This is a genomic window from Paraclostridium sp. AKS73 (assembly GCF_025671395.1).
GTDB classification, from domain to species: Bacteria; Bacillota; Clostridia; order Peptostreptococcales; family Peptostreptococcaceae; genus Paraclostridium; species Paraclostridium benzoelyticum.
This window is the reverse complement of sequence record NZ_JAIXHU010000027.1, coordinates 1-41,872: the sequence shown is the minus strand read 5'-3', so window position 1 is coordinate 41,872 and position 41,872 is coordinate 1. Positions and strand designations below refer to the sequence as shown.

Here is a 41,872-nt window from a genome sequence, read left to right as displayed (position 1 = left end):
TTAAAAAGTTTATATTTGTTTAAAAATACAAAAGAATAAAACGAATAAAAAATATATAAAATATAAAAATATTCGTTATTTCTATTGATTAAAACCGAACTATATTATATAATTAATATGTAAGGTAAGTTAAAAGACGAACGAAATTATAATTATATTTTATAAAATAAGGAGGAAGGATATGCAAGCAGCGCAAACTTCAAATAATAAGAAATCTATGTTAGATAGAGTTTTCAAACTAACAGAAAATAACACGAACGTAAAAACAGAAGTTATAGCAGGAATGACAACATTTATGACGATGGCATATATACTAGTTGTAAATCCTAGTATATTAGGAGATGCTGGTATGGATAAAGATGCTGTATTTGCAGCAACTGCAATAGCAGCATTTATAGGAAGTTGTATAATGGGATTTTTAGCAAATTATCCAATTGCTTTAGCACCAGGTATGGGACTTAATGCATTCTTTGCATACACAGTAGTTTTACAAATGGGATATAGTTGGCAATTTGCATTATGTGCAGTTTTAATAGAGGGAGTAATATTTATATTATTAACAGTAACTAATGTAAGAGAAAAGATCATAGATTGTATACCTGGAGTTTTAAAACATGCAGTTACAGCAGGGATAGGATTATTCATAGCTTTTATAGGATTAGTAAATGCAGGTGTGGTAGAAGGTGGAGGAGCTATATTGCAGCTTGGAAATATGCAAAGTCCAACAGTATTACTAGCTATATTAGGACTAGTAATAGCAGCAGTATTACTTTCTAAAAATGTTAAAGGAACTTTCTTATTGGCTATGGTAGTAACTACAGCTATAGGGATTGTAGCGGGATTAGTACAATTACCAAACGCTTTAGTTTCATCAGTTCCATCATTAAAGCCAGTATTTTTACAAGCATTTTCAGTTCCAATGAATCAAATATTTAGTTTAGACATGTTAGTAGTAGTATTTACATTTTTATTTGTTGATCTATTTGATACAGTAGGTTGTTTAGTTGGAGTAGCATCAAAAGGTAACATGTTAGATGAAAATGGGAAATTACCAAAAGCTAAACAAGCACTATTTGCAGATGCAATAGCAACTACTACAGGATCTTTACTTGGAACATCGACAGTTACAGCTTATGTTGAGAGTGCAGCGGGGATAGGAGAAGGTGGAAGAACTGGATTAACAGCAGTAACGACAGGAATATTATTCTTACTATCGTTATTCTTTGCTCCAATATTTACATCAATACCACCACAAGCTACAGCACCAGTACTTATATTGGTTGGAGTTATGATGGCAAGTTCATTACTTGAAATAGATTTTAGTGACTTTACAAATGCAATACCAGCATTTTTAACATTTGCAATGATGCCTTTAGCTTATAGTATAGCAGATGGTATTATATTCGGAATAATATCATTTACAATATTAAAATTATCTACAGGAAAGAGAAAAGAAGTTAATATATCACTAATATTCTTATCAATAATGTTTATACTAAAGTTTGTATTATTATAAAATATAATTAAAATGATCGGATAAATTAAATGCTGAGATTAATTTTAAAATTGATTTCAGCATTTTTATTTTAAATATAAAAAAAGGTTAAATACATATACAACTATATGTACTTAACCCTTTTTTATACTTAGCTTTAGATTTTAGAAGTTATCAGCTTTTATTTCATAATATCCTTGAGGATGTTTACATGCTGGACATACTTGTGGAGCTTCAGTTCCTACATGAACATATCCGCATACTGTACATACCCACTCATGAACTTCTGGTTTTTCAAATACTATATTTTCTTCTATATTTTTAGCTAATCTTAAGAATCTATCTCTATGATGAGCCTCAATTGAATGTATATGCGTAAATGAAGAGGCTATCTCTTCAAAACCTTCTTCTCTAGCTTCTTCAGCAAATTTTAAATACATTGTATCTTCTTCATCTTCACCTTTTGCAGCACCTTTTAGATTTTCTAAAGTAGAACCCATTCCAACACCATAAGAACCTGTTACTTGAACATCATTTCCAGTAAAATCATTTAATAAATATCTAAAGAATATCTTAGCATGCATTTCTTCGTTATGAGCAGTTTCATCAAATATATCACCTATTTGAATATATCCTTCTTTTCTAGCTATTTTAGCGTAAAATTGATATTTATTTTTTGCTTGAGATTCTCCAGCAAAAGCATTCATTAAATTTTGTGCAGTTTTAGTTCCTTTTAAAGATTTCATCTTTAATTCATCTCCTAAGTATAAAATTTATTTTTAATTATAGTAAATAAATACCACTTTAATTTAGCTTAAAACAAAATAATTATTTTTCATATAAAGTTGTAATTTTACAAATTGATAGAATTTTGAATGAAATTCATAAATATGTAAATCATATTAGATAGTAAATTTTGTAAGATGGAGGGCTAAAGATGAAACTATATGGAGTTTTGATAACTAGTATATTTATATCAGGTTTTTTAATAATTGGATATGCTAGTACTTCAGATAAAAACTTAAATTCAGTTGAAAAAAGTGCAAAAGAAGTAGTATATGAAAACAAAGAAAGTAAAACTGAAAAGTTAACAGAAAAAGAAGCTATTGATTTAGTTAAAAAATATATGAAAGAAAAAATATGTATATACCTAATTTTGTAGAAGTTGATAGCAAATATAAAGATATATATACAATACATGCATATGATGTTATTACAAATGAAGAAGAAAGTCATATTGCTACAAGTGGATGGTTTGAGGTTAATGCTAATACAGGTAAAATAAAAGATATAATGAATGAGTAGAAGTGTTGAATTAATAGTAGTACAATTAAACTATAAACTTAATAGGAAGTGATATTTTGGATAGTATTAAAAAGAAATCTATAATATTTTGGTTTATTGATTTAGTTTATGCTATTGTATTTGGATTAATAATAGGCGCTGATTTAGGGTTTGATGTAACTAAAAAATTAAATAAGTATTTTGGATAATTAAATTATACAAAAAAGGAGCAATCTAGAAATAGATTGCTCCTTTTTTGAGCTTTAAATAAAAATACGAACAAAATTAAAAATAAGGTTGATAATATACGTATAATAGTATATTATTTAAATATAAAGTTCGTTATATATAACGTATATTCAAAAAAACAAAAAAATATATATACGTAAAAATAGGGAGGATTATGATGAAAGTAGCAGTAGTTATGGGTTCAAAGTCAGATTATCCAAAGTTAGAAAAAGGAATAGAGCTTTTAGAAATGTTCGGAATAAAAGTTGTAGCAAGAGCACTATCAGCACATAGAACACCTAAGCAATTAACAACTTTTTTAAATGAAATTGAAAATGATACAGATGTAATAATAGCAGCTGCAGGAAAAGCGGCACATTTACCAGGAGTAATAGCATCACATACTTTAATACCTGTAGTAGGATTACCAATAAAATCATCTACAATGGATGGGTTAGATTCTCTTCTTTCAATAGTTCAAATGCCACAAGGTATACCAGTAGCTACTGTAACTATAGATTCAGGAATAAATGCAGCATTAATGGCAGCACAAATAATGAGTATAAAATATCCAAATATAAAAGAACAATTGAAAAGTTATAGAGAACAAATGGAACAAAAAGTATTAGATGATGATAAAAACTTAAGGGGGTAATTAAAATGTTATTATACGAAGGAAAAGCAAAACAAATATTTAGTACAGAAAATGAAAATGAGTATTTAGTTTATTATAAAGATGATGCAACAGCTTTTAATGGAGAAAAGAAAGCTTCAATAAACTCAAAAGGAATTTTAAATAACAAGATTTGTACAGTTATGTTTGAGATGTTAGAAAAAGAAGGTATAAGTACACATTTCATAAAAGGTGTATCAGATAGAGAAATGATAGTTAAAAAGGTTGAAATATTACCACTTGAAGTAATTGTAAGAAATATAACTGCTGGATCATTTTGTAAGAGATATGGAATAGAAGAAGGTATTGCACTAGATGAACCTATATTTGAACTATCTTACAAAAATGATGATTATGGAGATCCGATGCTAAATGATGATCATGCAGTTGCTATGAAACTTGCAACTAGAGAGGAAATAGCATTTTTAAAACAAGAAACTTTAAAAATAAATGAAATAATGAAGAAATTTTTCTTAAAGTTAAACTTTAAGTTAGTAGATTTTAAATTAGAGTTTGGGAAAGATGAAAATGGAAATATAATACTGGCAGATGAAATATCACCAGATACTTGTAGATTATGGGATGTAGATACAAATGAAAAATTTGATAAAGATAGATTTAGAAGAGATTTAGGTGATTTGGTTGAAGGGTATACAGAGGTTTTGGCTAGGATAGAAAATTAATCAGGGGGATATTTAAATGTGCGGTGTAGTAGGAATATACTCAGATAGAGATATATCTAAAGAATTGTATTATGCGTTATACTCGATACAACATAGAGGTCAAGAGAGCTGTGGAATATCTGTTTTAAATGATGGTCAAATAAACCATAAAAAAGACATGGGTCTTGTGGGTGATGTTTTTAAATCTAGTGAGTTAGAAAAGCTAAAAGGAAATATAGGAATAGGACACGTCAGATACTCAACTGCAGGAGGCAGCAGTTTAGACAATTGCCAGCCACTTGTAGGAAGATGTAGAAAAAGACAGTTATCAATAGCTCACAATGGAAATCTTGTTAATGCAAATTATCTAAGAAATATGTTAGAAGAAGAAGGCTATATGCTTCAATCAGATTCGGACACAGAAGCTATCCTTTGTATATTAGCTAGATACTATAAAGGTGATATAGTTGAAAGTTTAAAAATAACAATGGACTATATAAAAGGTGCATATTCATTAGTTGTATCAAGTAGTGAAAATGAACTTGTAGCAGTTAGAGATCCTCATGGGTTTAGACCATTATTATTAGGAAAAAAAGATGATATGTATATAGTAGCATCAGAAGACTGTGCAATAAATATTTTAGGTGGAGAAGTTATTAGAGATATTGAACCTGGAGAGATAGTAGTTATAAAAGACAATAAATTAACTTCTTATCATTATAGAGAAAATTATAAGCCTGTTAAATCAAGTTGCATATTTGAACATATATACTTTGCAAGAAATGATGCAACTATAGATAATGTAAACGTATATGAGTTTAGAGTTAAATGTGGAGAAATTTTAGCTAAAGACGAAAAAATAAAAGTTGATATAGTAGTACCTGTTCCAGACTCAGGATGGGCTGGAGCAATAGGATATTCAAATGCTAGTAGAGTTAAACTTACAGAAGGATTAGTAAAAAATAGATATGTTGGAAGAACATTCATAAAGCCTACTCAAAAAGAACGAGAAATAGGAGTTAAAATAAAGTTAAATCCTTTAAGCAATGTAGTAAAAGGTAAATCAATAGTTTTAGTAGATGACTCTGTAGTAAGAGGGACAACATCTAAGCAAATTGTTAAATCATTAAAAGATGCAGGAGCAAAAGAAATTCATTTAAGAATAACTTCACCACAAGTAACACATTCATGTTACTACGGTATAGATACTCCGCATAGATCTAATTTAATAGCATCTAAAAATAACTTGGATCAGATAAGAGATTATATAGGTTGTGATACATTAAAGTTTTTAAGCATAGAAGGAACTTTAGAAGCAGCGGAAGATAAAACGACTTTCTGCAAAGCATGTTTTGATGGAAAATATCCTGTTAAAAAAATTGATGAGGGGGAACTAATATCATGTTAACATATAGAGCTTCAGGTGTAGATATAGATGAAGGAAACAGAGCTGTAAATCTTATAAAAGATAAGATAAAAGGAACATATGATAAAAATGTTATAGGAGATTTAGGAAACTTTAGTGGGTTATATAGTTTAAAAGATTTTATAAATATGGATGAACCTGTATTGCTATCTTCTACAGATGGAGTTGGAACAAAATTAAAACTAGCTCAAATGATGGATATTCATAATACTGTAGGTATAGATTTAGTAGCAATGTGTGTCAATGATCTTATATGCCAAGGAGCTAAGCCATTGTTTTTCTTAGATTATATAGCTACTGGAAAATTAATTCCTGAGAAAATAGATGATATAGTATCTGGAATAGTGGAAGGATGTAAGAAGGCAGAATGTGCTCTTATCGGAGGAGAGACAGCCGAGATGCCTGGTATGTATTCAGAAGATGATTATGATTTAGCAGGTTTTTCAGTAGGGATAGCAGATAAATCTAAAATAATAAGTGGTCAAGATGTTAACTCTGGAGATACATTAATAGGAATATCATCAAGCGGAATACACAGTAATGGATATTCATTTATAAGAAAAATATTTCTAGAAGAATATAAGTATGAACTAACTGATTATATAGAAGAATTAGAAATGACTTTAGGAGAGGCTCTTCTTATTCCGACAAAGATATACGTGAAACTTGTTATGGATTTAATAAAAAAATATGAGTTAAAAGCTATAGCACACATAACAGGTGGAGGTGTTATAGAAAATATCCCTAGAGTTATACCAAATGGATTAGGTATAGATATAGAAAAAAATTCTTGGGAAAACCAGCTATATTTAAAATGATAGAAAAGTTTAATGCGATAGATGAAGTTGAGCTTCATAAAAGTTTCAATATGGGTATAGGACTTGCAATAGTAGTAGATTCAGATAAAGCAGAGGAAATAGTTAGCTATTTAAATGAAAGTGAAAAACAAGCATATATAATTGGAAAAGTTGTAGATACCCATGAAGGAGTAAAGCTATGCTAAACATTGCTGTTTTAATATCTGGAGGAGGAAGCAATTTACAAAGTATTATAGATGGATGTGAAAGTGGATATATAAATGGAATGGTTAAATTAGTTATCTCTAATAAGGATAATGTTTATGGATTAGAAAGAGCAACAAAACACAATATCAAAACTTTTGTAGAAAAAGAAGATGAAAAAATAATAGATTTACTAAATAAAGAAAATATTGATTTAGTTGTTTTAGCAGGGTATTTAAAAATTATAAGCCCTAAATTTGTAGAAGCTTTCAGAAATAAAATAATAAATATACATCCATCATTAATACCTGCATTTTGTGGAGAAGGATATTATGGGAAGAAAGTTCATGAATCTGTAATAAGTTATGGTGCAAAGTTAAGTGGAGCTACTGTGCATTTTGTAGATGAAGGAGCAGATACAGGTCCAATAATAATGCAAAAAAGTGTAGAGGTTAAGGTTGATGATACCCCACAGAGTTTAGCTGAGAGGGTACTAACAGTGGAGCACGAGATACTTAAAGAAAGTGTAAGACTATATTGTGATAATAAGTTAACTGTAAATGGAAGGGGAGTAATTGTAAATGACTAAAAGAGCATTAATAAGTGTAACAGATAAAAGTGGTGTAGTAGAGTTTGCAAGAAGCTTAAATGAATTAGGATATGAAGTAATATCAACAGGAAATACATTTAAAACTCTGAAAGAAGAAGGATTAAAAGTTATACAAATAGATGAAGTTACAAACTTTCCTGAGATATTAGATGGAAGAGTTAAAACATTAAATCCATATATCCATGGAGGAATATTATACAAAAGAGATAATGAAAAACATGTTAACACAGTTAATGAGCATAAAATAGGAGCAATAGATTTAGTAGTAGTAAATTTATATGATTTGAAGGAAATTTAAAAGATAACAAACCTCATGATGTAATGATAGAGAATATAGATATAGGTGGACCATCTATGATACGTTCAGCAGCTAAAAATTATAAAGATGTTTTAATAGTAGTTGATACAAAAGACTACGATTCTATAATAGAAAGCTTAAAAGCTGGAGAAGTATCATTAGAAGATAGAAAAAAACTAGCATATAAAGCATTTTCAACAACTGCTAGATATGATGCATTAATATCAAACTATTTCAGAGAGCAATTAGAAGATAAGTTCCCTGAAAGTCTAACAATGACATTCCAAAAAGAAGATACTCTAAGATACGGGGAAAATCCTCATCAAGGAGCAGTATTATATAAACAGTCTAATGCAAAAATCCAATATTAAATTATGAACAGTTAATGGTAAAGAACTTTCTTTTAATAACATAAATGACCTACATGGATGTTTAGAAATAATGAGAGAGTTTAAAGACAGTGAACAAGTAGCTTGCGTAGCTATAAAGCATACAAATCCATGTGGAGTAGCAGTAGCTAAAAATAGCTTTGAGGCTTACACAAAGTGTTATGAGGCAGATAAAGTATCTATATTTGGGGGAATTGTAGGATTTACATCTGTAGTAGATGTAGAAACTGCTAAAAAATTAAATGAAATATTTTTAGAAATAGTGGTAGCTTATGATTTCACAAAAGAAGCACTTGAAGTTTTAACTCAAAAGAAAAACTTAAGAGTATTAAAATTATCAAATATAGAAAATAGTCTTCAAGGATTTGACCTTAAATACTTAGATGGCAAATTACTAGTTCAGGATAGAGACGAAAAATTAGCTAATGAATATAATTGTGTTACAAATGAGATAGCAGATGAACAAATATTAAAAGATATGGAATTTGGAATGAAGATAGTTAAAAACATGAAGTCTAATGCAATAGCTATAGTAAAAGATGGACAGACGCTAGCTCTTGGATGCGGTCAAACTTCAAGAATATGGGCATTAAAAAATGCTTTAGAAAATAATCAAGATAAAAACTTTGAAGGAGCAGTGTTAGCATCAGATGCATTTTTCCCATTTGATGACTGTGTGAAGTTAGCTAATGATTATAAAATAAAATCTATAGTTCAGCCTGGAGGATCTATAAAGGACCAAGATTCAATAGATGCTTGTAATGAAAATGATATGGTTATGGTGTTTACAGGAATAAGACACTTTAAACACTAGGAGGTAAATACATGAAGGTTTTAGTTGTAGGATCAGGTGGAAGAGAGCATGCGATTTGCTATAGTTTGTTAAAAGGAAAAAAAGTTGAGGAAATTTACTGTGCTCCTGGTAATGCAGGAATAAGTGAAATCTCTCAGTGTTTAAGTATAAAAGATAATGATATTGATAATTTATATAAATTTGCTAAAGAAAATAAAATTGATTTAACTATAGTTGGACCAGAAGTTCCATTAGTAGATGGAATAGTAGATAAGTTTGAAAAAGAAAACTTAAGGATATTTGGACCTAATAAAAAGTGCTCAATGTTAGAAGGTAGTAAAGCTTTTTCAAAAGAGTTTATGATCAAACATGATATTCCAACTGCAAAATATAAAGAATACATGGACTTAGATGAAGCTATAAATGAAATTGATTCATTTGGATATCCGGTAGTTATAAAAGCAGATGGTTTAGCGGCAGGTAAAGGTGTCGTAATAGCCAAAGGTAAAGAAGAAGGTATAAAAGCTTTAAGAGAAATGATGAGTGACAAAAAATTTGGTATAGCTGGAGAAAAAATAGTTATTGAAGAGTTTTTAAAAGGAATAGAGACATCTATACTAGCGTTTGTTGACAATAATACTATAGTGCCTATGGAAAGTGCTAAAGATCATAAAAAAGTTTATAACAATGAAGAAGGACCTAATACAGGAGGAATGGGGACATTCTCTCCAAGTAATATATACGATGAGCAATTATCTCATATAGTAAAAAAAGAAGTTTTAGATAAGACATTAAAAGGATTTAAAGATGATAACTTAAACTATAAAGGTATTTTATTTATAGGACTAATGATAACAGAGGATGGACCAAAAGTATTAGAATATAATGTTAGATTTGGCGATCCTGAAACACAATCAGTACTTTTAAGATTGGAAACAGATTTAATTGAGATAATAGAAGCTATTTTAGAAAATAGACTAAATGAAATTCACATAAAGTATGATGAAAAAAATGCAGTATGTGTGATGTTAACATCAGGAGGGTATCCTGAAAGTTACGAAAAAGGTAAGGTTATAACAGGCCTTGATAAAGTGGATGAAGATATAGTTATATTCCATAGTGGAACTAAAATAATAAATAATAAATTAGTTACTAATGGTGGTCGAGTTATAGGAATTAGCGCAAAAGGAAACTCACTTGAAGAAGCTAGTAAAAAAGTTTATGAAAACATAGAAAAGATAAAATTTGAAGGCATGCATTATAGAACTGACATTGGAGTATTATCAAATTAGTATAAATATACTTAAATAAAAAATTATGGGGGTATACTATGACTACTAGTAATAGTTTGAAATCTACTGTAAAAAGAATATTAGTTGAGAAAAAACAAGGATTTGACTTAGAAGCAAAACATCTAAAATGTGAAATCGAGGATAGTTTACATATAGATGGAATAAAAAGTCTAAGACTTTTAAATAGATATGATATAGAAGGAATAGAAGAATCTGTATATGAAAAAGCAGTTAGAAACATATTCTCTGAGCCTAATACAGATAATGTATATCAAGAGGAAGTAAACATAAGTACAGATGATAAAGTATTTGCAATAGAATATTTACCAGGACAATATGATCAAAGAGCTGATTGGGCAGCTCAATGTATTCAAATTATAAATGAAGGTGAAAGACCTATAATAAATACTTCAAAGCTAGTAATAATCAGTGGAGATATAACAGATGAAGATCTTAAACAAATAAAATCATATTGCATAAACCAAGTAGATAGTAGAGAAGCTGACTTAGAAAAACCTGAAACATTAAAAATAGAAACTGAAATACCTACAAGTGTAGAAACTATAGATAAATTTATAAGCTTAAGTGATGAAGATTTAATGGAATTCATGGATTCTATAGGACTTGCTATGACATTTGAAGATTTAAAGCATGTGCAAATGTATTTTAAAAATATAGAAAAAAGAAATCCAACTATAACTGAAATAAAGGTATTAGATACTTATTGGTCAGATCACTGTAGACATACTACATTCATGACTAAAATAGAGGATGTAGTTATAGAAGAAGGCAAGTACACTGATGTTGTAAAAGAAGCATATGATATGTACTTACAATCAAGGGATTATGTATATGGAAAAACAGATAGAGATATTTGTTTAATGGATATAGCAACAATTGCTATGAAGGAATTAAGAAAATGTGGCAAATTAGAAGACTTAGATGTAAGTGAAGAGATAAATGCTTGTAGTATAAATATTGATGTTGATATAGATGGTAAAAAAGAAGAATATTTAGTAATGTTTAAAAATGAAACACACAACCATCCTACAGAAATTGAACCTTTTGGAGGAGCGGCTACTTGTTTAGGAGGAGCTATAAGAGATCCTTTATCAGGTAGAAGTTATGTTTATCAAGCTATGAGAGTAAGTGGAAGTGCAGATCCAAGAACATCATTAAAAGATACATTGCCAGGAAAGTTAATGCAAAAGAAAATAACAACAGAAGCAGCTAATGGGTATAGCTCTTATGGAAATCAAATTGGACTTACAACAGGTCAAGTAGCAGAAATTTATGATGAGAATTTTGTAGCTAAAAGAATGGAAATAGGGGCTGTAATTGCAGCAGCGCCAAAAGAAAATGTAATAAGAGAAACTCCTCAAAATGGAGACGCTGTAATATTATTAGGTGGAAAAACTGGAAGAGATGGATGCGGAGGAGCTACAGGATCATCAAAAGAACACAGCGAAAAATCTTTAGAAACATGTAGTGCAGAAGTTCAAAAAGGTGATGCACCAAATGAAAGAAAAATACAAAGATTTTTAGAAACAAAGAAGTTGCACAAATGATAAAAAGATGTAATGACTTTGGAGCTGGTGGAGTTTGTGTAGCAATTGGAGAAATAGCAGAAAGTATAGATATAAACTTAGATTTAGTACCTAAAAAATATGACGGATTAGATGGAACAGAGTTAGCTATATCTGAGTCTCAAGAGCGTATGGCTGTAGCAATAAAAAAGAAATATAGATAAGTTTATAGAAATGGCTATAGAGGAAAACTTAGAAGCTACTCATGTTGCAAATGTAACTGATAGCGGAAGAGTTAGAATGTATTGGAATGGAACAGCTATAGTAGACATGTCTAGAGATTTTATAGAAACGAATGGAGTAAAACAAAATAAATATAAAAGTAAGAAATGTTGAAGAAATGTCTTTATATAAGTCAGAAGAAAATTTAGAAATAGCAATAAGTAGTGAATGTAGATTAAAGGATAAATTTATAAATAATATTACTGACTTAAATGTTTGCTCACAAAAAGGTCTTGTTGAAAAGTTTGATAATACTATAGGAGCAAATACTGTGTTGATGCCATTTGGAGGTAAGTATCAAGCTACTCCAGCTCAAGGTATGGTTGCCAAAATACCTGTTTTAAATGGAGAGACTAATACATCTACAATAATGACATATGGATATAACCCTAAGATAGGAAAAGAAAGCCCATTCCATGGTGCGCTTTATGCAGTTGTAGAATCTGTGTGTAAAGTTGTGGCTATTGGGGGTAACTTTAGCACTATAAGACTTACTTTACAAGAATATTTTGAAAAACTGGGGATAAGTGAATATAAGTGGGGGAAACCATTTTCAGCATTACTTGGGGCATATTATGCTCAAAATAAATTACAAATACCTGCAATAGGTGGAAAAGACAGTATGTCAGGAACTTTTAAAGACATAGATGTACCTCCAACACTAGTTTCATTTGCTGTTGATACTGTGGATGCAAAACAAGTGTTATCCCCAGAATTTAAAAAATCAGGGTCAACAGTAATAATGTTATTAACAAATGTGTTGGAAAATAAAGTTATAGATTTTGAAGAATTAAAGAAAAATCTTTCAAAAATAACAGAGCTTATAGAAAATAAAAAAGTACTTTCTGCATATTCAGTAGGTTATGGAGGGGTAAGTGAAGCTATAAGTAAAATGAGCTTTGGAAATAAGATTGGATTTAAATTTAATAATGAAAATAATATAAATGATCAATGTTATTTAATTCATCTTATGGAAATATGATTCTTGAATTAAAAGGAAATGATATAGATGTAAACGACTTATTGAAAGAGTTGGATGGATACAACTATAAAATATTAGGAAACACTATAGAAGAAAAAAATATAATCATAGAAGATGAAAGCATAGATATAGATTATTTATATGATAAATATAACGGTGTTTTAGAAAGTATATTCCCTGTTAAAACTGAAGAAATAAAAGAAAAAATAGAAACTATAAACTTTTTAAATAATGAAGAAAGAAGAAATAGTGTTATAAGCTTAGCTAAACCAAAAGTATTTATACCAGCTTTCCCTGGAACTAATTGTGAATATGATTCAGCAAGAGCATTTGAAAAAGCAGGAGCCAAAACATCAGTTAAAGTATTTAAAAACTTAACTTATAAAGATATAGAAAGCTCTATAGATACTATGGTAGAAGAAATTAAATCATCTCAAATAATAATGTTACCAGGTGGGTTCAGTGCAGGAGATGAGCCAGATGGATCAGGTAAATTTATTGCAACGGTATTTAGAAATCCTAAAATTGCTGAAGCTATAAATGAATTTTTAAACAATCAGGATGGATTAATGTTAGGTATATGTAATGGGTTCCAAGCTCTTATAAAATTAGGATTAGTGCCTTATGGAGAAACAAGAGATATAAATGAAAGCTGCCCAACTCTAACTTATAATAAGATAGGAAGACATCAAGCTAAAATGGTTAATACAAGAATTGCATCTAATAAATCTCCTTGGTTGTATGATACAGAAGTTGGTGATATTCACAGTATAGCAATCTCACACGGTGAAGGAAGATTTGTAGCGAGTGAAGATGTAATGAGAAAATTAATACAAAATGGACAAATTGCAACTCAGTATGTAGATTTTGAAGGAAAAGCAACTTATGATATAGAGTTTAATCCAAATGGATCAACATATGCAGTTGAAGGTATAACAAGTTTAGATGGAAGAGTATTTGGAAAAATGGGTCATTCAGAAAGAATTGGAGAGCAAGTTGTTAAAAACATACTAGGTGAAAAAGATCAAAAGGTTTTTGAAAGTGGAGTTAAATATTTTAAATAAAAATATATAAGGTATCTCAAAGTAAACATTATAGTACTTATTTTGAGGTACCTTTTTCGTTTAAACAAATGATTTTTACTAAAATGATGTTGAATGAATATGCTATGTTATGAATGTAAAGAAGTGTCTAAAAAATATATAGAGGAAATTTATCGATTAATGGAGAATAAACTTAAGTAAAGTAAGATATTTGGGTATTAGTGTATATACATATATAAAGTGAAATTTTTATATAATTTTCGACAAGTTTTTCAAAATTAATATGGTAATATATATATGCCATACGCGGAGGGTATGATATGGAAATAAAGGTTTGTGACACTTTATGTTATCAAGGAAGTGCAAAATACAATGAAGATATAATAGGATTTAATCCATTTGGAGCGTGGGTTTTAGATGGAGCTACTGGGCTAAATAATAAAAACCTAATTTCATGCAAAAGCGATGCAAATTGGTATGTAAACTGGTGGAATAATTACTTACACAAAAACATACATAATGAAATGACTTTAAAAGAATTGATGTTTAATGGAGTTAAATGCATAAGCGATGAATATTATAAAAAAGTTGATAAGAATGATATTGATAGGTTAGATACTCCATCCAGTTCTATTGCGGTTATAAAATTTTATAATAATAAACTAGAGTATTTTTTACTTGGAGATTGTACATTTTATTTTAAATTAGGAAACAAAAACTATTTAATAAAAGATCGAACTTTATGTGTTTTAGATAAATTGGTTTATGATGAAATGGAAAAATTGCCTAATTTGGAGAGACTTACATTTGAAGAAATAAAAAATAGTGTGATGAGCACAATAATAAGCAATAGATTGAAAAAGAATACAAAAGATGGATACTGGATATTAGATTTTGATGAAAATGCTATAGATAATGCTATAAATGGATTTATAGATATAAAGGATAATATAAAAATAATGCTTACAAGTGATGGATTTTCATGCATTAGTGATAGATATAAAACAATAGAAGAAGAAAATTTAATAAATGAGGTAGAAAAATATGGAGCAGGAGAAATTTACTCTAGACTTAGAAATATAGAGTTGGAAGACTTTTCAACAACTAAATTTCCAAGATTTAAAGTAAATGATGATTCCTCTTGTGTATATTTAGATATAGATTTTAGCTGACAATTGAAGGGAGAACTATGAAAATACTACATATAATAACACAAAAACCAAATAGCACAGGTAGTGGTATTTACATGAGTGGAATGATAAAAGGGTTTAAAAAGATGGGATATAACCAAGGGGTAATAGCAGGGATAGATGCTGATGACCCAAAAGAATGTTTTGGTGAAGATATAAAATTTTACCCTGTAACTTACAATACAAAAGAGATACCTTTTAATGTTGTAGGGATGAGTGATGTTATGCCATATAATAGTACTTTATATAAAAATATGAGCGAAGATATGGTATTAAAATTAAAGGATGCATTTAAAAAAAGGATAGACGAAGCTATTAAAGATATAAAACCTGATTTAGTAATATGTCATCATTTATATTTAATAACTGCATTTGCAAGGGAAATTATCAAGGATATACCTGTAGTAGGAATTTGTCATGGAACATGTTTAAAGCAATTTCAAAGCAATGAATTAAAAAGTAGTTATATAAAAAATAATATATGTAACTTAGATATGATATTTTCGTTGCACAATGAGCAAAAGAAAGAGATTGAAGATATATTTAATCTAAGTGAGGATAAAGTATATACTCTTGGAAGTGGATATGATGAAAATATATTTTTTGATAAAGAAATAGATAATGATATTATCAATATTACTTTTGCAGGTAAAATTTGCAGATTAAAAGGTGTGGAGTCTTTAATAAAATCACTAAATTATATAAGTTATAAAAAAGATATTATAAATATAAATATAGTTGGGGATGGAAGTAATGAGAAAGAATTTAATTCTATTAAAAAGCTTAGTGAAGAAAGTAAATTTGATATAAAGTTTTTAGGAAAAGTAAAACAAAATGAATTAGCAGAAATACTTAGAAAAACTCATATATTTATGCTCCCATCATTTTTGAAGGGTTACCTTTAGTAGTTATAGAAGCTTTAGCAAGTGGGTGTACTGTTATAACTACCGATATACCGGGGATTAGTGAATGGATTGGAGAATATATAAACACATCAGGTAAAATTAAATATATAAATTTACCTAAAATGCGAAAAATTGCTGAACCTTTTGAAGATGAACTTCCTGAATTTGAGAAGAATTTGGGTATTGAAATAGATAAAATGATAAATAATATACTTGAATTTAACGTTCGAAATAAACATTTAAATATGGAAGATAAAACATGGACAGGATTATGTACAAGATTAGAAGATTCAATATCAAAAACATTAGGAGATATAAAAGGAGTGTAAAAATGATTACAAAGGAAATGACCTTATTAAGTATAGTTGAAAAATATCCTAAAACAGAAGATGTATTTCATCAATATGATAAAATTATAGGAGAATGTTTATTGTGCAACAATTTATTTGATACAATTGAAACTGTATCAAATAAATATAAGATTAATCTGGATAGTATTTTAGAAAAATTAAATATAGAATAGATTTTGATAATAAAAAAAACATATAAGTAATTTAAAAATTTATATTGTTTTTTATTATTTTATAATTGGCATTTGACAATAAATGAAAATGTAAGTAAAATTAAATTAGCAAATGCCAATTATAAAATATAGGGAGATGAATTTATGTCAACATGCAACACATGTCCATCTAATAATGGGTGCACAAAAGATAAAGATAATTGTGGAGTTAAAAATAATCCTTTAAATAACGTAAAAAAAGTTATCGGGGTTATGAGTGGAAAAGGAGGAGTAGGAAAGTCTTCTATTTCGGCTATTATAGCAAAACAATTGAATCAATTAGGGTATAAAGTAGGGGTTTTAGATGCAGATATAACAGGACCTAGTATTCCTAGACTTCTTGGAGTTAGTGAAAAAAAAGCAACTATGGCAGAAGATATGATTTTACCAGTTAAGACAAGTTGTGGAATTAAAGTGATGTCATTAAACTTTCTTACAGAAAATGAAGCAGACCCTGTTATATGGAGGGGCCCTATGATTTCAGGGGTTGTTGAACAATTTTGGAAAGATGTTCTTTGGGGAGAACTTGATTATCTAGTAATTGATATGCCTCCAGGGACAGGAGATGTTGCTTTAACTGTAATGAACTCAATTCCGATAAGCGGAGTAGTTATGGTTTCAGTACCACAAAACCTTGTTTCCATGATAGTTTCAAAAGCTGTAAATATGGCTAGAAAAATGGATATTAATATATTAGGTGTTATTGAAAATATGAGTTATATAACTTGTCCTGATTGTGATAAAAAAATAAAATTATTTAATGGAGAAAATACGGATAAATTCCTAGAAGAAATGAACTTAAAATTATTAGCAGAATTACCTATGATAAATGGGATAAATAATTTAAGTGATGGAAATACAGAAGATGAAGAAAATAATCTTAAATTAGTTTTTGAGCCTATAGTAAAAGATATAATAAGTGATTTAGAAAATATTCAAAAATAGCAATTTCATATAGTTAGAACAGACAACTTATCCAAAATGTGGTAAAATTATTATTCGGATATAAACTATTAATGTGATATTATCACATATAATTATTTAAATAGGGTAATATTATTTAATGAAAAGTTAAGCTAAAAAGATAATAATATAGATTATTTAAATAATATAAAAAATTGGAGGATAATAAAATGATAAAACCATCAGAATACCATAAACAAGGATATACATGTGCAGAGGCTATAATAAAATCATATAATGAAGAACATAACACTGATATTCCAGTTGCGCTAGGAAGTGGAATGGGAACAGGCGTTACAGTTGGAAGTTTATGTGGAGCTGTAAATGCAGCTGTATTAGTATTGGGATATATAAAGGGTAGAGAAGATAACTCTCAATCAAACGATGCTAGAGCTTATTCAAGAGAATTGATGAATAGAGTTAGAGAAAAATACAATACTGAGATATGCTTAGACCTAAAGAAAAATAAGGTTAGCTGTTCAGAAATAATAGATTTCTCATATGATGCATTAAAAGAAATTTTAGCAGCATAAAAAAGATGACATTTAGTCATCTTTTTTTATAGATTAATATTTTTTTCTTTTATTCTTTTATTTACATATCTAGATAATAGCGTGTAAATTACACTAAAAAGAGGAACTCCTATTAAAATACCTAAAACACCAAACATAGAAGAACCTACAAATATAGGTACTAATATCCAAAATGAGGATAGTCCTATAGAGTTACCCACAACAAATGGATATATTAAGTTACCTTCAATTTGCTGAATTACAAGCATCATTATTAAATAATATAATGCCGTTATAGGTTTAACCATAAATATAATAAAAACCGAAAGGGCAGTTCCAATAAATGTTCCGAATATAGGTATTAAAGCAGCTATTGCTACTATAGTACTAATAAGCAATGCATAAGGCATACTAAATATAGTCATACCTATGAAACATAAAACACCTAATATAGCACCATCCATACATTGTCCAGCTATAAATTGAGAATTTAAATTCTACTAAATGAGAAATTTCTACTAACTTATTTGCATATTTTTCATCTAAAAAAGCGAAGGTAAATTTTTTACATTGAAGTAAAAGCTTCTCTTTACTTAAAAGTATATAAATTGCAATTATAAACCCTATAACAAAATTAGTTATCGCAGATGTAATACCAACTGTAAATCCTAATATATTTGAGATAAAATAGTTTGCAAATTTAATTACAAAACTTGAAACTTTATCTAATCCAGATAAGATATTAGCATGAATACTATCTGGAATATTTATATGTGAAAAATAATTTGTAACATAAGATTCTAGTGAATCTATATACTGAGGAACCGCACTTATTAAACTAGAAGTACTTTTACCTAATTGAGGAATCACAAAGTTTACAAATGAGTTCACTAATACAAATAAAATAAGTAAAGTAACTAAAAGAGATAATGCTCTTGCTAAAGCTTTTGGATTTTTTAATTTTGTCTTTTTTAAATATGGTTCTATAACTTTATTTCAAAAAACTTCATAGGAATATTTATTAAAAATGCTATTGCTATACCTATTATAAAAGGTTTCGATATAGAAATTAGGTGAAGAAACATATTTGCAACAGATTTTATATTTAAAAGTAAAAAAGATAAAATTATTATATAAGTTGAGAGTAAAATTTGATTTTTAAATTTGAGATTTTTCATAAAATTACAACTCCTTTCATAAATTTATAATTATACAATCAGTATACAGTATAAAAGTATTTTTTAAAAATCATATTACATATATTGGGAAAAATTATGATAAAATTAATTATATAAAAGGATTATTTTAATTAGGAGGTGATGCAGTTGAACACTTATTTAGGAATAGATGTTGGAGGAACTTCTATAAAGTATGGAGTTTACGATAAATATGGAAATGAAGTAAAAAAAGGGAAAGATAAAATAAGAACACCTAAGTATGATATGTCAAAGTTTATAAAATCAATAAAATTAATAATGGATGAATGTGGACCTGTAGAGGGAGTAGGACTTAGCGTTCCAGGATGTGTGAATCCTAATAGTGGATACATACAAGATGGAGGATCTATACGAATATTAGATAAAGTAAATATAAAGTATATTTTAGAAAAAGAGTTAGAAATAAAAGTAGAAGTAGAAAATGATGCAAATTGTGCATTATTAGCTGAAAAATGGATTGGAAATGCAACTGAATGTAGCAATTTTGTATGTATTACATTAGGTACTGGAATAGGTGGAGCTTTGTATATAAACAATGGATTAGTAAGTGGGAATAATTATTTTTCGGGAGAATTTGGATATATGATTCTAGATAATATACATGAAAAATATAGACTAAAAACTTTGAATAAAACTAGCTCAACTGTATCATTTGTCAGAGAAATAGCTAATAAAAAGGGCGTGAATTCTAGAAGTTTAGACGGAGTTTCCGTATTTGATATGATTCAAAATAAGGATGATGAAGTTTTAGAATTATATAAAATGTGGATAAGAAGAATAGCAATTTGTATTTATAATGTGGGGTTTATAGTTGATCCAGAAAAAATTCTTATTGGAGGAGGAATAAGCAATCAACCTATTTTTATAGAAGATTTGAAATCTGAAATGAAAAGACTTTCTATAGAGCTTATAAAAGAAACCGGAAAAATTGAAAATTTATATAAAAAATGGAATATTGGACCTTGTAAGTTTTTTAATGATTCAGGTCAAATAGGAGCTATATATAATTATATAGTTAGAAATGAAATTTAGAAAATACATGTTTATATGAATTTTACTTATTATGTATAAATAACCACACTTATAACAATAATGGTAGATAGAGTTAAATTTATTGAGGAAAGGGTGTTTATTTAGATGGAAATTTTAAAAACTAGAAAGTTAAAAGAATCAGTTTTTTGTGATAACTGTGAAAAAGAAAGAAAGCATACTATAGTAACATACCAAAATATCAATGAAAATAACGAAGAGTGCATAGTTGAAATGAGAAGATGTAAAGCTTGTGGAAAAGAGCAGTCACTAATGTAATTTATTACTTAAATGTATATAAAAAGGAAAAGACTATCTATTAAGATAGTCTTTTCCTTTTTATTCGATACATCTAAAATTTATATGCATATAGCCTTCAAATGCAGGTTGAGATTGGATTTCAGTTATTATACATTTTTTTATATGACCATCCAATAGTAAATCAACACTAAGGTCATTATTATCTTCTACAAATCTTAAAAAAGGAGTTTTAGGTATTTGGATAGGGATGTCTTGCTCAAGATTAGGACCATAAATCAATCCTAAAATATAACCGGATTTTCTTAGCTTTTTATTGTTTTGACTTAAATCTCTTTTAAATACTTCTAACATAAATTTCCCCCTAAAAATTTTTTATAGCTTAAAAACTATATTAAATAATATTTAAAATAAATTAATATATTCGTAAATTTACAAATATAGGATAAATTAATAAGATATAATATATGTGAACTTTAAAATAATAAAGTTATGAGGAATTATAAAAATATATACTATAGATATAAAATTTTTATATAAATAAAAATGAATTAAATAAAGAATCTATGGGGTGATTTATGAATTTTAAAATTAAGAAAACTATATAATAGTATTTGCATCTGCATTAGTATTATTGATTTTTATAGCAAAATTAAATGATTTAAATAATTTTAAAAAGGAAGAAAAAATAAAAATTCAAAATGTAAAAATTCTTATACAAAATGGGAATTATGATGTAGCGGAAAAAAATTAGAGCAAATTGAAAAAATAAAAATAATTTAACCGATTAGACAAATCAGATAAGTTTGATGTATACAATTATTTGGGAATTATAAATACGTTTCAAGGAGAAACTGTAAGTGCAATACTTATGTATGAAAAAGCCAAAAAATATGTAAGTAAAGAAAATAAATATAAAGTGGAAATAAATTCTTCTATAGCATATAGACATATAGGTGAATATATAAAAAGTGCTGAATCTCTTATAAAAATAATAAACTCATTTAATGAAAACAAAACTGAAAATGCTAGAATAAAAACTTATGCATTATTAAATTTAGCAGAAATTTACTTTCAAGTTGGAAGTATGGATGAATACAGTATAATTTTATCTAAAATTGAGCCATTCATTGATTATTTACCTAAATTTCATAAAGATGATTTACTAATAATGTATTATTCAGATTTGATAATAAAGGAACTAAATAAAAAGGATTTTAATAAAGTTGATTTTTACTTTAAGAAAATAGATAAACTGGAAAAAGGAAATGAAATTGTTCAATATACAGAAAGTAAAATGTTAAAGGCTAGAGCATATGCATTATTTTTTAAAGAAACACCAGATACTGATAAGACTATTGAATACTTTGAGCAATTAGAGGATTATGGAAAAAAAGAAGGGGATACATATATATGCCAATTTTCTATAAAGGAAAGGATAGAAATTTATAAAAAGTTAAAAAACCAGGATGGATATAATAAATTAGTACAAAAATTTTATAAGAATGAATTGGATATGTCAAAAATAAACAATAAGCAATATGAATTTCATTTGAATAACAAGATTAAAGAAGAAGAAGAAATAAGTATTATGAAAAAGACGAGTACATTAATAATTATTAGCAATTTATTTTAATTGGAATTATTATATTAGTGTATAAAAAGATGAAAAAATCTAAATATGAATCGATGAAAGACCCATTGTGTAATGTTTATAATAGACGATACTTAGAATTATATAAAAAAAATGTAAAAAGCAGAGACATTCCAATATCGATATTGATGATAGATGTAGATTATTTTAAGTTATACAATGATAACTATGGACATCAATGTGGGGATGAAGTTCTAAAATCTATATCAGAAGTTCTAAAAAGCAGTTGTAGAAAAAGCGATATGATATTTAGATATGGTGGAGAAGAATTTTGTATCGTTCTTAAAAATACTATAAAAAAAGAATCTATGTTTTTGCAGAAAGAATACTTAAAAATATTTCAGATAAAAAGATAAAGCATCAATATTCAAAAGCAAGTAATTATATTAGTCTAAGTATAGGCATTTCAACAATATATTCAAATAAAGATATAAGAAATGCTATAAATTTAGCAGATCAAGCATTGTATATATCGAAGGAAATGGTAGAGATAAATATACGCACATAGAAGATATATAATTAAAATAATAAAGTGATATTAATAGCTTTTAATAAATATAATTTATTAAAAGCTTTATTATATGGAGGTATATATGAGGATAGTTTCAAAGCCCGCAAAATCAAAAAGAGCAAGTATAAGCAATATACCTAATACTTTTGCATTTACATTTATTAGAAATTGGCTTTCGGATAAACAATATGAAAAAGAAAGAGAAGAGTATTTTATAGGAAATTTATCATCTCAAGAAGTGAGTTTAGCTATGAAGGAGATTAAGTGGCTTTCAAGAAATTTTAAAGATTTAGATATAATAAGTATTGAAGACAGTAGTGGAAACATAACTCAAGTAATACTTTAAAAAAAGAAGACACCTAAAAGATGTCTTCTTTTTTCTTATATAGAAAGTCATATATAAGATATTTTTAACAAACAAATAAAATAAAACAAAGTCAGGAGTATGATATTTTATATATCACACAATGTTCATGTATTAAAAATATAATGAACACTTTTATTATATTCCTAATGTTAAAATTTGTAAATGGTAAAAAATCTAATGATTTTATGTAGTTATTTGTTTTTATAACCGTCTACAATTATAGATATTTCACCTGTACTAGGAGACATAACTAAGCCATGAACTATCATGTCTTTTGGTGTTAAAGGATGCTTTTTAACCATCTTAACGCTATCTATTATAGAATCCTCTACAGACTCGAATCCGTGAAGCCATTTTTTCACCTCAATTCCTGAGTTAGAAAGAGTATTTATTGTTTCAATTGATACACCTTTATTTATAATTTTATTTATAAGATTTTCTGTGTTTAGGTTACACATGCCACATCCCTCATGCCCTACTATGAGAACTTCATCGACTTCAAATTCGTAAATAGCAACTATGATACTTCTCATTATACTTCCGAAAGGATGTAAAACAGTAGCACCTGCATTTTTTATTATTTTAGCATCTCCATTTTTTAAGTTCATAGCCTTTGGAAGTAAATCTGTAAGCCTTGTGTCCATACAAGATAATATAACTATTTTCTTATCAGGATCTTTAGATGTCTCATATTTTTCATACTCTTTATTTTGAATAAAAGCTCTGTTAAAATCTAATATTTTATCTAATTTTCTATTTTCTATACTCATATTCATATACTCCCTTATTAACTAGATTTATTTTTAATAATTTTATATCATATAAAATTGTTTTACAAGTAACAAAGTAATATATACTTATTATTGAGTAAATAATTTAGAATGATTATTAAGGACAATGGGTATAAATGAATATAAAATTAAAAATAAATAGAATAGGTAATATTATTATAAAAATTTAAAATATAGGATGGAATTTAAGATGAAAAAACAATTAATGAATATAGCTGTACTTTTAATATCTATAATATCAATAATGTCCTTTTATATATTTGGGAAAGATAATATATTGATAGGTATTGGTTCAATTACTATAGCTATAACTATGCTTCGTGAAAATCATACAAATAATATACCTCGTACATTTTTAAAATTGAGTTTAGCACAAATAATTATAGGTTGTTGTGCTTATATTGCAAATTACAACTCAATTTATGCAGTAATTACTACATTTTTATTAAGCTTTTTAATTTATTATATTGGAAGTAGTGAAATAAAGGGGTCTAAAAGTAATGCTTTTATGATGCTCTATGTATTATTGATTTATGCACCTGTAACTTTAGAGCAAATGCCAAAGAGAATATTAGCATTAGTATTCTCAGCAGTTGTTATATTATTTCTATACTTTGTTTTTACTAGATATAATTTTAAGAAAATTACAGATAAAAAACTTAATGAAACAATACATTTAATAAAAACTCAATTAAATTTAATTAAAGAAAATGAATGTACAGAAAATGAAAATAAAAAAGTGAATATTTTATTAAAAAATTTAGAATTAGATTTATATGAATCTATAGAAAATCAAATAAAATAATAAAAATATATATAATACAAACAAATTATTGTTACTCTATTAAAGAAAATAAATACAGGTTTAAATTACATAGAAAGCAATAGTTATAGTGAAGATTTATTTATTAATTTAAATTATGTTTTGGAAGATATAAATTTATATATTTCAGGTAATTTAAACTTAGAGGAATTAAAAAAAAATTTTGTAGATATAATGAATCAATAGATATAAAAAATATGGAGGAAAATATAGATAAATACAATTATTATAGTTTAAGAATAGCTATTAAAGAACTATACAATTGTTTAGATGATGAACAAAAGATGAAAATTATAGTTGAAAAAACAAATATAAGAAAAAATTAAAAAATAATATTAATACAATAACCAATAATTTTAGTATGGATTCTTTAAGATTTAACTTAGCTATAAAAGCTTCAATATTAATATCTATAGCAGTTTTTATAGTAGATTATTTTAATATCTATGAAGGGAAATGGGTAGTATATACACTCGCAGTTGTATTGCTTCCATACGCAGAAGAAAGTACAAAAAAATCTATAGACAGAGCAATAGGAACTATTTTAGGAGCTATAGCACTTGGAATAATATATAAACTAATTAATGGAAATTTAAAATTAATGATATTTATATTTATGATATCACTATATTTAAACATATCTATTAGAAAATATAATATAAGATGTATATTTATAACTATGACAGCTATAACAGCAGTTAAGTTGATCTATCCAAATACAACAATTTTTACTCTATTAGAATACAGAGTAATATTAATATTGTTTGCATCTATGTCTACTGTAGTTATAACAAATTTAGTATTTCCGTATAAAATTAATAATGATATGAAAAGTACAATAAATAGTTATATAAATTTTAATAAAGAAATATGTAACTTTATATCTTCAGAAGGCATAGGTGATATAGAAATTGAAAAAGCAATTGTTAAAAATAATTATTACTGGATGAGACTTAACTTTATAAATAATAAGCTAAAAGAAGAAAATATCGAGGGAATTTTAAAAAAACAAAATGACTTTTTTACAAATATAAGTTTCTCTATACTTTTAAGTGGAGGAATAGAAAGTGAAGTTAAATTAGTAAATAAACTATATAAAGAACTGAAAGAAACTACATATAAAGATCAGAGTTTATATGAATTTTATAAAGTATTTTTTAATTCAAGAAAAAGCGATTTAGAAAAAGCAATAATGATAAGTTTATATAGGATATACCTAGATATGAAAGAAATTAGTTCTTTAAGAGATTCAGTTATTAAAGAATAAAAACTGTAAATTCATATATCCCCAAAATAGATAGAGATTATATCTATCTATTTTTTTTGCTATAAATTCTCATTTGCATTTTTAAAGTTTTTTGCTCATTTTTTTTAATAATCGTAAAAATTCTTCTTTTTCTTCCTTAGTGAAATCTTTATATGCAGTTTCTTTTACTTGAGAAGAAATTAAATCAAAACGGTCTTTTATAGTTAATGCCTTTTCCGTTAAGCTTATATAAGTTACTCTTTTATCTATTAAACATTTATCTTTTTTACATATCCTAAAATGATTAATTTATTTACTAATGATGTAACTGTAGATTTATCTTTTCCTATTTTTTGAAATTTCTTTCATTGTTAGCTGTCCATTACTTTCATAAAGGGCAGTTAATATATTTCCGTGAGTAGGGATCAGGTCATTTAAATTATTAAGTTTCAAATTTTTATCTATAAATTTAATCATATTATCTTTAGTACGACTTATGAAATATATGATGTACTTATCTTTCAAAATCTCACCTCCAAAATTAAGTTGAGTTTATATTTATTTATTTATTATAATACAAAATTTAGTAGGTATACAAACGTATAAGCGATTATGATTTGTAAAAACAGGGAATATATATATAAATAAATAAGTTGGAGGTAGTAACATGAAAAAATTAGCGACTTTTGCAGGTGGATGTTTTTGGTGTATGTTTAAACCTTTTAGTAAATATGAAGGAATTGAAAAAATTGTAGCTGGGTACACAGGGGGATATACAAAAAATCCTACATATGAAGAAGTATGTTTAGAAAATACAGGGCATTTAGAAGCAATACAGTTAACATATGATGATGAATTAGTTAAATATGATGAATTATTAAAAATATATTGGAGACAAATAGATCCCACTGATGGTGGAGGACAATTTAATGATAGAGGAAATAGATATAAAACTGCAATTTTTTATCACGATGATAAGCAAAAAGAAGAAGCTATAAAATCAAAACAAGAATTACAAGAAAGTGAGATTTTTAAAGAAGAAATAGCGACTAAGATACTTCCTGCAGAAACTTTTTATACAGCAGAAGAATATCACCAGGATTATTATAAAAAAAATCCAATACATTATGAAATGTATTTTAAGGGATCAGGAAGATATAATTTTATAAAAAAATTTCTGGGATAAAAACAATAAAAAAAAGAGAAGAACTAAAAAATAAATTAACGCCTATTCAGTTTGAGGTAACTCAAAATGATCAGACAGAACCTCCATTTGATAATGAATATTGGAACAATAAAGAAGAAGGTATATATGTAGATGTTGTCAGTGGAGAAGTATTATTTACATCAAAAGAAAAGTTTGATTCAGGCTGTGGTTGGCCAAGTTTTACAAAGCCAGTAAAAGAGGACGTTATAATTGAAAAAAGGGACTTTTCTCATGGAATGGTTAGGACAGAAGTAAGAAGTGAAAAAGCAAACTCTCATTTAGGGCATGTTTTTGATGATGGACCAAAAGAACATGGAGGACTTAGATATTGTATAAACTCGGCATCTCTTAAATTTATACCTAAAAGTAAAATGAAAGAAATGGGGTATTATGATTATATAAAGCTTATTGAGTAAACTATTTGTAACTATAATTTAACCAAATAATGTATAGTGTGAGGTTATAATTATATTATAATTTTAAATAGGAAGTGAAAAGAAATGAATAAAGTAATTCAAAATCCGATAGCGGATGTGTTTAAATATTTAGCTATATCAATACTATTCTGTTTTTTAGGATATGGATTTGGAGTAGCATTTGTACCAGAAAGTGTAGCTATGATTGCGAATATTATTGTTGTAGTGATGGTAGTGGCACTTTTAATACTGTGTTTAGTTTCTAGAAAAGGAATTATACCTGATAGATTTAGCATGAACTGGGTATATTTATTTACTTTTATAGATGGAATAATCTTATACCCTATAATTCAAATGTATGTGGGTAGCTTAGGTAAAGAAATTGTAATAAGTGTTTTATTTATTACAGCTTTAATATTTCTTGTATTATCAACAATAGCAAGAAGAGAAAAAAGTGATAAATATCTGAAATTAGGAAATACATTATTTGTAGGATTAATAATTTTAATTCCATTCACAATAATAGCTTCATTTGTAGGATTTGGAGCATTCAATATAACTGTTACTGTATTTAGTATAATTATATTTAGTGGATACATACTATATGATGTAAGTTTAGTGAAATATGCAATAGAAAGTGGAAATATTAATGATAGTAAAGATTTATCTATACATGTTTTAAACTTATACTTAGACTTTATAAATATATTTTTAGATATATTAAATTTATTTTATGATTTTAAAGAATAATAAATACCCCCTAATTTTTAGGGGGTATAGTTTTGCAGAAAGAAGGTGTTAATGTGAAGATAGGATTAATATCTGATACGCATAGTATGATAAGAAAAGAAGTTTTAAATCACTTTGAAGGGTGTGATTTAATTATACATGCAGGTGATATTGGGAGTATGGAAGTTATAGAGGAACTAAGAAAAATTTCTGATGTTAAATTTATAAAAGGGAATTGTGATAAAAAAGCTGAATTTGAAAGTATTCGAGAAGATATTTTGATACAATTTGATAGTATCAAAATATATGTAGTACATGATATAAAGACTATTGAGAAGGATTTAAATAAAATTGGAGTAGATATAGTTATATATGGTCATTCTCACAAAAGTGAAAATTATATAAAAGATAAAATATTGTATATAAATCCAGGATCAGCGGGACCTAAGAGATTTAAATTACCTACTACAATTGCGACACTTAACCTAATAAAAGATAAAGAAACTGAAATAAATTTAATAGAGTTATAAAGGAGTATATTAAATATGGAAAAATATAATGTATTTATAGATAAAATTATAGAGAATTCGCCAGATTTTTTAACCATTGAGGAAGACAATGAAATTTATTTATCATTTGATTACTTTGTAAATAATTTAAGTGATAAAGCCATGCCATGGCTATTTAAGGTTTATTTAGATAAAAAATTTAATATAATAGTTGAAGATAAAATAAGCAAATATGCAGTAGAAAAATATAGCAAATACAATTTGAAAATTAAAGATGTAAATGGGAATATATTTTTAAACTCAGATTTAATGATTATCATTTTAAATGAATTAAATGAAGCAAATCAATTAGAATACAATGAAACTGGAAGAACGTTTTCGCTAAAGTAGGTGTTATTTCACCAAATTAAAGAATTTTAGTGTTATAATTATATCGAAGGGAAGTTTTTAAGCATAAAAATTTATTATGGAGGGTTTTAAGATGTCTTTTAAATTAAGGGAATATAGAGAACCAGATTTTACACAAGATGTATTTGTTAATGCTCCTGATGCAAGCTATGGAGTTGTAGAAAAAGATGGTGTAGCACCAGAAAATTATCATGCTATGTCCATTTACCCAGAATATTTTAAAGTAAATGGGAAATGGGTATTAGCTGAAGAAACTAGAATGGACTGCGTACCTATAATAACTAATGATGATAAAATAGATGTAGTAGAGTTTAGAAGACTTAAAGTTGGGGACAAAGTTATAGTAGGAAGAACAGAAGATGCAAAAGATGGAATTTACTTATATCCTAATGGTTTCCAAACAGAAGAAGAAGCTCAGGGAGATGTTTTTGCGTTTAGATCAGGAAGATCAAGAGAAACTTCTTACACTAAAGATTATGAAAATTTATATGAATTATTAAAATATGAAAAAGAACATGGATACATAGTATGGGTTCTAGGGCCTGCAGCTGTATTTGCTAAAGGAGCTAGAGATTCTATGGCATCATTAATAGATAATGGTTATGTAAATGCATTTTTAGGTGGAAATGCAGTTGCAACTCATGACTTAGAGGCAGGAGTATTTGGAACTGCACTAGGGCAACATGTATACACACAAGAATCTATACAAAATGGACACTATCATCATCTAGATTTATTAAATAAAGCTAGAGGAGCAGGATCTATAGAGAAATTAATAGAAAATGAAAATATACAAGATGGAATAATCCATGCCTGTGTTAAAAATAATGTACCTATAGTTCTTGGAGGATCTATAAGAGATGATGGACCATTACCGATAGTTTATGGGGACGTTTATCAAGCACAAGATGCTATGAGAAGTCATGTAAAAAAAGCTACAACAGTAATTTGCTTAGCTACTCAACTTCATACTATAGCTGTAGGAAATATGACTCCTTCTTATAGGGTTGTAGATGGAAAAGTAAGACCTGTTCATTTCTACACTATAGATATATCTGAATTTGCAGTTAACAAGTTAAGAGATAGAGGTAGCTTAGAAGTTATAACTATGGTTACAAATGTACAAGATTTATTAGAAAAATTAGCTAAAAACTTAGTTGAATAATACTTGAAAATAAATAAATTTGTATTTAAAGAAGCTATAAGAATTATATAATTCTTATAGCTTTTTATTTTTAATATAACTAATATTATATAGTATAAAGCGCATTTATTTGTATATGATTGAAAGATGTGATAAAAAATAGAGATATATGATTAAATTTATATAAATTGATATAATATAGAAAAATGTATATTATATAAATAAAAAGATATTATATTATAGAATTTAAATTCGTAGATATAGGAAGGATAATAATGTTTGGATATGTTAGAATAAATAAGATGGATTTAACATTTAGAGAGTTTGACACATATAAGGGATATTATTGTGGTTTGTGCAAGTATTTAAAGGAAAATCATGGAGAGATATCTAGACTGTCTCTAAATTATGATATAACTTTTTTAATCTTACTTTTAACTTCTGTTTATAGGCCTAAAGCTAATATAACTAAAGAGGTGTGTATAGCTAATCCTATAAATAAAAAAATGAGAATAGTTAATGAGATAACAGAATACGCTGCTAGCATGAATGTACTTTTAACTTACTATAAGTTAGAAGATAATTTAAATGATGATAAAGGAATCAAAGATATATTAGCTTACAATATATACAAAGGAAAGCTAAAAAAAGCTTATGATAAATATCCTGAAAAAGCAGACTATATAAAAAACAATTGGAAAATCTAAAAAAGCTAGAAGATGAAAAAAGTACCAACATAGATGCAGTTTCTAATACATTTGGAAATCTTATGGGAGAAATTTTTTCTTATAAGGACGATAAATATAGAGATGATTTAAGAAATATTGGATTTAATATAGGTAAATATATATATACATTAGATGCATATGAGGATTTAGATAAAGACATAAAAAAAGGAAGATATAATCCTTTTATTGAATACATAGATAAAAAAGAAGAACTAAAACAAAAGGTGGATAAACTTATATCTATAAGCTTAGGATATTTAGCACAGTCTATAGATAATCTACATATAAAAGCTAATATAAACATTATAGAGAATATAGTTTATTCAGGTGTTTATCTTAGATATAAAAATATTTTAAATAAAGGGTGTGAAGTTAATGTACAACAATCCTACTTATAATGAAAAGTTCAACTTGGCAAAAGAATTTATAAGCAATAAAGAATTTCAAAAGGGATATGACATATTAATATCTATAGTTGATAAAAGTAGTGCTAGCTGGAATTATCTTATAGGAATAGCATCTTTAAATTTAGGTTATTACGAGCAAGGAGAATCATACTTAAAAAAAGCTATAAGCATTGAACCCGAAAATAAAGTTTATGAAGATGCAATTACAAGATATAACAATAACTATGACAACTATAATAGGAGAGCTCATAATTACAATAGAAGAAGACATAATAGCTTAGATGGATGCTGTTGTTGTTGCTGTTGTGATGATTGTTGCTGCTGCGGAGACGACTTCTGTGAAGTTTGTACGAAATTATGGTGCCTAGATAGTATATGCGAATGCTTTGGTGGTGACTTTATAGAATGTTGTTAGGATATGTATATGAGTAAAAGAATAGCATATACTGGAATTTTACTGTCTTTAAACATAATTTTATTAATTTTATCAAATATAATTCCCATTAATACTTTGTTTTTTATGGGGGCAGCTTCTTTTATAGTTTCTATAGTAATAATAGAGTATGGAGGAAAATATGGAGCAATATTTTCTATAGCATCGATTTTATTGAGTTTCTTTATTATACAAAATAAAGCCCAGTGGATTTTTTATGTATTTACATTTGGAATTTATGGGATAGTAAAATATTTGATAGAAAAAAATCAAAGGGTATATATAGAGCTAGTTTTAAAAATAGCTTTTGCTAATCTAATTGCAGTGTTGCTGTATATAATTCTCAAAGCGTTTATATTCATACCGATGAACTTATTTACTGTAATTGGATTTGAAATAGGTTTTATTGTATATGACTATGTATATACTCTATTTATTGAATACTATGATGTTAAGATTAAGAAAATAATTAAATTTAAATAAAAAATCCCACTCTTTAACATTTAAAGAGTGGGATTTTAAAATTTCCTGGGAAATTTTAAATTAAATTAGATTAAAATGTCTTAACTGTATATCTTCTAAAGGTTTTCTACAAGATTTGCAACAAAATGTAGAATTGATATCCTCAAAAACACCAGTTGATGTATTAAAGTTTGAATTTACTTCTTTTAAAATTCCTATTGTAGGTATGTGAGATCCACATGTACCACAGTTTTCTACTGTTGTTAAAGTTTCTAATTGTTTAGGGGTAATATCATTTATTTGATTATTACAGTTAATACAAGTTACGTAATCTAATTCTTCTGGGTTTGACCTAACGATTTTTCTATCGTATGTTGAATATGTGCAATTAGAAGAAATTAGAACTTTGTATCCTGTCTCATATATATTAGAATTACAATGAGGGCAGTTATACGAAACAGTTAACTTTACATTTTCGTGTAAAGATTTAGACTCATTTACTGAATCTACTATATCAGATACTTCCTCATTAGATAGATAATCTAATACGTCTATTGAATTTTCAGAGCGAGCAATATCTATTAAATGGTTTTTAACACAATTAAATGATATATTTTTAGATTTAGAATTTAAATTAAAATTATTTATCTCCACAGCAAATTTTATAATTGAAACATAATTATATTTAGCTGCGAAAAATAAAGACATTTCATCAAAGTCTTTATCTGTTGATTTTTCTAAAAAATCTAACCATAAATCAGGATTATCTAAGTATAGTGTTTTACTTAAATGTTCTATATCATCTTCTAATCTTTTCATAAAATCTCTATCATTTGTTAAAGTCATTAATACCTCCTAAAATTATATATCTAGAACATCGACAGATGCAGGTAGTTGGTAAACTAAATCTTTTCTCTCTATTATTATTTTAGATATATCCTTTATATTTTCATCATTACTTATTTGGTGAAGAAGTTCTTTAGTAGGGTTTATAGCAACAGGATTACCTACTCTTCTAAGCATATTGATATCTCCATTTGTATCTCCATATGCATAGGATTTAGATAAATCAATATCATACTTTTCAACAAAGTCATTAATAGCTACATTTTTACTAGCTGAGTCCCACATAGGAATCACTTCTCCATTAAATTTACCGTCTTCAAAGACATAAGTACTACCTATAAAATCAGTAGCATTATATTTAGTTGCCATTTTAGAAACTAAGAAATCGGGACTTCCAGAAATGAATATTACAATGTGACCTTGGTCTAAATGCCATTTTATTTGAGAACGAGTATATTTATAAACTCTATCAGATTTTAACTTTATAACTTGATTACTAGTAAAATGTATAGAACACAAGTCTAAACCTTTTAGAGATTCAACATATATATCGCAAACCTCAAATAAATAATCATCATAGTTCCCCTGTCTCTTGTCCCAGTTAACAAATGTATCTCTAGCATTAGTTAACCATACCTTTTCATCTACGATTTCATATCGTATTAGTTTCTTGAAGTGCTCAACCATTAGAGAATCTCTATACAGAGTCCCATCTATATCAAAGAAAGCTGCAGTTTTTTTCATATATATCACCTCAATTAATGCGATTTTTCTTTTATCTATTATATTATAAATTTAGCATATAGTTGTAAAAATATAAGAAATAATTTAAAATTAATTTTTAAATGGGTATATTGTTATTATATGAACTGAATATATCGATAGGGTTTATTATAGATTTATATTTAAAATAAACAAGTTCAAGGAAGGATGTTTGATAAAATGGATTTCATTTTTGCAAAGGTTACGAATTCAAGACTTATGGGAAGTATGGGACTTATAATTGGATGGGAAGATAATGATGACATTGTGTATCAGTATTTTTTAATAGATGCAGAAGGGTTAGGAATAGCGGACTATGTAAGTTTGAGAAACGCTTCGTATGAAGAATTAAATAGAGAGCAAGAGCGATTAATGGGAGGATTAGGATCTGATAGAATTCAACTTACAGAAGAAGAAGCTCTTAGTTTAGTCAATTACTATGGTAAAAAAACATATTATTGGGAAAAAGAATTACCTGGTAATACTGAGGAATATATAGACTTCATAGATAAATATGAGTCGAAAATTAATATATTTGATTTGTATCCAAAAATATGTAAAAAGGTTGATAATGATATAGAATTTATTAATTACATGACTATGAGATTTATTGCATGGGATAAAGATAGTTTAAAATACTTTTCTAATAATGAAAAAATTTCAGAGATGCATATAACAAATATTAACGGGGCTCTTTTAAAGAACAAAGTTACTAAAAAAGAGATGGTATGTATTTATGTGATGTTTTATATGAGGATAGTGATGGATATTACACTTGCAAGTTAGCTTTTCATATAAGTTATAAAAATGATGAATATAAAATAGATTCTTTAATGTTTACAGATAAAGCTGATATTTATGACTTTGAAGTATTTGATGAAATATCAAAGCAAGAATATATAGCTATTTATGATTTGAAAGATAAAACAGAGTTCTTAGATAAGTTTTATAAATTAAATCCATTTGTATTAAAAAGTGAACTTGATTTAGGTATGTTATTTACAAGATTTAACTTTGATAATAATCATGTAAAAAAGAAACATATGTAATAAATAATGATTTAAGTGCATTATATTACCAAATAAACGATAAATTTTTTGTTGCAACATATAATGAAAAGGATAGATTGTATATAAATAAGTTAATACAATGTAACTTTAAAAATTATGTAACATTAGAAGAAGAACTGTTCTTTGAACAAAATGTTCTATATGATTTTGTTGAGTCTGAATCTGAAGATTTTTATAATTTCTTAGAATAATTTGGCAAAAATTGACAAAAAAGGTTATAAATCTTATAATTTGGGTATAAAGTGATTATTAAAAATTATAGGAGGGGTTAAGATGAGTTTAGCAAAAATAGAACAAAAGAAAAGCAAAAAAGTAGCAGAAAGAAATAAAAAAAATGAAAATAGCTACAGTAGGGGTAGCTGCAGGAGTTACCGCTGGAGCATTAGGTGGAATATTATTAGCTCCTAAATCAGGGAAGGAAACTAGATCAGATTTAAAAGATAAATCGCAGAAAGTTGCGAGCACTGTAAATGAAAAATCACAGCAAGCAAAAGTTAGAGTAAATGAAAAGTTAAATACAGGAAAGGAAAATTTCCAAGAATCTAAAAATAAAATAAAAGATTATTTACAAAATAAGAAAAATTTAAATGAAAATGAAGAGTTAGTAAACGAAGAAGTTATTAAGCTAGAACAAAGCGAAACTCAAGGAGCTTAATATGTATATAGATATAAATGCAATATATTTTGTATTAGCTATATTAGGATGTATAGCAATTTTATACCTGATATTTACATTAAAGAATTTAAATGAATTTATAAAAAATATAATGAATTTAATTTCTTCTAATTCTCAAAACATAACTACTACAATCAATAGATTACCGGAAGTAGCAGATAATTTTAGTGAGATAAGTGATAATTTAAAAGATGTTACAGAAGTTATAACAGATACAACTGCGGACTTTATAGTAGCGAAAGAAAGTGTAAAATCTAACGTTGAAATTGCGACAGATATATTAAAGATTGTAAAAGGTGTTGTTAGTAAATAGAATAAACATAAAAAAAGCCCTAGTAAACTCTAGGGCTTTTTTCTTGTATTTATAATATTGGGGGAATATTATGAGGAATACATTAATAGTATTAGCTCAATCTTTAAACTTTATACATAAAATTTAAAGAAATTTCCCTTATTATAAATTTACATTTCCTCTTCATCAAATTCTTCTATGTTTATATTAGGCATACCAGGCATACCAGGCATACAACCCATCATAGGCATCATCATAGGCATACCAGGCATTTGTTGTTTTGAAGGATCTGGATAGCCTGCTCCCATAGAATCTTGCATTAAGTTGTCTATACCAGGATTAGGCATAGGATTCATGCTAGGCATACAACCCATCATTTGCATCATCTGCATCATTTGCATGTACATTTGCATAAGCATATTAGGATCTATACCACCACTCATCATAGGATTCATCATATAAGGGTTCATATACATCATAGGATTACTTTGATAAGGATTTTGTAACTGATCAGCTTGATTATCAGTACTAGGTTGTTTTTTAGTATTTTGACAATTAGGTTGATTCATCATGTAAGGGTTCATATATATCATAGGATTAACATAAGGCATAGGATATATATATTTATTATCCATGTCAGAAAACATAGGGTTCATATAACCATCGAAATTCATAAGTTAATAACCTCCTAAATAAAAGACTTTCGAATCTTACTTCTGAAAACACTTTATTATATATATATAATAAAAAACTATATTATGTGCATTAAAAAATAAATTTATATAATTGTTGCAAAAAAATAAGTAGAGTTCTATAATATTATATATGAACAATTATTCATATATTTGTATATATAATATTGAGGAGGAAATATAAATGAAATATGACATAGAAGAAATTAAAGACTGTTCTTGTGAAGAGATACATGAAGAACTAATATGTAAAGCTAAGGATCATATGCCTCAAGAAGAAACTTTATATGATTTAGCAGAACTTTTTAAAGTATTTGGAGATACAACAAGAATAAAAATTTTATACGCTTTATTTTCAAGTGAAATGTGCGTATGTGATATAGCAGATTTATTAGGAATGACACATTCTGCGATATCACATCAATTAAGAGTTTTAAAACAAGCAAGACTAGTTAAATTTAGAAAAGAAGGTAAGGTAGTTTACTATTCTCTGGATGATAATCATATAAGTCAGATCTTTAACTGCGGATTATCTCATATTCAAGAGACTTATAATAAATAAATCAATCAATTAAAAAGGAAGGGGATATTATGAGTATAAGTGCTATCATAAAAAGAGAAATAGTACTAGACGGTTTAAATTGTGCGCATTGCGCAGAAGTTATAAATGAAAAAGTAAATAAATTACAAGAAGTAGATTCAGCCAATTTAAACTTTATAAACAAAGTGCTAACAGTAAATATAGATTCTGACTTTGATCAAGAGGAAGTAATAAACAAAATAATAAAAATAATAGATGATACAGAGCCAGGTTTAAATATAAAGGTGAAAGAAAAAAGACTAAGGATAAAAAGAAAGAATTAGTGTTAAATGGATTAAATTGTGCACATTGTGCAGAGGTAATCTGTGAAAAAGTGGATAAGTTAACGGAGGTAGAAAGTGCTAACCTTAACTTTATCAACAAGGTTTTAACAGTTAATTTAGTTTCTACATCAAATTCAAAGGAAACTATGGATAAGGTAATAGACATTATAAATACAACGGAACCAGGATTAGATATCCAATACAAAGAGAAGAAAGTTACTGCAAGTAAAAAAGAAGCCGTACCAGTAGAAAATGATAAAAAAGATTTAATTAAACTTGTAATTGGAATTTTAGTTTATATATTTGGAATATACGAAATTGCTACAGGTAAAGAGTCGAGTTTTAGCACTGTAGTTTTCGTAGTTGCATACTTAATAGTTGGTTCAGATGTACTATTAAAAGCTATTAAGAACATAGGAAAAGGACAAATTTTTGATGAAAACTTTTTAATGTCGATAGCTACATTAGGGGCATTAGCTATAGGAGAGTCAGCAGAAGCTGTAGGAGTTATGGTGTTTTATAAATTAGGAGAATTCTTACAAGCTAAAGCTGTTGGTAAATCTAGAAAGTCTATAGCTTCTCTTATGGAGATTAGACCAGATTATGCTAACCTAAAAATAGGTTCTGAAATAAAAGAGGTATCGCCTTACGATGTAGAAGTTGGAGATGTTATAATAGTTAAACCAGGTGAAAAAATACCTTTAGATGGTGTTATAGTTGACGGATTTAGTATGGTAGATACATCTGCATTAACTGGAGAATCTTTGCTTAGAGAGGTTGGTAAGGGAGAAGATGTTTTATCTGGGTTTATAAATAAAAATGCAGTTTTAACTATATCTGTTCAAAAAGAGTTTGAAGAGTCTACGGTTTCTAAAATTTTAGACTTAGTAGAAAATGCAAGTGCTAAAAAATCGAAAACAGAAAACTTTATAACTAGATTCTCTAAATATTATACGCCGATAGTTGTTATATCAGCTCTTTTAATTGCTATAGTTCCACCCGTTATTATACCGGGAGCATCATTTAACGATTGGTTCTATAGAGGGCTTATATTCTTGGTTGTCTCTTGCCCTTGTGCACTTGTTTTATCTATACCATTAAGTTTCTTCAGTGGAATTGGATACGCATCAAAACAAGGAATACTTATAAAAGGAAGCAGCTATTTAGAAGCTTTAAGAAATGTAGATACAGTTGTGTTTGATAAAACAGGAACTCTTACAAAAGGTGTATTTGATGTAACTTATATAAAACCTGCAGGGATAAGTGAAGATGAATTGCTAAAATATGCAGCTATTGCAGAAGTAAATTCAAATCATCCTATAGCAAAATCTATAGTCAAACATTATAAAGAAAATGTAGATTTAGATAAAGTAAATAACTATGAAGAAATAGCTGCACATGGGATTAAAGTAGATTATGAAGGAGAGCATATATTAGCTGGAAATGAAAAATTAATGTTAAGTGAAAATATATTCTTTTCAAAAGCTAAGGAAGTAGGTACAATTGTATATATAGCTGTTAATAAAAGATATAGAGGATATATAGTAATATCTGATACAGTTAAGGATGATTCTAAAGCTTGTATACAAGGACTTAAAAATATAGGAATTAAAGAAACTGTTATGTTAACAGGGGATAATCAGGCAGTAGCTAATGATATATCTGGAAAATTAGGCTTAGACAAGGTTTATTCGAATTTACTACCAACAGACAAAGTTGATAAGTTAGAAGAATTATATGATGGAAGACAAGAAACTGAAAAAATTGCATTTGTTGGAGATGGTATAAATGATGCTCCTGTTCTTGCTAGAGCAGATGTAGGTATTGCAATGGGAGGATTAGGATCTGATGCAGCAATTGAAGCTGCAGATGTTGTTCTTATGACAGATGAACCTAGCAATATTGTTAAAGCTATCAAAATTGCTAAGAAGACTAATAAAATAGTATGGCAAAATATTGTATTTGCTTTAGGTGTTAAAGTAATAGTGTTAATATTAGGAGCAGGTGGAGTAGCAACTATGTGGGAAGCTATATTTGCAGATGTAGGGGTTGCTTTAATAGCTGTACTAAATGCAATGAGAGTTATGAAATAAATTTAGATAAGAGTGAACAGGCATAAATTTATAAATTTATGCCTGTTGTTTTATTATCTTTAATATTTGGATAGGATAATAGAGAGTTTAAAAGGACTGGAGGGGTTAGCTATGGCAAGCAGGGATAATAATGAAATGACAAACGAAATTATTGAAATTTTAAAGGCGAAGTTAGTTAAGGATTATGAAAAGGGATTTACAAAAAGAGATGCACATCCAAAAGGGCTAGGGTTATTAAAAGGAACATTTATTGTAGATGATGATTTAAATAAAGATTTAGAAACAGAAGTTTTCAATCTGGAAAAAAATATAATTGCTTTATAAGATTTTCTAGTGGTGGAAATAAGGTTAAAAGTGATAAGAGTAAAGATATTAGAGGCATGGCTATTAAATTAATTGGAGTAAGTGGTGATAAATTAATAGATGATGAAAAAATGACTCAGGATTTTGTTATGCTTACTATACCAACTATGCCTATAGGAACATTACCTCTATTCAGAGATTCTATATATTATATGGTTAAAAAAAGAATCCAATTGCTCTGATGTATAGTTTATATAAATCAGATAAATTAAATATAATTAAAGACCTTATAGAAGGAAGATCAAACCAAACAAGTCCGCTAGATGTAAGCTATTTTAGTACGACTCCATATGCTTATAAAAATAAAATAGTTAAGTTTTGTGTGAAACCAAATTCGAAATATAAAAGTGAATTACCTAAAAGACTTACATACAACTATCTTTCAGAAAATATGCAAAAACATTTAATTGATAATGAAGCTAGTTTTGAATTTTATATCCAAATTCAAACGAATTCGAAGTCTATGCCTATAAATGATTCATCTATTGAATGGGATGAAGAAGAGTCACCTCTTATTAAAATTGGTAAAATAATAATTCCAAGACAATGGTTTATAACAGATACTAGAAGTGAAATGGGAGAAAAGTTATCTTTCTCGCCAGGGCATTGCAGTGTGGAACATAGACCATTAGGAGATATAAACTTAGCTCGTGTAAAAATATACAGAGAACTTAGTGAATTTAGACACAAAAGAAATTATAGAGAATGTATAGAACCAACGATAGAAGATTTTAAAAATTTAAAATGAAATTTAAAAATCCCTACTTACTAAAATGTAAGAAGGGATTTTTATTTATATTACATATTTGAATACACAATAAAAATGAGTTAGGCTCCCTAACATAACGAATATATGGAAAATATCATGGAAACCTAAATATTTAAAATCAAGACATTTAGGTTTAACTCCATATATTATTCCACCTATAGTGTAGAAAACTCCACCAAGAGCTAAATAAAAAACTCCTTGAGGTGATATTGCTTTAGATAAAGGTCCTATTATAAAAATAGATATCCATCCCATTCCTATATATATAGAAGTAGATAGCCATCTAGGGCAATTAAACCAAAGCATTTTAAATAAAACACCAGCAACAGCTATTCCAGATACTACACCGAAAAGAGTGAATCCTTTAGCTCCGTTTAAAGCAATTAAGCAAAATGGCGTATATGAACCTGCTATTAAAATGAAAATCATAGAGTGATCAAGCTTTCTTAAAAACTTAATTACTTTTTCAGATGAAACTACCAAATGGTATGTCGCAGATGCAGAGTATAAAAGCATCATACTTATACCGAATATTATAACCGCAGTTAGATTTACTATAGTAGGGCTAGTAATTGTTGTTTTTATAACTAATGCTAGTAATCCAACAAATGAAAGTATAGCTCCTGCTAAATGAGTAAAACCACTTACGGGTTCTCTAAGATACGTACCCAATATAATCCCTCCTTAATTAGAATGATACATTATTGTATTCATAATTATGTCCAATATATATCTGTTTAAAATATTTTAACATATTTATTCTGAATTTTATGTTAAATCTGCTGAATATTAAATAAAAAAATAAAAAAAATTTTAAAAAAGTGTTGACGTTGTTTTAAAATGGTGATAAAGTATTACTTGTCCTTAAGAAACGGACGAAACACAAAAGAGAAAATGAACTTTGAAAATTAAACAGTAGGTTAATTATATAAATTCTTTTTTAAAGAATTAAACACAAACAACCAAGCCAGATATTCAGATAATGATTAG

48 protein-coding genes and 7 pseudogenes are annotated in these 41,872 nt (G+C 27.3%); 45 read left to right on the top strand and 10 right to left on the bottom strand.

All coding sequences use genetic code 11. The features are described 5' to 3' along the window. Nucleotides 1–181 precede the first annotated feature (181 nt). Nucleotides 182–1,516 (top strand): NCS2 family permease, encoded by a 1,335-nt coding sequence (locus LEQ07_RS14010; RefSeq protein WP_084822090.1) that lies wholly within the window; start codon nt 182–184, stop codon nt 1,514–1,516. Between the two features lie 143 nt (nt 1,517–1,659). On the opposite strand, the gene rbr is transcribed toward LEQ07_RS14010, so the two are convergent. Further along, complete coding sequence (gene rbr, locus LEQ07_RS14005) at nt 1,660–2,241, bottom strand: rubrerythrin (RefSeq protein WP_263331153.1); 582 nt, start codon at nt 2,239–2,241, stop codon at nt 1,660–1,662. 191 nt (nt 2,242–2,432) lie between these two features. Here rbr and LEQ07_RS14000 point away from each other — a divergent pair, with 191 nt between their 5' ends. The 17 genes and pseudogenes from LEQ07_RS14000 to LEQ07_RS13920 all read left to right on the top strand — a co-directional run bounded on the left by LEQ07_RS14000 (nt 2,433) and on the right by LEQ07_RS13920 (nt 18,137). Next, on the top strand, nt 2,433–2,657 hold the full coding sequence (locus tag LEQ07_RS14000) for a hypothetical protein (RefSeq protein ID WP_263331152.1): 225 nt from the start codon (nt 2,433–2,435) through the stop codon (nt 2,655–2,657). Beyond that, nucleotides 2,636–2,800, top strand: coding sequence for a hypothetical protein (locus tag LEQ07_RS13995; protein ID WP_263331151.1), 165 nt, complete (start codon nt 2,636–2,638; stop codon nt 2,798–2,800). Before LEQ07_RS14000 ends, LEQ07_RS13995 begins: the two co-directional genes overlap by 22 nt. Nucleotides 2,801–2,856: 56 nt before the next feature. Next, nucleotides 2,857–2,988 carry a hypothetical protein gene (locus LEQ07_RS13990; protein WP_021431614.1) on the top strand — a complete coding sequence of 44 codons (132 nt, stop codon included), beginning with the start codon at nt 2,857–2,859 and terminating at the stop codon, nt 2,986–2,988. 197 nt (nt 2,989–3,185) lie between these two features. Further along, a complete protein-coding gene (purE, locus tag LEQ07_RS13985; protein WP_195947086.1) occupies nt 3,186–3,662 on the top strand; it encodes a 5-(carboxyamino)imidazole ribonucleotide mutase in 477 nt (158 codons plus the stop codon). Between the two features lie 5 nt (nt 3,663–3,667). Further along, nucleotides 3,668–4,363, top strand: a complete 696-nt coding sequence (gene purC / locus LEQ07_RS13980) for a phosphoribosylaminoimidazolesuccinocarboxamide synthase (protein WP_084822086.1) — start codon at nt 3,668–3,670, stop codon at nt 4,361–4,363. 16 nt (nt 4,364–4,379) lie between these two features. Then, nucleotides 4,380–5,750, top strand: a complete 1,371-nt coding sequence (purF, locus tag LEQ07_RS13975) for an amidophosphoribosyltransferase (RefSeq protein WP_263331150.1) — start codon at nt 4,380–4,382, stop codon at nt 5,748–5,750. After that, a pseudogene (purM, locus tag LEQ07_RS13970) lies at nt 5,744–6,771 on the top strand (phosphoribosylformylglycinamidine cyclo-ligase). The gene purF and the pseudogene purM overlap by 7 nt, the downstream one beginning before the upstream one ends. Then, entirely contained in the window at nt 6,765–7,358 is a 594-nt protein-coding gene (purN, locus tag LEQ07_RS13965; protein ID WP_263331149.1) for a phosphoribosylglycinamide formyltransferase, read from the top strand. The pseudogene purM and the gene purN overlap by 7 nt, the downstream one beginning before the upstream one ends. After that, nucleotides 7,351–8,880 (top strand): annotated as a pseudogene (purH, locus tag LEQ07_RS23100) (bifunctional phosphoribosylaminoimidazolecarboxamide formyltransferase/IMP cyclohydrolase). The gene purN and the pseudogene purH overlap by 8 nt, the downstream one beginning before the upstream one ends. Nucleotides 8,881–8,891: 11 nt before the next feature. Next, nucleotides 8,892–10,151 (top strand): phosphoribosylamine--glycine ligase, encoded by a 1,260-nt coding sequence (purD, locus tag LEQ07_RS13955; RefSeq protein WP_263331148.1) that lies wholly within the window; start codon nt 8,892–8,894, stop codon nt 10,149–10,151. 38 nt (nt 10,152–10,189) lie between these two features. Continuing rightward, nucleotides 10,190–14,005, top strand: a pseudogene (locus LEQ07_RS22625) (phosphoribosylformylglycinamidine synthase). Between the two features lie 299 nt (nt 14,006–14,304). Further along, entirely contained in the window at nt 14,305–15,156 is an 852-nt protein-coding gene (locus tag LEQ07_RS13945; RefSeq protein WP_046823305.1) for a hypothetical protein, read from the top strand. Between the two features lie 17 nt (nt 15,157–15,173). Beyond that, nucleotides 15,174–16,102 (top strand): annotated as a pseudogene (locus LEQ07_RS13940) (glycosyltransferase family 4 protein); the annotation flags it as partial. Between the two features lie 99 nt (nt 16,103–16,201). Further along, nucleotides 16,202–16,408, top strand: coding sequence for a hypothetical protein (locus LEQ07_RS13935; protein ID WP_263331146.1), 207 nt, complete (start codon nt 16,202–16,204; stop codon nt 16,406–16,408). A gap of 2 nt (nt 16,409–16,410) precedes the next feature. Next, nucleotides 16,411–16,602 carry a hypothetical protein gene (locus LEQ07_RS13930; RefSeq protein ID WP_046823303.1) on the top strand — a complete coding sequence of 64 codons (192 nt, stop codon included), beginning with the start codon at nt 16,411–16,413 and terminating at the stop codon, nt 16,600–16,602. Between the two features lie 144 nt (nt 16,603–16,746). Continuing rightward, the gene (locus LEQ07_RS13925; protein WP_263331145.1) at nt 16,747–17,586 is read left to right on the top strand and encodes an Mrp/NBP35 family ATP-binding protein; all 840 of its coding nucleotides are present in this window, start codon (nt 16,747–16,749) and stop codon (nt 17,584–17,586) included. A 188-nt stretch (nt 17,587–17,774) separates the two neighbouring features. Next, a complete protein-coding gene (locus LEQ07_RS13920) occupies nt 17,775–18,137 on the top strand; it encodes a C-GCAxxG-C-C family (seleno)protein (protein WP_046823301.1) in 363 nt (120 codons plus the stop codon). A 26-nt stretch (nt 18,138–18,163) separates the two neighbouring features. Here LEQ07_RS13920 and LEQ07_RS13915 read toward each other — a convergent pair whose 3' ends face one another. Then, a complete protein-coding gene (locus tag LEQ07_RS13915; protein ID WP_263331144.1) occupies nt 18,164–18,580 on the bottom strand; it encodes an AI-2E family transporter in 417 nt (138 codons plus the stop codon). Next, nucleotides 18,528–19,103: an AI-2E family transporter gene (locus tag LEQ07_RS13910; RefSeq protein ID WP_263331155.1), complete on the bottom strand. Its 576-nt coding sequence runs from the start codon at nt 19,101–19,103 to the stop codon at nt 18,528–18,530. The genes LEQ07_RS13915 and LEQ07_RS13910 overlap by 53 nt, the downstream gene beginning before the upstream one ends. 338 nt (nt 19,104–19,441) lie before the next feature. On the opposite strand from LEQ07_RS13910, the gene LEQ07_RS13905 reads away from it, so the two are divergent. Together LEQ07_RS13905 and LEQ07_RS13900 are read left to right on the top strand one after the other, a co-directional pair. Next, on the top strand, nt 19,442–20,365 hold the full coding sequence (locus tag LEQ07_RS13905) for an ROK family protein (protein WP_046823299.1): 924 nt from the start codon (nt 19,442–19,444) through the stop codon (nt 20,363–20,365). Nucleotides 20,366–20,470: 105 nt separating this feature from the next. Next, nucleotides 20,471–20,641, top strand: coding sequence for a hypothetical protein (locus LEQ07_RS13900; RefSeq protein WP_021431629.1), 171 nt, complete (start codon nt 20,471–20,473; stop codon nt 20,639–20,641). Between the two features lie 60 nt (nt 20,642–20,701). On the opposite strand, the gene LEQ07_RS13895 is transcribed toward LEQ07_RS13900, so the two are convergent. Continuing rightward, complete coding sequence (locus LEQ07_RS13895; protein WP_046823298.1) at nt 20,702–20,974, bottom strand: hypothetical protein; 273 nt, start codon at nt 20,972–20,974, stop codon at nt 20,702–20,704. A gap of 469 nt (nt 20,975–21,443) precedes the next feature. Between LEQ07_RS13895 and LEQ07_RS13890 the strand changes: the two genes are divergently transcribed. From LEQ07_RS13890 to LEQ07_RS13880, 3 genes and pseudogenes are all read left to right on the top strand, one after another. Further along, complete coding sequence (locus tag LEQ07_RS13890; protein WP_263331143.1) at nt 21,444–22,256, top strand: hypothetical protein; 813 nt, start codon at nt 21,444–21,446, stop codon at nt 22,254–22,256. Nucleotides 22,257–22,285: 29 nt separating this feature from the next. Beyond that, a pseudogene (locus tag LEQ07_RS13885) lies at nt 22,286–22,782 on the top strand (diguanylate cyclase). Nucleotides 22,783–22,867: 85 nt separating this feature from the next. Next, on the top strand, nt 22,868–23,131 hold the full coding sequence (locus LEQ07_RS13880) for a hypothetical protein (protein WP_046823817.1): 264 nt from the start codon (nt 22,868–22,870) through the stop codon (nt 23,129–23,131). Nucleotides 23,132–23,343: 212 nt separating this feature from the next. Here LEQ07_RS13880 and LEQ07_RS13875 read toward each other — a convergent pair whose 3' ends face one another. After that, a complete protein-coding gene (locus LEQ07_RS13875; protein WP_046823816.1) occupies nt 23,344–23,922 on the bottom strand; it encodes a beta-class carbonic anhydrase in 579 nt (192 codons plus the stop codon). Between the two features lie 211 nt (nt 23,923–24,133). Between LEQ07_RS13875 and LEQ07_RS13870 the strand changes: the two genes are divergently transcribed. The 3 genes from LEQ07_RS13870 (at nt 24,134) to LEQ07_RS13860 (ending at nt 26,033) form a co-directional block, all read left to right on the top strand. After that, entirely contained in the window at nt 24,134–24,748 is a 615-nt protein-coding gene (locus LEQ07_RS13870; protein ID WP_263331141.1) for a hypothetical protein, read from the top strand. 215 nt (nt 24,749–24,963) lie between these two features. After that, the gene (locus tag LEQ07_RS13865; RefSeq protein WP_263331140.1) at nt 24,964–25,092 is read left to right on the top strand and encodes a hypothetical protein; all 129 of its coding nucleotides are present in this window, start codon (nt 24,964–24,966) and stop codon (nt 25,090–25,092) included. A 35-nt stretch (nt 25,093–25,127) separates the two neighbouring features. Continuing rightward, nucleotides 25,128–26,033 (top strand): FUSC family protein, encoded by a 906-nt coding sequence (locus LEQ07_RS13860; RefSeq protein ID WP_263331139.1) that lies wholly within the window; start codon nt 25,128–25,130, stop codon nt 26,031–26,033. 315 nt (nt 26,034–26,348) lie between these two features. Here LEQ07_RS13860 and LEQ07_RS13855 read toward each other — a convergent pair whose 3' ends face one another. Beyond that, nucleotides 26,349–26,537, bottom strand: a complete 189-nt coding sequence (locus tag LEQ07_RS13855; protein ID WP_263331138.1) for a hypothetical protein — start codon at nt 26,535–26,537, stop codon at nt 26,349–26,351. A 142-nt stretch (nt 26,538–26,679) separates the two neighbouring features. On the opposite strand from LEQ07_RS13855, the gene msrA reads away from it, so the two are divergent. From msrA to LEQ07_RS13805, 9 genes and pseudogenes are all read left to right on the top strand, one after another. Then, a complete protein-coding gene (gene msrA, locus LEQ07_RS23095) occupies nt 26,680–27,198 on the top strand; it encodes a peptide-methionine (S)-S-oxide reductase MsrA (protein WP_263331137.1) in 519 nt (172 codons plus the stop codon). Further along, nucleotides 27,186–27,635: a peptide-methionine (R)-S-oxide reductase MsrB gene (msrB, locus tag LEQ07_RS23090; RefSeq protein WP_442952426.1), complete on the top strand. Its 450-nt coding sequence runs from the start codon at nt 27,186–27,188 to the stop codon at nt 27,633–27,635. The genes msrA and msrB overlap by 13 nt, the downstream gene beginning before the upstream one ends. An 84-nt stretch (nt 27,636–27,719) precedes the next feature. After that, entirely contained in the window at nt 27,720–28,385 is a 666-nt protein-coding gene (locus LEQ07_RS13840; RefSeq protein WP_046823459.1) for a Bax inhibitor-1/YccA family protein, read from the top strand. A 32-nt stretch (nt 28,386–28,417) separates the two neighbouring features. Then, nucleotides 28,418–28,894, top strand: a complete 477-nt coding sequence (locus LEQ07_RS13835) for a metallophosphoesterase family protein (protein WP_263331136.1) — start codon at nt 28,418–28,420, stop codon at nt 28,892–28,894. A gap of 15 nt (nt 28,895–28,909) precedes the next feature. After that, nucleotides 28,910–29,263, top strand: a complete 354-nt coding sequence (locus LEQ07_RS13830) for a hypothetical protein (RefSeq protein WP_263331135.1) — start codon at nt 28,910–28,912, stop codon at nt 29,261–29,263. Nucleotides 29,264–29,354: 91 nt separating this feature from the next. Further along, on the top strand, nt 29,355–30,446 hold the full coding sequence (locus LEQ07_RS13825; RefSeq protein ID WP_046823461.1) for an ornithine cyclodeaminase family domain: 1,092 nt from the start codon (nt 29,355–29,357) through the stop codon (nt 30,444–30,446). 254 nt (nt 30,447–30,700) lie between these two features. Then, nucleotides 30,701–31,551: pseudogene (locus LEQ07_RS23085) on the top strand (DUF5685 family protein). Beyond that, nucleotides 31,529–31,975: a 'four-disulfide core' protein gene (locus LEQ07_RS13810; RefSeq protein WP_046823462.1), complete on the top strand. Its 447-nt coding sequence runs from the start codon at nt 31,529–31,531 to the stop codon at nt 31,973–31,975. Before LEQ07_RS23085 ends, LEQ07_RS13810 begins: the two are co-directional and overlap by 23 nt. Before the next feature lie 9 nt (nt 31,976–31,984). Beyond that, entirely contained in the window at nt 31,985–32,476 is a 492-nt protein-coding gene (locus LEQ07_RS13805) for a hypothetical protein (protein ID WP_046823463.1), read from the top strand. A 60-nt stretch (nt 32,477–32,536) separates the two neighbouring features. On the opposite strand, the gene LEQ07_RS13800 is transcribed toward LEQ07_RS13805, so the two are convergent. Together LEQ07_RS13800 and LEQ07_RS13795 are read right to left on the bottom strand one after the other, a co-directional pair. Beyond that, entirely contained in the window at nt 32,537–33,301 is a 765-nt protein-coding gene (locus tag LEQ07_RS13800; protein WP_046823464.1) for a hypothetical protein, read from the bottom strand. 15 nt (nt 33,302–33,316) lie between these two features. Continuing rightward, the gene (locus tag LEQ07_RS13795; protein WP_046823465.1) at nt 33,317–34,045 is read right to left on the bottom strand and encodes an HAD family hydrolase; all 729 of its coding nucleotides are present in this window, start codon (nt 34,043–34,045) and stop codon (nt 33,317–33,319) included. A 198-nt stretch (nt 34,046–34,243) separates the two neighbouring features. Here LEQ07_RS13795 and LEQ07_RS13790 point away from each other — a divergent pair, with 198 nt between their 5' ends. From LEQ07_RS13790 to LEQ07_RS13770, 5 genes are all read left to right on the top strand, one after another. Continuing rightward, on the top strand, nt 34,244–34,849 hold the full coding sequence (locus LEQ07_RS13790) for a hypothetical protein (RefSeq protein ID WP_263331132.1): 606 nt from the start codon (nt 34,244–34,246) through the stop codon (nt 34,847–34,849). Next, the gene (locus tag LEQ07_RS13785) at nt 34,792–35,112 is read left to right on the top strand and encodes a hypothetical protein (RefSeq protein WP_263331131.1); all 321 of its coding nucleotides are present in this window, start codon (nt 34,792–34,794) and stop codon (nt 35,110–35,112) included. Before LEQ07_RS13790 ends, LEQ07_RS13785 begins: the two co-directional genes overlap by 58 nt. A gap of 77 nt (nt 35,113–35,189) precedes the next feature. Next, nucleotides 35,190–35,324, top strand: coding sequence for a hypothetical protein (locus LEQ07_RS13780; RefSeq protein ID WP_263331130.1), 135 nt, complete (start codon nt 35,190–35,192; stop codon nt 35,322–35,324). 143 nt (nt 35,325–35,467) lie between these two features. Further along, entirely contained in the window at nt 35,468–35,788 is a 321-nt protein-coding gene (locus tag LEQ07_RS13775; protein ID WP_263331129.1) for a YtxH domain-containing protein, read from the top strand. Between the two features lies 1 nt (nt 35,789). Beyond that, nucleotides 35,790–36,122: an ANIS5 family metal-binding protein gene (locus LEQ07_RS13770; protein WP_263331128.1), complete on the top strand. Its 333-nt coding sequence runs from the start codon at nt 35,790–35,792 to the stop codon at nt 36,120–36,122. A gap of 149 nt (nt 36,123–36,271) precedes the next feature. On the opposite strand, the gene LEQ07_RS13765 is transcribed toward LEQ07_RS13770, so the two are convergent. Continuing rightward, entirely contained in the window at nt 36,272–36,775 is a 504-nt protein-coding gene (locus LEQ07_RS13765; protein WP_046823467.1) for a hypothetical protein, read from the bottom strand. A gap of 202 nt (nt 36,776–36,977) precedes the next feature. On the opposite strand from LEQ07_RS13765, the gene LEQ07_RS13760 reads away from it, so the two are divergent. The 5 genes and pseudogenes from LEQ07_RS13760 to LEQ07_RS13735 all read left to right on the top strand — a co-directional run bounded on the left by LEQ07_RS13760 (nt 36,978) and on the right by LEQ07_RS13735 (nt 40,861). Beyond that, nucleotides 36,978–37,355 carry an ArsR/SmtB family transcription factor gene (locus tag LEQ07_RS13760; RefSeq protein ID WP_021428286.1) on the top strand — a complete coding sequence of 126 codons (378 nt, stop codon included), beginning with the start codon at nt 36,978–36,980 and terminating at the stop codon, nt 37,353–37,355. Between the two features lie 29 nt (nt 37,356–37,384). Continuing rightward, nucleotides 37,385–39,750 (top strand): annotated as a pseudogene (locus LEQ07_RS13750) (heavy metal translocating P-type ATPase). A 111-nt stretch (nt 39,751–39,861) separates the two neighbouring features. Next, entirely contained in the window at nt 39,862–40,074 is a 213-nt protein-coding gene (locus LEQ07_RS13745; RefSeq protein WP_263331125.1) for a hypothetical protein, read from the top strand. Between the two features lie 56 nt (nt 40,075–40,130). After that, the gene (locus LEQ07_RS13740) at nt 40,131–40,295 is read left to right on the top strand and encodes a hypothetical protein (RefSeq protein WP_263331124.1); all 165 of its coding nucleotides are present in this window, start codon (nt 40,131–40,133) and stop codon (nt 40,293–40,295) included. Beyond that, nucleotides 40,295–40,861, top strand: coding sequence for a hypothetical protein (locus LEQ07_RS13735; protein WP_263331123.1), 567 nt, complete (start codon nt 40,295–40,297; stop codon nt 40,859–40,861). Before LEQ07_RS13740 ends, LEQ07_RS13735 begins: the two co-directional genes overlap by 1 nt. Nucleotides 40,862–40,906: 45 nt before the next feature. Here the strand turns inward: LEQ07_RS13735 and trhA are convergent, their stop codons facing one another. Beyond that, entirely contained in the window at nt 40,907–41,554 is a 648-nt protein-coding gene (gene trhA / locus LEQ07_RS13730; protein ID WP_021428350.1) for a PAQR family membrane homeostasis protein TrhA, read from the bottom strand. Between the last annotated feature and the right edge of the window lie 318 nt (nt 41,555–41,872).

What these genes read in the sequence shown, in the direction of transcription:
- LEQ07_RS14010 (WP_084822090.1), top strand. Translation starts at nt 182, where the DNA reads ATGCAAGCAGCGCAAACTTCAAATAATAAGAAATCTATGTTAGATAGA.
- rbr (WP_263331153.1), bottom strand. Translation starts at nt 2,241, where the DNA reads ATGAAATCTTTAAAAGGAACTAAAACTGCACAAAATTTAATGAATGCT.
- LEQ07_RS14000 (WP_263331152.1), top strand. Translation starts at nt 2,433, where the DNA reads ATGAAACTATATGGAGTTTTGATAACTAGTATATTTATATCAGGTTTT.
- LEQ07_RS13995 (WP_263331151.1), top strand. Translation starts at nt 2,636, where the DNA reads ATGTATATACCTAATTTTGTAGAAGTTGATAGCAAATATAAAGATATA.
- purE (WP_195947086.1), top strand. Translation starts at nt 3,186, where the DNA reads ATGAAAGTAGCAGTAGTTATGGGTTCAAAGTCAGATTATCCAAAGTTA.
- purC (WP_084822086.1), top strand. Translation starts at nt 3,668, where the DNA reads ATGTTATTATACGAAGGAAAAGCAAAACAAATATTTAGTACAGAAAAT.
- purF (WP_263331150.1), top strand. Translation starts at nt 4,380, where the DNA reads ATGTGCGGTGTAGTAGGAATATACTCAGATAGAGATATATCTAAAGAA.
- purN (WP_263331149.1), top strand. Translation starts at nt 6,765, where the DNA reads ATGCTAAACATTGCTGTTTTAATATCTGGAGGAGGAAGCAATTTACAA.
- purD (WP_263331148.1), top strand. Translation starts at nt 8,892, where the DNA reads ATGAAGGTTTTAGTTGTAGGATCAGGTGGAAGAGAGCATGCGATTTGC.
- LEQ07_RS13945 (WP_046823305.1), top strand. Translation starts at nt 14,305, where the DNA reads ATGGAAATAAAGGTTTGTGACACTTTATGTTATCAAGGAAGTGCAAAA.
- LEQ07_RS13935 (WP_263331146.1), top strand. Translation starts at nt 16,202, where the DNA reads ATGCGAAAAATTGCTGAACCTTTTGAAGATGAACTTCCTGAATTTGAG.
- LEQ07_RS13930 (WP_046823303.1), top strand. Translation starts at nt 16,411, where the DNA reads ATGATTACAAAGGAAATGACCTTATTAAGTATAGTTGAAAAATATCCT.
- LEQ07_RS13925 (WP_263331145.1), top strand. Translation starts at nt 16,747, where the DNA reads ATGTCAACATGCAACACATGTCCATCTAATAATGGGTGCACAAAAGAT.
- LEQ07_RS13920 (WP_046823301.1), top strand. Translation starts at nt 17,775, where the DNA reads ATGATAAAACCATCAGAATACCATAAACAAGGATATACATGTGCAGAG.
- LEQ07_RS13915 (WP_263331144.1), bottom strand. Translation starts at nt 18,580, where the DNA reads ATGGATGGTGCTATATTAGGTGTTTTATGTTTCATAGGTATGACTATA.
- LEQ07_RS13900 (WP_021431629.1), top strand. Translation starts at nt 20,471, where the DNA reads ATGGAAATTTTAAAAACTAGAAAGTTAAAAGAATCAGTTTTTTGTGAT.
- LEQ07_RS13895 (WP_046823298.1), bottom strand. Translation starts at nt 20,974, where the DNA reads ATGTTAGAAGTATTTAAAAGAGATTTAAGTCAAAACAATAAAAAGCTA.
- LEQ07_RS13880 (WP_046823817.1), top strand. Translation starts at nt 22,868, where the DNA reads ATGAGGATAGTTTCAAAGCCCGCAAAATCAAAAAGAGCAAGTATAAGC.
- LEQ07_RS13875 (WP_046823816.1), bottom strand. Translation starts at nt 23,922, where the DNA reads ATGAGTATAGAAAATAGAAAATTAGATAAAATATTAGATTTTAACAGA.
- LEQ07_RS13870 (WP_263331141.1), top strand. Translation starts at nt 24,134, where the DNA reads ATGAAAAAACAATTAATGAATATAGCTGTACTTTTAATATCTATAATA.
- LEQ07_RS13865 (WP_263331140.1), top strand. Translation starts at nt 24,964, where the DNA reads ATGGAGGAAAATATAGATAAATACAATTATTATAGTTTAAGAATAGCT.
- LEQ07_RS13860 (WP_263331139.1), top strand. Translation starts at nt 25,128, where the DNA reads ATGGATTCTTTAAGATTTAACTTAGCTATAAAAGCTTCAATATTAATA.
- msrA (WP_263331137.1), top strand. Translation starts at nt 26,680, where the DNA reads ATGAAAAAATTAGCGACTTTTGCAGGTGGATGTTTTTGGTGTATGTTT.
- LEQ07_RS13840 (WP_046823459.1), top strand. Translation starts at nt 27,720, where the DNA reads ATGAATAAAGTAATTCAAAATCCGATAGCGGATGTGTTTAAATATTTA.
- LEQ07_RS13830 (WP_263331135.1), top strand. Translation starts at nt 28,910, where the DNA reads ATGGAAAAATATAATGTATTTATAGATAAAATTATAGAGAATTCGCCA.
- LEQ07_RS13825 (WP_046823461.1), top strand. Translation starts at nt 29,355, where the DNA reads ATGTCTTTTAAATTAAGGGAATATAGAGAACCAGATTTTACACAAGAT.
- LEQ07_RS13810 (WP_046823462.1), top strand. Translation starts at nt 31,529, where the DNA reads ATGTACAACAATCCTACTTATAATGAAAAGTTCAACTTGGCAAAAGAA.
- LEQ07_RS13805 (WP_046823463.1), top strand. Translation starts at nt 31,985, where the DNA reads ATGAGTAAAAGAATAGCATATACTGGAATTTTACTGTCTTTAAACATA.
- LEQ07_RS13800 (WP_046823464.1), bottom strand. Translation starts at nt 33,301, where the DNA reads ATGACTTTAACAAATGATAGAGATTTTATGAAAAGATTAGAAGATGAT.
- LEQ07_RS13795 (WP_046823465.1), bottom strand. Translation starts at nt 34,045, where the DNA reads ATGAAAAAAACTGCAGCTTTCTTTGATATAGATGGGACTCTGTATAGA.
- LEQ07_RS13790 (WP_263331132.1), top strand. Translation starts at nt 34,244, where the DNA reads ATGGATTTCATTTTTGCAAAGGTTACGAATTCAAGACTTATGGGAAGT.
- LEQ07_RS13785 (WP_263331131.1), top strand. Translation starts at nt 34,792, where the DNA reads ATGTATTTATGTGATGTTTTATATGAGGATAGTGATGGATATTACACT.
- LEQ07_RS13775 (WP_263331129.1), top strand. Translation starts at nt 35,468, where the DNA reads ATGAAAATAGCTACAGTAGGGGTAGCTGCAGGAGTTACCGCTGGAGCA.
- LEQ07_RS13770 (WP_263331128.1), top strand. Translation starts at nt 35,790, where the DNA reads ATGTATATAGATATAAATGCAATATATTTTGTATTAGCTATATTAGGA.
- LEQ07_RS13765 (WP_046823467.1), bottom strand. Translation starts at nt 36,775, where the DNA reads ATGAATTTCGATGGTTATATGAACCCTATGTTTTCTGACATGGATAAT.
- LEQ07_RS13760 (WP_021428286.1), top strand. Translation starts at nt 36,978, where the DNA reads ATGAAATATGACATAGAAGAAATTAAAGACTGTTCTTGTGAAGAGATA.
- LEQ07_RS13745 (WP_263331125.1), top strand. Translation starts at nt 39,862, where the DNA reads ATGGCAAGCAGGGATAATAATGAAATGACAAACGAAATTATTGAAATT.
- LEQ07_RS13740 (WP_263331124.1), top strand. Translation starts at nt 40,131, where the DNA reads ATGGCTATTAAATTAATTGGAGTAAGTGGTGATAAATTAATAGATGAT.
- LEQ07_RS13735 (WP_263331123.1), top strand. Translation starts at nt 40,295, where the DNA reads ATGTATAGTTTATATAAATCAGATAAATTAAATATAATTAAAGACCTT.